The sequence below is a fragment of the Aldersonia kunmingensis genome, assembly GCF_001646865.1.
In the GTDB taxonomy this organism is placed as follows: domain Bacteria; phylum Actinomycetota; class Actinomycetes; order Mycobacteriales; family Mycobacteriaceae; genus Aldersonia; species Aldersonia kunmingensis.
On sequence record NZ_LRRB01000253.1, the window covers coordinates 1 to 43,200 of the forward strand.

Sequence of the window (43,200 nt, forward strand, 5' to 3'; positions counted from 1 at the left end):
GGATCATCCGGCTGATCGAGCCGTCCACCTCGAAGCGCTCCAGGTAGCCGTTGCGGATCGCGGCGTTGACCTGACGGTTGACGGTCGATTGCTCGAGGTCGAGTTCTTCGCCGATTTCCCGCAGCGTGCGCGGGTTGCCATCGGAGAGGGTCCACAGAATCGCGAAGGCCGAGGCCTCCAGCTGTGCGTCGTGAATCGTCGGCTTGCGGCGCATGACCTTCTGCAGTTCCTCGGCGAGTTCACCGTGCAGTGCGCTCGGCCACGGTGCGTGGCTGTCCACTCGAACTCCTCCCAGGCCGGATGACGGGCACAAATCTAGGCGAATCGGTCAAGGATCGCTCTGTTTCGTGCGGCATGCATCTATATGTATGCTACATACCCACAGGAAAGGTGGGCTAATGGTCCAGGAGCAGGTTTCCGCAGCGCAGACGGCGCCCGCGGCAGTGGGGCATGCGCCGCCCGCGGCGGTGGGGATGGGCGCTGCACTCATTCCAGTAATCGTGCTGTGCTTCGGCGGCATGGTTGCGGCGATCACCCAGACGATGGTGATCCCGATTCAGCCGGAACTGCCCAAGCTTCTGGACGTCTCAGCGGGCAACGCATCCTGGGTCATCACCGTCACGCTGCTCACGGGCGCGGTCGCCATGCCGATCGCCGGCCGTCTCGGCGACATGTACGGCAAGCAGCGGATCATTGCGCTCTGCGCCGGCATGCTCGTGCTCGGCTCGCTTGTCTGCGCGCTGGCCGACGGCCTGCTCGTGATGATCATCGGACGCGGCCTGCAGGGCTTCGCGATGGGCTTCATTCCCGTCGGCATCAGCCTCATGCGCGAGATCACCCCGCCGAAGTTCACAGCCACGGCGGTCGCCGCGATGAGTGCGACGATGGGCGTCGGTGGTGCGATCGGTCTGCCGGTCTCGGCCTGGGTCGCGCAGAACTTCGACTGGCACAACCTGTTCTGGTTCGCGGCAGCCCTCGGTGTAATCGTTGTCGTGGCGGTGCTGACCCTGGTGCCGCACCTCCGCGACGAATTCGGCGGCCGTTTCGATTACGTCGGCGTCATCGGTCTCGCGATCGGCCTCGTCTGCGCCCTCGTCGGCGTCTCCAAGGGCAATCAATGGGGCTGGACGTCGTTGTCCACGCTCGGGGCGATCACCGGCGGCATCGCGGTGCTGCTGTTGTGGGGCTGGTTCGAACTGCGCCAGACCGACCCGATCATCGACCTGCGCACCACTGCCAAGCCGGCCGTGCTGTTCACCAACTTCGCTGCTATCACCGTCGGTTTCGGCATGATGGCGCAGTCGATCGTGCTGCCGCAGTTGCTCGAGCTGCCGCTGGGGACCGGATACGGCCTTGGCCAGACCCTGGTCGGCGCGGGTATGTGGATGGCGCCCGGCGGTCTCATGATGCTGCTGTTGGCGCCGGTTTCGAGCGGGATGATCGCCCGGTTCGGCCCGAAGTACACGCTCGCGGTCGGTGCCGGTGTGATCGGTATCGGTTATGTCTTCTCCGTCTTCCTGATGAACGCGCCGTGGCAGATCCTTATCTCCGCCCTGATCGGCACCGCTGGCGTCGGCATCGGTTACGCCGCAATGCCCACGCTCATCATGGGCAACGTGCCGATGTCCGAAGCCGGTGCCGCGGTCGGTCTGAACTCACTCATGCGCTCGGTCGGCATGACGAGCGCTTCGGCGGTGATGATCACCGTGCTGACCGGGTCGACCACCGTCTATGACGGCCACGACATTCCGACCAAGTCGGCGTTCCAGATCTGCTTCGCCGTCGGTGCCGTCGCCGCGTTCGTCACCGTCGTGATCGCGTTGCTGATTCCGGTCGCCAAGGCACGGGCCGAGGCTCGCACCGAGGACTCCGACGTCCGCGAAACTGCCAACGCCAGCGCCTGATTACGAGCGCGTGTAGTGACGTCCATTCGGCACGAAAGATCACGTCGCTGCGGGTAGCGTCGGCCCTATGTTGGGCCTGCCGGAGTCGATCCGAGTCCTGCTCTTCGACTTGGACGGTGTGCTGACGAGTACTGCGGTGTTGCACCGCAGGGCGTGGAAGGCGGCGTTCGACACCTTCCTGCGTGGCCGCGACCCCGACGGATTCGTACCTTTCAGCGAGGACGACTACCTCGACTATGTCGATGGCCGGCCGCGCATCGACGGCGTCCGGACGTTCCTGCGCGCGCGTGGAATCGATGTCGATGACGCGACCGTCGAGGCAATCGGAACCGGTAAGAACGACGAGTTCCTCGCGTGTCTCGCGCGCGGCGAGGTGGAGTCGTACCCGGGGTCGGTGCGCTACCTCGAGGCAGCGGAGAAAGCGGGCCTGAAGATCGGTGTCGTCACGTCGTCGAAAAACGGCGAGGCGGTCCTCGACGCGGCGGACCTGACGCGGTTCGTGGCGGCGCGCGTCGACGGCCGCGACATCGTCGCGGCGGGCATGCGCGGAAAGCCCGCTCCCGATGGATTTCTCGCCGGCGCGAAGGCATTCGGTGTGCCGCCGAGCGAGGCGGCGGTTTTCGAGGATGCGATAGCCGGGGTGGAAGCCGGTCGGGCCGGCGATTTCGGATACGTCGTCGGTGTCGATCGGGTCGGCGGTGACCAGGCTGAGTCGATGCGGACCGCCGGCGCCGATGTCGTGGTTACCGATCTCGCAGAACTGTTAGACCTATGAGCGGCCCGGTCACCGAGTGGTTCGAAGTCAATCCCTGGGAGCTGCGCGTCCGCGGCGCCCCCATGCATATCCTGCCACGGACCGAAACGCTGCTCGCGCTCTCCAACGGCCACATCGGATTACGTGGAACCATCGATGAGGGCGAACCCGTCGTGCTGCCCGGCACCTACCTGAACGGCTTCTACGAGTTCCGCGAACTGCCTTATGCCGAAAGCGGATACGGCTATCCCGAGTCCGGGCAGACGGTAGTCAACGTGACCGACGGCAAGATCATCCGGTTGCTCGTCGAGGACGAGCCGATGGACCTGCGCTACGGTCGCGTGGCCGAACACGAGCGGGTACTGGACTTCCGCTCGGGCACGTTGAAACGCAGCACTTTGTGGACCTCTCCCACCGGGCGCACCGTCCGGGTGACCTCCGAACGACTCGTTTCGTTCACCAAGCGGACGATTGCGGCAATCAAGTACGAGGTCGAGGCGGTCGGCGAGGACATGGAAATGGTCCTTCAGTCGGACCTGCTCGCCAACGAACCGGTGCCTGCGCCCGGTGACGACCCGCGCCTCGCCGCGGCTCTGGAAGCACCCCTCGTCGCCGATTACGCGACGTGCCGCAACAAGTGGGCCGTGCTGGTACACCACACGCGTAACTCCAACATTCGGGTCGCCGCGGGCATGGACCATGAGGTGTATCCCCCGGATTCGGCCGACATGTTCATCCGCGCCGACGGTGATCTCGCACGCTTGACCGTTGCCGCGCATGTGCCGAAGGGCACCAAGGTCACGCTGGTCAAGTACCTCGGCTACGGCTGGTCGGGGCGGCGGTCGGTGCCCGCACTGCGCGCGCAGGTCGATGCCGCGCTCGCGATGGCGATGCGGACGGGCTGGGAAGCGCTCGCCCAGGAGCAGCGCAACTTCCTCGACGATTTCTGGCTGGATGCGGATATCGAGATCGACGGTGACGCTGAACTGCAGCAGGCGTTGCGGTTCGCGATCTTCCATGTGCTGCAAGCCGGTGCCCGCGGTCAGTCGCGCGCCATTCCGGCGAAGGGCCTGACCGGTCCCGGCTACGACGGGCATACCTTCTGGGACACAGAGACTTTCGTGCTCCCGATGCTCACCTATACGATCCCCGCCGCAGCAGGTGAGGTGCTGCGCTGGCGGCACGCGACGCTGGGCAAAGCGAAGCGACGCGCGATCGAATTGGGCCAGACCGGCGCGATGGTTCCGTGGCGCTCGATCAACGGCGACGAGTGTTCGGGCTACTGGCCCGCCGGAACCGCGGCGGTGCACATCTCCGCCGATATCGCCAATGCCACCGCCCGCTATCTCCATGCGACCGGCGATGAGACATTCGAAACCGAGTGCGGCGTCGAACTGCTCGTCGAGACCGCGCGGTTGTGGTCTGGGCTTGGGCACTTCGACGTGTCGGGCGATTTCCGGATCGACGGAGTCACCGGGCCCGACGAGTACACCGCGGTGGTCAACAACAACGTCTTCACCAACCTCGTTGCCCAGCAGAATCTTCGGGATGCGGTGGCCGCCTGTCAGCGTCGGCCGGAGCTGGCGACAGAATTCAATGTCGACGTCGAGGAAATGGCGCGCTGGCAGAACTGTGCGGACAGGATGATGATCCCGTTCGACGCGGACCTTGGCGTGCATCAGCAGTCCGAGGCATTCACCCAACAGGCGCGGTGGGATTTCGACGCCTCCGTCGGTAAGTACCCGCTGCTGCTGAACTATCCGTACTACGACCTGTACCGCAAGCAGGTGGTCAAGCAGGCCGACCTCGTGCTGGCGCTGTACCTGCGGGGCGACGCCTTCACACACGAGGAGAAGGTGCGCAACTTCGACTACTACGAGCCGATCACCGTGCGGGACTCGTCGCTGTCCGCGTGCTGCCAGGCAGTCGTGGCTGCCGAGGTTGGCTATCTCGATCTGGCCTTCGACTACCTGGTCGAAACCGCGTTCACCGACCTGCACGACCTGCACGACAACGTCAGCAGCGGATTGCATATCGCAGCGTTGGCCGGTGCGTGGATGGACTGCGTAGCGGGCTTCGGCGGCATGCGCGATCACGGCGGCAAGATCACCTTCGCGCCGCGGCTATTCGACAAGCTGACCTATATGTCTTTCCGTCTGGTCATTCGTGACAGCAAGATCGTGGTGGCAATCAGTCACGACAGCGCCACCTACCGGTTGTTGTCGGGCGAGCCGATCGAACTCGAGCATCACGGTCAGCCGTTCCTGCTCGAGACGCATCCGGTGACGCTGCCGATCGAGCGGATTCCCTACCGCAAGCCGCCGATTCAACCCAAGGGACGCGAACCGTACCGGCGCGCCGACCGCTGAAGTTTCCACAATCCTCGCAGGAGCGGAGCCTGCGGAGCGACCCCGTGTCACTGGTAGAACGTGTTCTAGAGTGTCTCCGGTAACAGTCGAGGAGGCAGTGTGAGTTACATCATCGTCGAGCGCCCGCGGCCGAACATCGCGCTTGTGACGCTCAACCGCCCGGAGCGGATGAACGCGATGGCGTTCGACGTGATGCGCCCGCTGCGCGACACGCTCGAATCGATCAGCCACGACAACGACGTCCGCGCGGTCGTCCTCACCGGTGCCGGCCGCGGGTTCTCCTCCGGCGCCGATCAGACCTCGGCGGGCAGCCCTGGGGATACGGACGGCCTCACCCAGACGACAATCGCGCTGCGGGCGATGGAAATGCTCGACACCGTCATCCACACGCTGCGCCGGATGCATCAGCCCGTGATCAGCGCGATCAACGGCGCCGCGATCGGTGGCGGGCTGTGCCTGGCACTGGCCACGGATGTGCGGGTGGCGTCCGACGAGGCGTACTTCCGGGCCGCCGGCATCAACAATGGGCTCACGGCGAGCGAGCTCGGCCTCAGCTACCTGCTGCCGCGTGCCATCGGTACGTCGCGAGCATTCGAGATCATGCTGACCGGGCGCGACGTGGACGCCGAGGAGGCCGAGCGGATCGGCCTGGTGTCCCGGCGTGTGCCAGCCGAGAATCTCCTCCAGGAATGCTTCGACCTGGCCGAACGGATGACCAAGTTCTCCCGGCCCGGCATTGAGCTGACGAAGCGGACGCTGTGGTCCGGGTTGGACGCATCGTCGCTCGAGTCGCACATGCATGCCGAGGGGCTTGGGCAGCTCCTGGTCCGGTTGCTGACCGACAACTTTGAGGAAGCCACCAAGGCTCGGAGGGAAGGTCGCGAGGCGGTCTTCCGGGATGCCCGCTGACCAGGTAATTTCTGCACCAAACTACAGAAAAGCCCGACCTTCGGGGTCCGGTACGAGAGAATGACGTTTCCACGTCGGTGGAGTTTCGGATTCTACGCGTGCGTTATGTCCCTGTTACCCTTCACCTAATTCTCCGACCAGCCAACGGACAGTTGGAAAGCCGAAGGACACCCGAATGATGATTCGTCGAGTCAGGTCGCTATCCGCGGCCCTCGTCGCACTCCTGGCAGCAGCCTTTGCCATTACTTTCGCTGGCACCGGCGTTGCACAGGCGGATACCGCGCTTGTATACGTGCACTCGAACGCGATGAACAAGGACATCCCGGTCAAGGTGCTCAAGGCCGCCGGCGGCGGACCCGCACCGACCCTCTACCTGCTCGACGGTCTGCGCGCGCCGGACAACGACAACGGTTGGTTGATCAACACCGACGTCGTCAACTTCTTCGCGAACAAGCACGTCAACGTCGCCATCCCGTTCGGTGGCGGTGGCAGCTTCTACACGGACTGGCTGCAGGACGACCCGAAGCTCGGCAAGGTGAAGTGGGAAACCTTCCTCACCAAGGAGCTGCCGCCGGTCATGGCGTCGCAGTTCGGCAGTGACGGCGTCAACAACGCCATTGCCGGTCTGTCCATGAGCGGCACCTCTGCGCTCAACCTCGCCGCGCACCGCCCGGACTTCTACAAGGCCGTCGCCTCGTTCAGCGGTTACCCGACCGCGAGCTCGCCCGGCTTCGCCCAGGGCATCCAGGCGTCCGTCTTCGAGATGGGCGGCAACCCGATGAACATGTGGGGCTTCTGGCCGTCGGGTTCGTGGATCAAGAACGATCCGTTGCTGAATGTCGGCGCGCTGCGCGGCAAGTCCGTGTACATCTCCGGTGGCCTTGGCTCGCCGCTGAGCGAGCCCACCGTCAACCCGGTGAGTGGCCAGTTCGATCCGGTCCGCTTCGTTCAGCTCGTTCCTCTGGAGACCGCTGCGGGCATCAGCAGCCAGACCTTCGTCCCGGCGGCCCAGCTGGCCGGTGCCAAGGTTCAGGTGCACATCACCGCAAACGGCATCCACTGGTGGAACTACTGGCAGGACCGTCTGCACGAGGCATGGGGCGGCACGATCGCTCCCGCGCTCGGCACCAAGTAAGACACGGGCGCTCCGCGCCTGAGTGAACGCACTCGAGACCACCCCGGTCGGCATCAGCCGACCGGGGTGGTTTCGTTTGTGCCCGTCTGTCATTCCACGCACGCGCACCTGGATCCGCTGAGCCCGCCGTCGCAGGCGTAGCAATCGCCAACACGCACCAATTCGTGCCGTCGCGCACGCCCAGGCACGCGCGACACCGCGAAAAGGTGCGCGCGACAACGCTTGCTTGGGGCCTGTACCTGGTCCACGACCGCCGATTACCCCGTTCCAGCCCCCTCGCACTCCCAGCGCTTGTGTCATCGCGTGGGGGAGTGAATGTGGTTTGGCTGATCGGAATTGGGGTATTCGAGCGCTACCGACAAAGGCACAGGTTTTCACGGAGAGGGTGGTGACGAGCATGGTAACGATGCGGCGATCACGCACTGGAGTTGGTGGTGTTGTGGGAATCGTCGTAGTCGTCTGGCTACTCATCGGCGCGTTCGCCGCGTTCCAGCGCGACTACTTCGAGAACACGCCAACGAACTGTGCGGGCGCGGGCACGGTCGCGCTGACCGTCCTTGCCGGGCCGCTGAACTACCTCGGGGTCAACCCGAAGGTGGCGGACTGCAACCTGCCCGAACCCAGTCAGTAACAACCGGATTCGCGAGGCACTGTCGCCTCGGGAACCGCTTTCGAGAGTGGAGTCACGTTGATCATCATCGGAATCATCCTGTTGGCGTTGGGATTCATCTTCAGCGTCCCGATCCTCTGGACGCTCGGAATCATTGTTCTGGTAATAGGACTCGTCCTATTGCTGCTCGGGTCCATGGGTCGCGCCGTGGGTGGGCGCGCGCATTATTACTAAGAACCCACACCCCTGAAGCAACGGCGGCACCCGCAAGGGTGCCGCCGTTGCCGTGTTCTTTCCGCTTTCGCGCACCCAAGCACCCTCGCCCCCAAGGCCCAACGTGTGCTTGGCTGGGCGGGTGATCGCCGAACGCTTTGTCGACACCAACGGTGTGCGACTGCAGGTCACCGAGGCCGGCCCACGTGGTGGGCCCGTGGTGGTGCTCGCGCACGGGTTCCCCGAGCTGGCGCATTCGTGGCGCCACCAGATTCCCGTGCTCGCCGAGGCCGGTTACCACGTGCTGGCGCCCAACCAGCGCGGCTACGGCGAATCGTCGCGGCCGGAAGCGGTCGAGGACTACGACATCGCCGCGCTGTGTGGGGATCTCGTCGGCCTACTCGACGACGTCGGCGCCGAACGCGCGGTTTTCGTAGGTCATGACTGGGGCTCGGTCGTGACGTGGCATGTACCCCTGGCCTATCCCGAGCGGGTGGCGGGGGTTGTCGGAGTCAGTACCCCGCCGGTACCGCGTCCGCCGGCCCCGCCGACTCAGATCTGGCGGCGACGGGTCGGTGAAAGCTTCTTCTACATCCTGTATTTCCAGGAGCCCGGTATCGCGGACACCGATCTGTCCCGCGATACGCGGACCACCATGAGGCGTATGCTCGGCGGCCGGACACCCTTGGACGCTGACGCCGCGGCGCGGGTCGCCGCACCGGGGCCGCAGGGCTACGTGGAGCGGTTGCCCGACGTCGAGGCGTTGCCGGATTGGCTGAGCGAGGACGAACTCGCCCACTATGTCGAGGTTTTCGCGCAGACCGGGTTCACCGGCCCGCTCAACTGGTATCGCAATTTCGACCGAAACTGGATGGTGGTGGCCGACTTTCCCGCGTCGACCGTCACGGCGCCTTCGCTCTTCATCGCGGGTGCCGACGATCCGGTCCTGGCTTTCACGCCACGGAACCGTGTGCACGACCTCGTCAGTGGCGACTACCGGGAAGTGCTGATCGAGGGCGCCGGCCATTGGATACAGCAGGAGCGGTCAGGCGAGGTCAACGAAGCACTATTGTCCTTCCTCGCCGGCTTGGACCTCGAATAGGGCGGCGGTCAGCTACCGCCGCGCCGAATACCGAACGCGAAGTAGGCGATCGGGCCGACGAAGTTCACGAACGCCAATGCCGTCCAGAGCCGCCGAGAACCGCGCAGTTGAGCGGCGTCTCGTCGGCGCAGATCCGCCAGCGCGGCGGCGGTCAGCGCGAACTGCACGATGCCCAGAACGACGATGCGTTTGCGCTGGGTGGGTGAAAGTTCGTTCCAGGACTTCTTTTTCGCGGCCATCGTCAACTCCTCAGCAGCAGCGGGCGCCGGGATTTACCTCGGCGTCGGCGTGACGGCTGTGCCAGTACTCCCGGACGCTCGGCACAGGCTCACCCGGGTGACGCGCCTGCATATGCGCGACGTACCGCTCGTAGTCGCGATCGCCCAGCACCGAGGTGAACCACCACCAGACTCCGCGCGCGGCATTTGCCATGCCGCGCAGCGGAGTCCGGAGGCTGCTATCAGTCATGGTGATGCTCCGCCCGTGCGTGTGCCGCGCCAGGCTGTTTGATCGCACCAGTGGCGATCAGCTCGTCCCATTCCTTCTGCACCGCCTTCTCCGCCGGGGTGGCGAGGAAGCTGCGCGGGCCGAAGATCTTCGACGGCGCCTCGGGAGCTTCGGTGGTGGTCGCGCCACCGGTTCTGATCGCGCGCACGCACACCCACGCACCGACCACCGCGACGATGAGCACCAGACCGGCGAACACGATCGACAGCGTGCCCTGGATGGCGGTATTTCGGATGACCGCGTCCATCGCCTCCGGTGTCTTGGCGGTGCCGAAGCTGGTCTTACCGGCATCCTTGGCTTCCTTGAACGCGTTGTGCTGCGCCCAGTAGCCGACTGCGCGATCACTGGAGAAGATCTTCTGGTACGACGCCGTCATCGTGACAACGAGGTCCCACACGAGCGGCACGCCAGGTATCCAGGCGTAGCGCACGAGGCCCTTCTTCACCACGATCGCGAGGATCACCGTCAGGGCGATCGCGGCGAGGAGCTGATTGGCGATACCGAAGAGCGGGAAGAGGGTGTTGATGCCGCCGAGCGGATCTGTCACGCCCATGATCAGGATCGAACCCCAAGCGGCGCAGACGATAATGGTGCAGATCCACGCGCCGACCCGCCACGACGGATCCTTGAACTTGCGCGCCGGACCACCGAGGTTGCCCAGCGAATCCGACAGCATGAACCGGGCGACGCGGGTTCCGGCATCAACCGTGGTGAGGATGAACAGCGCCTCGAACATGATCGCGAAGTGGTACCAGAACGCCTTGAGGCTGTCGCCGCCGAGGAAACCGTGCAACACCTCGGACATGCCTACGGCCAGCGTCGGGGCGCCGCCGGTGCGGGAGATGATCGATTCCTCGCCAACGTCCGCGGCGGCCTGGGAGAGTTCGGCCGCGCTAATCGGGGTGCCCGGAATGGGCAGGCCGTTGACGTACTGCGCTGCCGTCTCGGCAGTTCCGCCGGTGACAGCTGCGGGTGCGTTCATCGCGAAGTACAGGTGCGGATCGAGGATGCAGGCGGTGATGAGCGCCATGATCGCGACGAACGATTCGGTCAGCATGCCGCCGTAGCCGATCATCTTGGTCTGCGATTCCTTGGCGAGCAGCTTCGGCGTTGTGCCGGAGGCGATCAGCGCATGGAAACCCGACAGCGCACCGCAGGCGATGGTGATGAAGAGGAACGGGAACAACGACCCGGCGAACGCGGGACCGTTGCCGGCATGGGCGAATTCGGTGACGGCGGGCATTTGCATGTCAGGGCGAGCAACGAGGATGCCGACCGCGAGTAGCGCAATCGTGCCGATCTTCATGAACGTGGACAGGTAGTCGCGCGGGGCGAGCAGCAGCCACACCGGCAGCACCGACGCGAGGAAGCCGTACCCGATGAGCAGCCAGGCGATCGTCAGCCGGGACAGGCCGAACCAGCTTTGGCCCCAGGAAGTGTCGTCCACCCAGCCACCGGCGATGATCGCGAACAACAGCAGGACGAAGCCGATCAACGAGACCTCCGCGACGGCTCCGGGCCGCAGGTAGCGCAGGTACACACCCATGAACAGCGCGATAGGGATCGTCATCGCCAGCGAGAACACGCCCCACGGGCTTTCCGCGAGCGCGTTCACGACGACCAGTGCGAGCACCGCAAGGAGGATGACCATGATGACGAGGACGCCGACGATGGCGGCGGTGCCGCCGATCGGGCCGAGTTCCTCCTTGGCCATCTGGCCGAGGCTGCGGCCGCGCCGCTTGTTCGACGCCCACAGCACGAGGTAGTCCTGCACGGCGCCGGCGAACACGACGCCGACGATGATCCAGATCGTGCCGGGCAGGTAGCCCATCTGCGCGGCGAGCACGGGGCCGACCAGTGGCCCCGCGCCGGCGATCGCGGCGAAGTGGTGCCCGTAGAGCACCCGGCGGTCCATCGGCAGGTAGTCCTTGCCGTTCTCCATGATCTCGGCGGTGGTGGCCACATCGTCGCGTGGCTTCACGATCCGGTACTCGATGAACCGGGCGTAGAACCGGAACGCGATGACATAGGTGCACAGTGCGGCGATGACGAACCACACCGCGTTGACGTGCTCACCCCGGACTACCGCGATGATGACCCACGAGACTGCACCGAGGAGCGCGATCACGGCGAATATCGCGCGCTTTGCCGGGGTGATCGGATTGTGGTCGACGACTCCCACCGGAGGCAGGTCTGGGTCGGTTCGCAGGTACTCGATGCCGGGGGCGGGTTCTTCCGCCCGGGCTTGCGCGACAGTCATTGCCACTCCTCGATCGCCGGCGTGTGCCGATTGCTGTGTTGCCCGCCTCACGTTACGTCCAGGCCCTGCCAAAAGGCAGTACCCAGCCGAGGACTCAGCCGATCACGACCGGGAGTCACGGATCGGTGAACGTTTTGCGTAATCACGCGAGCCGTCCGCGCCCGGTGCGATAATCCTGCGAGTCTGGATTGCAGTTTGTGCACGTCGTGGGAACAGGAGTTTGCCATGACCGTTGATGCCGCAGCGGACCCGAACAATGGCGGCCCGAAGACGTCTGTGGCGATAGCGCCACGGCAGCAGTACATCACCTGGATCGCTCTCGCCCTGATGACTACGAGCTCGGTCGCGAGCCTGCGCTCCGCGCCGACCATGGCCGTTTACGGCCTGGCTTGCGTGTTCCTGTATCTCGTGCCCGCGATCGTGTTCCTGTTGCCCACGGCGATGGTGGCGGCGGAGCTGGCGTCGGGCTGGTCCGGCGGCGTGTATCGCTGGGTGAGCGAGGGCATTTCACCCCGCTGGGGTTTCCTCGCGGTGTGGTGCCAGTTCGCGATGACGATCTTCTACTACCCGACGCTGCTGGGCTACGTCGCGAGCACGTTCGCCTACGTGATCAATCCCGCGCTGGCATCGAACGGTGTGTACACCGCGATCGTCATCGTGACGATGTTCTGGACCGGTGTGATCGTGTCCTCGCGCGGCATGAAAGCCGTTGCTGGTCTGGCGAGTTGGGGGCTGATTCTCGGCACGCTGATACCTGGCGCGTTGTTGATCGTGCTCGGCGTCATCTTCCTCGGGCAGGGCAATCAGTCCGCGGCGCCGATGGATTTCGACGCACTACTCCCGGCCTGGACCGGTATCGCCAGCCTGGTGCTGATCGTGAACAACTTCCTGTCCTACTCGGGCATGGAGATGAACGCGGTGCACGTGTCCAGCCTGCGCAAGCCGGCGAGCGAGTTTCCGAAGGCGATGTTCGTGGCGGTCGGCCTGGTGCTGGCGATTTTCATCCTGCCCGCCATCGCGATCAGCTGGTTCATTCCATCCGAACAGCTTTCGCTCACCGCAGGTGTGATGCAGGCGTTCGACACCGTCTTCGCCTACTTCAATTTGGGCTGGGCCACACCGATTATCGCGTTGATGCTCATCGCGGCCTCGCTCGGCGGCATGCTCACGTGGCTGGCCGGGCCGTCCAAGGGCCTGCTCATGATCAGCCGTCAGGAGGGTTATCTGCCGCCCTGGCTGCAGCGGCTGAACAAGCACGGAATTCAGCAGAACATTCTCGTCGCCCAGGGTGCGGTGACGACGGTGATCGCCCTGCTCTACGCACTGATCCCGGAGGTGTCGAGCGCCTACTGGATCCTCTCGGTGATCACCACGCAGGTGTATCTCGTCGTCTACGTGCTCATGTTCTTTGCCGCGGTGCGACTGCGCCGCGACCAGCCCAACCATGCGCGCGGGTTCAGAACGCCCGCACTCCCGTTGCTGTGCTGGGTCGGCGCGCTGGCGAGCATCGCGGCGTTCGTAATCGGGTTCATCCCGCCGTCGCAGTTCGGCGGCAACAATGTGATCGTCTACGTGCTCATCGTGGGCGGCGGCTTCGGCATCGTCGGAATTGGCGTACCGCTGCTGTTCCTGTGGCTGCGCAAGCCTTCCTGGAAGCAGGAATTCGCCGAGATCGAGCCGGGAAAGGAGGCCTGAGATGACCACACCAGGCGCCCCCCGAGAACCCATCGGCCCCGAGTCCGCTGACACAGACAGCATCGATATCGCGGCCGTCGACACTATGCACCAACGGCCGGAGTCCAATCACACGATCCTGTACGTCGCGCTGGCGCTGGCCTTCATCGCCCTCGGTGCCTGGGGCATAGCGGTATTCGAGCAGCACAAGGACACCGAAGAGGCATTGGAGAAGGCGACCGCGCTGAACCTGCTGCGCGTGCAGGAGGGCCTGCCGACGCTCGACACCGAGACCGTGGCCCGCGTGCTCGGCACCGATGGCGCGGCGCTGTGCGAAAACCCAGGCGAACTGCTCGAGCAGGGTGCGCTGAAGCAACAGTTCATGAACGGCGCCACCGGGCCGGGGTTGCGCCCGATCCTGGCCACGCGCAACCTGATCGAGGGCGAACGGCTGATCATTCAGGTTTACTGCCCGGACGAGGCGGCCGATTACGAGGAAGCCGTGAACGATCTGAAACTGGTCGACGAGTGAGCACTCGGTCGGAGTAGGAGGCACCGTTGTCCACAGATATTCGAGCGGCGGTCGCCCAGATGATGCCTATGGCGAAGGCTGAACTCGCCACGCTGGTCCGGATGCGGTCGGTGGCCGATCCGCGCCAGTTCCCGCCGGAGGAATGCCACCGGGCCGCCGAATGGGTGCGGGACGCATTCCATTCCGCCGGTATAGGCACCGTCGATCTGATCGAGACCACCGATGGCTCGAAGGCGGTGGTGGGATACCAGCCGGGCCCCGCGGGCAGTCCGACGGTCCTGCTGTACTGCCACTACGACGTTCAGCCGCCAGGGGACGAAAAGCTTTGGCTCAGCGAGCCATTCGAGCTCACCGAACGCGACGGCCGCTGGTATGGCCGCGGTGCCGCCGACTGCAAGGGCAACATCGTGATGCACCTGCTGGCATTGCGCGCGCTCGGGGCGCCCTTCCCGCTCGGTATCCGGGTCGTCGCCGAGGGCACGGAGGAACAAGGCACCGGTGGACTCGAGGCGCTCGTCGAATCACGCCCCGAGTTGTTCGAGGCCGACATGATCCTTGTGGTCGACACCGGGAATGCGGCCGTGGGCAAGCCCACCGTCACGACAACTCTGCGCGGCATCGCGAACGTGATCGTGCACGTCGAAACACTTGCCGGGGAGGTGCATTCGGGCATGTACGGCGGTCCCGCCCCGGATGCGATCACGGCACTCGTGCACATCCTCTCGACCCTGCACGACGAGGCGGGTAACACGATCGTCGATGGGCTCGAGTCGAACCAGAGATGGCTGGGCGTTGGATATTCCGAAGACCAGTTCCGCACGGACGCGGGCGTGCTCGACGGAGTTGGCCTCGCCGGTACCGGGTCGGTTGCCGATGCGGTGTGGGCGCGGCCCGCGCTCACCATCCTCGGAATCGATTGCCCGCCGGTCGTGGGCTCGGCCGCCGCAATTCAGCCGCGCGCGTCGGCTCGGTTGAACTTGCGCGTGCCGCCCGGCATGGATCCGCAGCACGCACAGGACGCGCTCGCGGCGCACCTGAAGGCCAAGGCGCCCTGGGGCGCCCGGGTCACGGTGGATCCCGAGGCGGTCGGGTCGCCGTTCCGTGCCGAAACGGACGGACCCGGCTATGCCGCGCTGCGTGCGGCAATGGAGGAGGCTTACGGAGTCGCGCTGGGCAGCGTGGGCCAGGGCGGGTCGATCCCGCTGTGCAACGTGTTCGCCAATGTGGTGCCCACTGCCGAGATCGCACTGATCGGGGTGGAGGAGCCGCGCTGTTTGATCCACGCGCCGAACGAAAGTGTGGATCCGTCCGAGATCGAGAAACTTGCCGTGGCCGAGGCGCTCTTCCTTCGGTCGTTCGCAGGCTGACCCACGGATAGAGTCCAAACCATGACCGTCGTCTACAACATCGTCGTCGCCGCCCACCTGCTCGGCATGGCGGTGCTCGTCGGTGGTTACGCCGCGACGCTGCGCGCCCCGCAGATCACCGAGTTGATCGTGTGGGGCGCCCGGGCGCAGCTGATCACCGGCATCATCCTGGTCGGCATCGGCGAGGCCTCGCTGGACAAGGACTACAACAACACGAAGATCGCGGTGAAGTTCGTGATCTCGTTCGTGATCGTCGCACTCGCCGAGGTGGGACGCGCGCGGGAGAAGCGCGGCGACGGCATCGTCAACCTGGTCCATGCGGTCGGCATCCTCGCGATCGTGAACGTACTCGTCGCCGCCATCTGGAAGTGATTCCCAGCGAGCTGGCCGGTGTCCTGCGCTTCGATTCGGTAGTTGGGCAACTGACACCGCGCGATGCGCAGATGTACTGGCTTTCCAAGCGATTACTCAGCGATCAGCACCTGCTCTACGCCTTCGCCGGTGGCGACGCCGAACCCGATGAACTGCGCGAGTTCGTCGCCCAGCGATGCACCCGGATTGCCGATCTGCGGTTGCGCATTCGGGACGTGCCGAACAACCTCGACTACCCGTACTGGGTCGAGCGTGAATTCGGCCCCGATCAGGTGCTCGTACACACCCTCGCGGACCGGACCTGGGCTGCGGTGCAGCAGGCTATCGCCGAGCTGCTCGAGACGCCGCTCGATGCCCGGGTCTCGTCGTGGCGGCTGCACGTCTTCCGGAATGTGGAGGGCGCGCCGCACTGCGGATCCGACACGGCAATGATCGCCGTGCTGCACGTATCGCACGCCCTCGCCGACGGCCTCGGCGCGAGCGCCCTTGCCCGGGCGCTCTTCGCGCCTATCGACCCGCCCGACCTGCCGGTGCGGGCTCGGCCGGTTCCCGAGCCGGCGCTGGTCGCGCGCGGATTGGCGCGGCTGCCATGGCGGTTCTGTACCGGCCTGGTGGAGGGCTTTCTGTCCTATCGGGCCGAACAGGAACTGGACCGCGTGACCGAGGCCGGTGACGTAGCCGCGCCGGCGACGGGTTTGCCCCCCGCCGTGCTCAATGCCGATCCGGGCCCGACCCGGGAGGCCCGCATGATTGTCGTGCCCGCCGCCGGGCTGAGGGTGCCCGGCCGGACGGTCACCGTAGCGGTGATGACGGCGATTTCGACGGCGCTGGCCCGGTACCTCGAGGAAACCACCGGGACGCGGCCGGAGCGGTTGGGGGCCGAGGTCCCGGTCGCGTACCCGTATGCCCCGAACCGGGGTACCCGCAACAACTTCGGCAACGTGGGTGTCGACCTATATCCGGATTTGGCCGACCCCGTGGCTCGGGCCGCCGCCATCACGGCCTCACTCGCACTGCGTCGCGAGCGGTTTGCGCATCCGTTGATGGTGCGCAAACAACGCGTCGCGGAGGCACTTCCGGCGCTCGCCATGTGGCACGACGTCATGTCCTGGCCGTTGGATGCCGAGCCGACGACGGTCACCGGAAACACCGTGGTGTCGAGTGTGTTTCGCGGTGCCGACGATCTCGTCTTCGGCGGTGGCCGGGTGCGGTTCACTGCAGGGTTTCCCGCGCTGTCATCCGCTATGGGACTAACCCACGGCGTGCACGGCATCGGGGACACCGTCACCGTATCGGTGACAACGAGCAGCGCGCTGATGCCCGACGTAGATCGCTATGCCGAGCTACTGCGAGCCGAACTGGCGGCGGTCGCTGCCGCTGATCAGCCGGTGGGCAACCCGAAGTAGGCCGCTTCCACCGACTCTCGGTTGTTGCGGAGGTCGGCGGCGCTGCCGCTCAATGCGACCCGACCGTGGTGCAGCACCGTCGCGTTGTCGGCAATCGACAGGGCCAAGTCGATGTGCTGCTCGACCAGGACGACCGCCATGCCGCGCTGATCGGCGATCGAACGCACGGTCGGCAGCAGGTCCTGCACCGCGATCGGCGCCAGACCCAGGCTCATCTCGTCGATCAGCAGCACCTTTGGGTCGGTGAGCAACGCCTTTGCCAACGCGAGCATCTGCTGCTCGCCACCCGAAAGCAGTCCGCAACGCCGGTTCATCAGGCTGCGCAGCTTGGGGAAGTGGTCGAGGGTGGCATCGAGATCGCTGCCGCCCTTGCGCCGGGCAAGCCGCAGGTTGTCCGACACCGTGAGTCGGTGGAAAACCCCACGGTTGTCCGGGACCAGCGTCACACCGCGCCGGGCATTTCGCTCGATGCGCTTGTCGATCGGTTTGCCGAGGGCTGTGATGCTGCCCTGCATCGGCGCCAGTGCGCCGACGCACGCGAGCAGGGTGGTGGTCTTGCCCGCGCCGTTCGGCCCGAGCAGCGCGAGAATCTCGCCCTCACGCACAACCGCGTTGAGATCGCGCACCGCGGGCACGCCACCGTAGCCGGTGGTGAGCCCTTCGATTTCGAGTGCGACGGTGGAGGTTTCGGTGACGGTCACAGCTCAGCGCTCCTCGTCGTCGGTGGGTGGGGCCGAAAGCTCCTCGGCCGCACCGAGATACGCAGCAATAACCACAGGGTCGGTGCGCACCTCGCTCGGCGTGCCGGAGGCAATGACCTTGCCGAAATCGAGCACGTAGATCCGGTCGCACGCATCGAGCACGAGGGTCATGTCGTGGTCGATCAACAGCACCCCGACCCCCGTCTCCGCGACTCGGCGTAGCTCGGTGCCGAACTGCCGGCTCTCGTGGGTGTCCAGACCGGCCGCAGGCTCGTCGAGCAGGACCAGCCGAGTACCGCCGACCAGTGCGCGAGCGACGCCGACGAGCTTCTGCTGGCCGAGCGTGAGCTCATCGGGATGCCGGTCGGCCACCGCGGTGAGTCCGACGAGGTCGAGTGCCTCGGCGATCTGTTCCGCGGGTGCCGGGGTGCCGACGAAGATGTCGCGGAACATGGTCCAGACGCCGGTGCGCTGCACCGCGACCGCAAGGTTCTGCGCCACGGTGAGATCGGTGAACAGCTCACCGGCCTGCCAGGTGCGGGCCATGCCCGCATTGCGGCGGCGATGCGGTGCGGCGTGATCGATTCGGTTGCCGCCGAGCGATACCTCCCCGGTGGCCTTGGTGAACCCGGTGACCGCGTCGACGAAGGTCGTCTTTCCGGCGCCGTTCGGCCCGATCAGCCCCACCACCTCGCCGGGCGAGACGGACAAGGTAATCCGGTCATTGGCGATCACGCCGCCGTAGCGGACGGACAGATCGCGCGCTTCGAGCAGGGGCTGCGACGATGCGGTAGGTGGTGTCGTCGGATCGGCCGGGGGTGCGAGATCAGCCGGCATTGCTTACCTCCGGGGTCCGAGCGGTCGGCGGGTTCGATTCGGGCGCAGCACTGTCCGGTCTGCGACCACGCCGCGCTGCCTTGAACTTCTCGTACGCGTCGCGCGTGCCGCCGGCGATACCGAGCGGGTTGAGCACGGCTGCGAGGAGCAGACCGGCCGCCGCGATCAGCTGGTAGTACTCGCCGAGATCCAGAGTGTCGGTGAGGAATACGTATCCCACACCGAGCGGCCCGGCCAGTCCGGCGATCACCGCGCCGGTGACGCTGGTGATGCCGCCGACGTAGGTCATGGCCAAGAGCACAAGACCGGTGATGACGGTGAACGATGCAGCCGAGATCTGACCGCGGCTGTAGCCGATGAGGCAACCGCCGATGCCGGCCAGGAACGCCGAGACCGCGAAGCCAAGCAGCTTCGTTGTCGCGACGTTGATGCCGGCCGCGGCTGCCGCACGCTCGTTGGACCGCACCGCGAGGAACGCCCGGCCGGTCGCGCCGGCCATCATGCGCATTACTGCGATAGTGAGGACGGCGACCACCACGAGCACCATCATCGAGAACGAGACCGTGGTCAGGTTGCTGCCCTCGCGTACGCCGAGGTCGATGCCGAAGACGCTCGGATCCTCGATCAGGTTGCCCTCGAACGGTGTCAGCGACGGGTTGTTGAGCACGAAGCCCTGAATAGCCAGCGCCGCAGCCAATGTCACCACGGCGAGCTGGGCGCCACGGATGCGCAGCGCCGGAATGCCGACGACGACGCCGAAAGCGGTCGCGATGATCGCCGAGATCAGCATGCTGAACGGGAACGGCACGTTCCAATTGGTGGTGAGCTTCGACAGCGCGAACCCGGCGACACCGGCAAACGCCATGCTGGCCAACGAGATCTGGCCGAGGTAACCGGTGAGCAGCACAAGGGACAGCGCGATCAGCATCAGGATGATCGAAGTCACGACGCCGAACCGCCAGCTGCCCGACGTCAGGAGTATCGCGGCAACCGCGAGGAGAAACGCGATCACCATGGGGATCGGTCGCATCCGCGGAATGTAGACGGCCGGCATGCGGACAGCGTCCAGAACGCCGCGCGACGGGATGCGGCCGCCGAGGACGAACAGGGCCACGATCACCACGACGAACGGAATTGCTTCACCGAGTCCGGCCTGCGCCCACTCCGGCCACCACGATTTGGTTGCCAGCCAGATCAGCACGGCCTGGAACGATCCGAGCACAAGGCCTGCGGTGCAGGCGATACCGAACGAGGTGAGCCTGCCGACCAGTGCGACCGCGAGAGCGGGCACCACGTAGAAGGCGTAACTGGTGGAGTCGAGGCCGATCGTGGGTGCGCCGAGCACCACCACCAAGGCAGAAGAGGCGCCGGTGAGTGCCCAGACGATCGCAGCGAGCCGGTCGGGGGAGTATCCGGTGAGTCGGGCCGCCCGCTCGTCCTCCGCGCCGGCGCGGGTGGCGACGCCGAAGCGGGTGAACTTGAAGTATGCCCACATGATTGCGGTGAGCGCGATGGCAATGCCAGCCATGATCAGGTCGCTGATGTTGAGACTTGCGTCGAGGAACTCGATCGAGTCGGTGGGCAGGATCGGCTTGGCGAGCAGGTTCTTGTCGAACCGGATCATGACCAGCGACTGTAGGAAAAGCATCAGGCCAACCGAGGCCACCACCTGGCCGAGGACCGGCGCCTGCCGCAACGGCCGGAAGATCAGGTAGTGCGCGAGCAACGCAATGATCGTCGAACTCAGCACGCCGAGGAACACCGCGAGGCCCATTGAGGTTGGGTCGGCCTTGCTGCCGAGAGAGATGCTGCCGATGGGCAGGACGAGGGTTCCGTCCTTGCGCAAGGCCGCAACAACGTACGCGGCCCACAGCGCGATGGACCCCTGCGCGAAGTTGATGATGCCGGTCGCCGCGTAGATCCCGACCAGGGACGACGCGAAGACGGCGTAGACGGCGCCGGCCGCGAGGCCAAGCGAAACGAACTGTAGGAACTCTCCCATCACGCCTCTCTCATTTATGCGTCGCCCAGATCCGAACCAGGCGTGGACCGCCGCAAGTCGCGGCGGCCCACGCCCTTTGGGTTTGGATTACGTCGCGCCCGGGATCATCGCCATGATCTGCGGGTTCGGCGTGATGTAGCCGTCGCCGAGCGGCTTGATCGTCTGGTCACTGCCCACCTCGTACATCAGCATCTGGGTGGTGCAGTTCGGCGAGGTCGGCTTGTTACAGCTCACCACCGGGCCCAGGAAGCTCTGGAAGTCGGTGAGCCCCTTGAGCGTTGCCAGGATGGCCGGGCCGGTGAGCTCGGACTTGGCGGTGTTCAGCCCGTTCGCGATGTTCGCGAACGTTGCGAACGTGCTGTAGGTGTAGAAGTCCGCGGTGTCGCCCGCATCGGTGATGTAGCCCTCGGCGAGTTCGAGCTGTTCCTGCGCGAGTTGCGGTGCGGCATCCTTGGCCTGGTACATCCAGATCGGCGAATACATCTGGGCGCCTTCGGCCTTCGCTCCGAGCACCTCGATGAAGTCGGTGCAGGCCGCCATGAACTGGGTGCCCTGGTAGCCGACCGAGTCGAGCGACTGCGAGAGCTTCGTGCAGGTCGCCTCGTCCGGCGCGGCCATCAGGCCGCCGACGTCCGGATTGGTGTTCTGGATCGCGGTGGCAACCGCGGTGAAGTTCGGGTTGGCCGGCGGGTAGTACAGGCCCTTCACGTCGACGCCCATCTGCTGACCGACCGGTCCGAGGATCATGTCGATGGTCTGGTGCGTCGCCGGAAGGTCGGCGACCACCAGCGTGACCGACTTCTTGCCCTGCGACTGGAAGGACTGGAGAGCGCCGATCAGGAAGGATGCCTGCGGCGCCGCGAAGTACACCCGGTTATCGGGGCGTGAGCCGGTGACCGAATCGAACGGGATCTGCCCGATCATCGGGATTCCCGCCGATTCGAGAATCGGCAGTGCTGCGCTCGACGTGGTGTTGTAGCCGTCCACGGTGGCGACCACGCCGCCCTGGACGAACTGGTTCGCGCAGCCGATGGTGGACTCCGGCGAGGTGCCATCGACCGCACACTTCACGAGGTCGATGGGCTGACCGTTCAGCCCGCCGAGGGAGTTGTTGATGTAGTCGACCGCGGCGTCGGCGCCGACCCCGACACCGGGGTTGGTCACCGGGCCGGCCGTCGGATCGAAGAGGCCGATCTTCACCGGTGCGCCGCTGGCTTGCGTGCCCGACTCCGCCGCGGTGTCCGACGAACTGGAATCGTCGTCGCTGCTACACGCAGCGAGGCCGACGACAAGACATACGGATGCGGCCGCGGCCGCGAGAATCCGTCCCGATCTTGTGCGCATCCTGCACCTTTCCGACCGTGCGGTCGCGCGTCCAGGCGGCCGGCGGTCAGTCTTCGTGGACTCCGCTCGCGGGGGACGCGACCGGTGACTCAGCTCACGAATGTGATGTGAGTCACGTCAAGCTAACCGAGACTGAGGTTGACGTCAATATTGGTTTTTCTCAATTTTCATGGCTAGCCTCCGGAGTGATCCATGCCACATTCATGACGGATTTCCGACAGCGGGGAGGCTGAGTGAGCGAGGTCGTCGCGCGCCGAAGTCGGCACGACCCACGCCGGGAGCGAACCCGTGCGGCGCTGCTGCAGGCGGCCCGCCGCGTCTTCGAGCGAGATGGCTTCTATCCTGCGCGTTTGGCCGATATCACCGATGCCGCAGGCGTCTCCACGGGGACGCTCTACAACTACTACCGATCCAAAGAAGAGATTTTCCGCGATGTCATCACCGACGTCGCGCGCGAGCTGAGCGATGTCGCCGAGTACGCAGATGTGGACAGGCCGCGCGAACCGGTGGAGGGTCTTCGCGCTGCCAATCGGGCGTATGTGCACGGGTACCGACGCAATGCCCGGCTGATGCTGCTGCTACCGCAGATCGGTGACGAGGACATCCGCGCATTGCTCTCGACGATCATCGAGAACTACCAGGATCGGTTGATCAAGGCGATCAAGCGGTGGCAGCGCGACGGGCTCGTCTACACGGATATCGATGCCACCTACACCGCGCACGCCCTGACCTTCATGACGCAGCGGCTCGCGATCGCTGCATCGGAGGGGCCGGCTGGGTTCGAGTACGACGAGGAGTTGCTCGTCGCCACGATCAACCAGGTTTGGGAGCGCGCACTCGGCTTCGAACGGAATGACGGGTAGTTCACAACCCGCTCTCAGCAAATCCATGGTTATTAGTGATATGGGTCACACCTACTCCCGAAGTTCCGCTACTATTACCAAGGATTCGCCGGACACCAGCGGTGAATCAGGATTTTGGGTCGAAGCCCCGGTTGGCAGGTAACTGCCGAGCAATGATGGGGGTTCCGCGTGCTCCGGCTCCAAACGAGTGAGCCGAGAGAGCTATGACCGAGCAATTGGAGTCCGCAGTCCGCGGTGATCGGGCCGCGATCGGGCGGGTCATCGAACAGTGCCAGCCGCCAGTGGCGAGGTTCTGTCGGGCACTTGTCGGCAGTGCCGCCGGCGGATGGGCGGCGGCTGATCGTCTTGCCGATGATCTGCTTCCCCGAGTGGTGTCCACGGTCGTCTGCGACTGGGATTCCGCGCGTTCGCTGTACGGCTGGCTAACCGCGGCATTCGAGTTGCAGGCCGCGACCGACAACCGTCTCGCCGCACCGGCGCCCACCACACCGATGGCGATGGTGTCCCGCGCACTCGGTCGTCGCGCAGGAATGGTGTTGTGGCTCAGGGTGATCGAGGGGCTGTCCACGATCGAATGCGCACGCGCCCTCGGAATGCGTACCGGCGAGGTGCAGTTGCTGCAGCATCGCGTGCTCGAGTACCTGGGACACGGCACGGCGGCCGCGAGCTGATTGCCCGCGACCGCCGAATTGTGCTTTCCGGCTAGACCTTTGCCGGAACCGGTTCCTCCTTCGGCTGCTCCACCGGCACCTCGTCGGTGCTATCGATATCGAGGTTCGGCAGGATGCGATCCAGCCAGCCCGGCAGCCACCAGTTGTACCGGCCCAACAGAGCCATGCTGGCGGGGACCAGGATCATGCGCACCACGGTCACGTCGAGCAGCACCGCGACCGCGAGGCCGACGCCGATCATCTTGATCGTCAGTTCGGAGTCGAGCGCGTAGCCGGCGAACACGGCGACCATGATCGCGCCTGCTCCAGTGATGACGCGGGCGGTGGACGACAGTCCGCGGGTCACGCTCTCCCGGGCGTCACCAGATTTCAGCCAGTACTCGCGGACCCGCGAGAGCAGGAACACCTCGTAGTCCATCGACAGCCCGAACAGCAGGGTGAAGATCAGCAGCGGCACCCAACTCGAGACCGGGACCGCGTGCGGAAGGCCGAGCAGGCCTGCGCCCCAACCCCATTGGAAGACCGCAACCATCACGCCGTAGGTCGCGGCAACGGCGAGCAGGTTCATCAGGGCCGCCTTGATCGCGACGATCGGTGCCCGGAAAGCAACGGTGAGCAGCAACACCGCCATGCCGACGACGACCGCGATCGCCAGCCACAGCCGATGTGCGAGCCGGTCGGAGATCTCGTCCAGAACCGGGGTCATGCCGGTCAGGTAGCTGTCGGTCGGCAGTTGCGCGCGAAGCCGGTCCATGGTGCCGGTGGTCGCCTCAACGGCGGGACCGGTGGTCGGCACTACCTCGAGCACTGCCGCCGCACCGTCGGGGGCGACCATTGCCGGCGAGACCGCGGCGACGCCGGGGTCGTTCGCGAGCCGGTTGGCCAGCGCCGGCAGCGAGGTGGCCGGATTGTGCTCGAGATCGACTGCCACGAGGAACGGCCCGTTGGCGCCGGGACCGAACTCGGCGGCGGTCAGGTCGTAGGCGAGCCGCGTCGTGTTCGAGGTCGGCTGGCTGCCGGCGTCCTGCGGCCAGGTCCGCATCTGCAGCACCGGGGCGGCGAGCAGCAGCAACAATCCCAGCGCGGCAACGGCATACGGCAGCGGGCGAGCGCTGACCCGGCGGGCCCACCGCTCGGTGAGCGGCGGCTGGTTGCGTCGCGACTGACGCGGCGCGAGCCGGCGCATGTTGCGGCCGAATATCCGGAACCCGGCCAATCCGCACACTGCGGGAACCAGCGTGATCGACGCCAGCATGACGGCGGTCACCATCGCGAAGGCCGCGTAGCCGAACGAGGAATACACCGCCAGGCCCGCCATCCGCAGACCGAACAGCGAGATCAGCACGGTGGTGCCGGCGAAGATCACCGAGACGCCGGCGGTGCTGGTGGCGACACCCGCCGCCCGGTGCACGACCGCGGGACCGCCCACACCTCCCGAAGGACGCAGGGCGTCGGCGAAGCGGGTGACGAGCAGCAAGGCGTAGTCGATGCCGACTCCGACGCCGACCATTATTGCCGTGGTCGGCGCGTTCACGCTGATATCGGTGAAGCCGGCCATGATCGTGATCAGTGCCATGCCGACACCGACGCCGACCAGGGCGACCAGCAGAGGCAGCCCCGCCGCGACGATAGTGCCGAACACGAAAAACAGGATGATCAGTGCCGCGACGATGCCGATGGCCTCGGCCGTGCCACTCGGGGTCCCGACATTCTCAGGAACTTCGCCGCCGAGTTCGACCTGCAACCCGGACTGCTCTAGGGGTGCGGTCGCGGCGCGCAGGGCATCGATGCCCTCGGTGCCCTGGAAATCGGTCACCGGGATGTCGTAGTTGAGCCCGATGAGCGCGGTATCGCCGTCATCCGAGATGCGTGGCTGCGCAACGCGGCTCACGCCCTCGACATCGGCGAGGCGCTGCTGTAGCTCGGTGAGCTGCGCGGTGGATACCGGTCCGTTCTCGGAGTGCACGACCACGCGCGCATCAGTGCCGGAGAACTCGGGGAAGTGGGCGCGCAGCAGGTCGATCCCCGACTGGGAGGAGAGACCGGGCACGTTGTAGTTGTCGTGCGGCGTACCGCCGATGACGCCTGCGATACCGAACGCGGCGACGAGGATGGCAACCCAGGTGCCGATCACTCGCCAGGGATGGGCGGCGCTGGTTTCGCCGACCCGATACAGAAGCGCTCTCATGGTGTCCTCCGAGGACAGAAGTGGAGTGGTGTCCTCGAAAGGGTCGCGCCGGGTACTTGTGGTCGACTTGTAGTTCGTCAGGAACCGGCTCGAGCTGGGTAAATCAGGTGGTGAGTCGCTCGCGTGCCGCGGCGATCCACTGCGCGCAGCCGCACCGGGTCGCGACGTCCAATGCCACCGTGTAGTGCTCTTTTGCGGTGTCGGGATCGTCGAGCAGTCGTGCGAGATCGCCGAGCACGATATCGACCGGTCCCATCGCGAACGCCGCGGATACGCCGCCGCCGATCTGCCCGCGGTAGGCCAATAGCTCGCGATAGACCTCACGGGCATGCTCGGTGAGGTCGAGCGCAGCGACGGTCATGCCTCGGACCGTGAGCATCATGGAACGCAGGTAGTCGGGGCGGATCGGTGTGGGCCCGTCGTACAGTCGCCGGGCCCTTTCGCCGTCGCCCGCCGCGTGCCGCGCCAGTGCGAGCGCATCCACCACGGCGTCGGCCGCCTCCTCGTAGGACTCGAGCATCGGAGCCAGATCGGCGAGTTTGCCCTCGGTGTTCATCAGCGAAAACATCGCGAGCAGCAGAATGCCGTCGGCCAGCATCGCACCGTCCCGCTTCATCTGTATGTGTGCGTCGAGGAAGCACTCACGCGCGAGGTCCAGGTCGCCGCGCAGGTGATGGAGGAAACCGCGAGACATGCGGTTGATCGCCTGCGCCTGCCGCCACTGGAATCGGTCGGCGAGTCGTTCGGTCTGCGCGAGTTCGCGCTCCACACTCGCGAAATCCAGCACTGTCGCGGCGACCTGCATCGCCGCGAAATGGCCCATCAACGCAAACGCGGGCAAGGCTGCCCGCTCACCGAGCGTGGTCAGTTCGGTTATGTAGCGTTCGCGCTCCGCCTCTGCGCCCGGCACCTCGAACACCGAGATTCGGGCGGATAGTGCGAGCCCCAAGAGCTTTTGATCGGTGCCGCGACGCGCCGCATCGACCGCCTCGGTGGCCGCTTCGTAAGCGCGCTCGTTGCGGTCACCGGACACCTCCGCGACCAGAGCAATTTGGAGCCGGACGCGGGTCGCCTCGGCGAGGTCTGGGACCGCAAGTGCGTGCTCGATGCGTTCGACGACCCGCTCGTCGACATCGCCGTACGACCGGTTGACCCACGGGGTCGGGGTGTCCCAACAGGTGAGGGCAACGATCAGCAGGTCATCGCGCTCGGCGGCGCTGGCGATGTCGATCGCGCGATCCCGGGAAACGCGGGCTGCCATCGCGTCGCCGGCCAGAATCTCGGTGCCGCTCAACCGAGCCAGCACGGTCACAAGTTCTTCGGCATGTTCGCCGGGCAGGCGGTCGAGCGCGGCGATGGCGCGGCGGACGAACCCGGCTGCGGCGTCGTGCGCGAACCGCCGCTCGGCCTGATCCGCCGCGGCGAGCGCGGCATCCGCGGCGCGGCGCGCGGTGCTCGCGGACAGTGACTCACCGAAGTGGTGGGCCAGCGCCGCAACATCATTCGGCTGCAGTTCCTCGATCGCCTCGGCGACTCGCAAGTGCCACCGAGCGCGTCGCAGGCGGGAAATGTCCTGGTAGAGCGTGTCCCGCACGAGTGCGTGGGTGAAGCGGACGGTCCCCGGGTCCGGTTCGTCGAGCAGTCCGGCGACGACACCCGCCTCGATCGCATCGAGCACGGAGTCCTCATCGGCCTCGCTCGAGCGCAACAGCACCTCGATATCGGCTTGCCGGCCGACCACCGCGGCCATGCGGAGCGCGGCCACCGAGATTTCCGGCAGCCGGGAGAACCGGCGGCGAAGCACGTCGCGCACGCCCTCGGGAACTTCGGAGGTGGCGACGAGCTCGCCCTCGCTGCCCAGCAGGCGCGCGCTTTCACGCAGGTAGAACGGATTCCCCCCGGTGCGTTCGAGCAATGCCGACACCGTCTGGGGATCCGGGGTGGTACCCGAGACCGCGGCGAGCAGTGCGGCGGCGGGTTCGGAGGCCAGTCCAGCGAGTTTGATGCGAGCCTGGGTGGCCTTCGCGATGGCGGCCAACGCGCCCTCGAGTCGTGGGCTCACCTCGTCCGGCCGGTAGGCGACCACTGCGAGAACAGCGGTGTTGTCCACGATGCTGCTCAGCAGCGCAAGGGTTTCCGCATCGCCGCGATGGACGTCATCGAGCACGATCGCCAAGGGGCGCTGTGTGGTGACCTCGGCGAGGTATCGGGCGACGGCTCGATGCAGCATGAATCGTCCGAAGGAGGCATCGGTATCGGCGGCCGTGACCAGGCTGTCGTCGAGCAGCGGTGCCAACGCGTCGCCGTTCTCGCCGGGATCGACCGCCGCGGTGAGCGAACGCAGTGCCTCGACCCACGCCCACGCGGGCGGTGCGCCCTCGGTCTCGGGGCAGCGACCGACGGTGACGAGCCAGTCTTCCGCCTCGAGTTCGCGCCGGAACCGATTGAGCAGCAACGACTTTCCGCTGCCTGCCTCGCCGCTGAGCAACACCACGCGGGACCGGGCCGGGTCGGTGCCGGCCGCGCGATGCAACTGCTCGAGTTCCGCTTCGCGACCGACGAAGCCTTCTGTTGCTGCGGCGGGTTCGTCGGGCAATGCTGCACGGGCGGGTCCGGCAGGCTCCTCCGGTTGTGCAGTGGCGGTTCGTGCCGTTGCCTCGGCGTGCGGGCGGGAGACCGGGATCCGTTGCGCGAGTAAGTCGCTCTCCAACTGCACGAGCGCCGGCCCGGGATCGATGCCCAGTTCGTCGGCAAGCACCTCGCGCGCCTGTCGAAGTGCGGCAAGTGCATCGGCCTGCCGCCCCACCGCGTATCTGGCCAGGGCGAGCAGTCGCCAGCCCTCCTCGCGCAACGGATGTTCGCGGGTGAGCGCTTGTGCCTCGGCGGCTGCGGCACTGGGGTCGCCGGCGTCGAGTGCGGCCGTCGCGAGCATTTCCCGCGCCGCCAGCCGCAGGTCTTCGAGCCGCGTCGCCTCGGGCTGGGCCCACGGTTCGGCCGCGAACTCGGCGTAGGCCGGCCCGTTCCACACCGAGAGGGTCTCTTCGATGGCCGCGCGACGTTGCCGCGGGTCGGCGATGCCGGGCGCGGCGCGCACTGCCGCCTCGAATCGCCACGCGTCGACGGAGTTGGTGTCGAGCCGTACCGCGTATCCCGGCGGGCTGCTGATCAGCACCGACGCGGGCGCGCGTGGGGCGCGATCTGGCTCGAGCAGGCGGCGCAGATTGGAGATGTAGGCCTGCAGCGCGCCAAGGGCGCGCGGCGGTGGTTCGCCGTGCCAGAGGTCGTCGATCAGCCGATCGACCGAGACGACGTCACCACGCGCGACGAGGAGCAGCGCCAGCACACTGCGTTGCCTGCGGCCACCGAGGTCGACCGGATCAGGTCCCGGACCATCGCCGTCGAGCGGCATCGGAGCGTCCCCGGCCTTGTCGACGGTTGCGGCAAGCGAGCCGAGCACCCGGATGCGAATCATGACCGATTCAGCCTAGGACGAGTCGGTTGCTAGTGCGCTACAAGTCGTCGACAAGTAGGCCGGGCGATTCTCGTTGCAGTCCATCGACCAGCCCAGCAAGGAGCAACGCCATGACTGCCACCATCGACACCGCCGCCCGCCCGGACACCGGCGAAATGGTGATCGTGCACAACACGTTCCGCCGCCACTTCAGCGCGCTGCCCGGACTGGTGCGCGGCGTCGCCGATGGCGATGTCGAGCGCGCACAGCGCGTGGTCTCCTTCGTAGAGGAGCTGTCCACCGGCTTGCATCATCACCACACCACCGAGGACGAGATGATGTGGCCGCTGCTGCTCGACCGCGCGCCCACCGACAGCGCGCTCATCCTCCGCATGGAAGAGCAGCACGAGCGCATTGCCGAACTCAACGAGCGCGCCCAGGCCCAGGCAGCCCGGTTTGCCGAAACCGCCGACTGGGGTGTCCGCGAGGATCTCGCGAAGACCCTCACCGAACTTTCGGCCCGGCTCGATGAGCACATGGGTGAGGAAGAGCAGCACATCCTGCCGGTCGTCGAGACGGTCATGAGCGTCGAGGAGTGGGCGGCCATGGGGGAGCGCGGCCGCGAGGGCATCCCGAAGGATCGCCAGCTCGTCTTCCTCGGCTTCATCCTGCAGGGCGTGTCGTCGCAGGACCGCAAGAAGTTCCTTGCCGAGATGCCGCTGATCGCCCGGGTGATGTGGCGGCTGATCGGCAAGCGGACCTACGCCAAGGAGTACCGCGAGATCTACGGGACCGATCCGGACTGGAACTCCTGATCAGCTGCCGATATGGAAGTGCGCGCCCGCCACAAGCGGGCGCGCACTTCCTGCGTTCGAACACTGCGTTGTCAGGCCGGGCGGTACTTCACCGCGGTATGCGATCGCGACACTCGCGATATGCCACGCCCGAGGCGACGCAATCGGCGAGGCCGCTCTGAATATCCCCGGACGTGGGCGGATCGCCGCAGAGGATCCCGCATTGCAGGTAACCGGGCACGATCTTGCCGTCGGGCCATCGGCACACATCGGTGCAGGTGTAGCCGCGCGTGTTGGGATCGCTGCGCAATCCGTCGGGGCTATACGTCCACACCCAGGCATCGGTCGCGATAACCCGCCTGCAATAGACGGTCTGCCCGTTCGAAACATGCGCGACGGCGCCGTGGTCGGCGCAGTAGTCGTTGAGGTTCACGAGCGGGCCGGGTGGTCCTAGTGGTGCGCTGGCAGCGGGTGCCGCCGCCCCGAGCCCGAGCAGGATGACGGCGCCGGCCACGACACCGAGCGGACCGCTCCCGGCGCGAAAATGTTGTCTCAAACGCGGCATCCCAAGCTCCTCGCGAGTTGTTTCTTTGCGCAAGGTAACTGTGGCGTACATCACGCTTTCTTTCGATGCGTGTCGTGCCGACGCGCTCGGGCGTTACCCCGGGTTCGGGCCGTCGATGGCTCTCGGCGTGGGTTTCCGATCAGCCGAAGGCACGGCGCGGAAGCTGCACACACCCCAATCATGGTGCGCACCTGTGTTTTCGTGGCTACGGGTCAGCAGGACTGCCACTCGCCGAACGGCGGCGGGCCTTCTCCGTGCACCTTGATGTCGCCCTGGTCCTTGCGGTGCATCCATTCGTAGCCGTGCAGCACGTGCTCCTCGGATCCAGCGCTCTCGAACACCACGAGATCGCCGTTCGGCCGCTGCTCGAATGCGAATCCGCTATTCGGAGCGATGACCCACCACTTCTCTTTGCTCATGGCGAAACGCCCAATCCGTGATCGATTCTCAGCGGACGAATCTCACCGTACTCGCGGCAGGAGGGCGCTGGAACCAATGAAACAACAGTGGCGTAAGTTGCTGATGAGTCTGGCGTAACCAATGTGGTTTGTGGTGGAATAGCGAAACCCCAAAACGTTACCGGCGCGTCTGTGCAGGATGGGGAAGGCGCGCCGGTAACTTCCCCGGATTCTCGGTCGAAATGAGGAGGGGCGCCAATGCAAGTTTCGCGCCGCAATCTGTTCCGGTTGACGGCCGCCGGCTCGGTAGCCGTCGGAATGGCCGGACTCGCCCCGGGGATTCCGCAGGCTCGGGCCGACAATCTCGGCACCCTGATCGACTACGCCGGTGGTGTCCCGTCCGCCGACGCGATCGCCGCCGCCGGCCACACCGGGGTGATCCGCTACGTCTCCGATCGGCGCCCGGGCGCCGAGTGGATGGCAGGCAAGCCGTTGAAGGCCAGTGAGGTCGACGCACTCACCGAAGCCGGACTCGAGATCGTGTCCTGCTACCAGTTCGGCAAGGGCCCGACCGCCGACTGGCGTGGCGGTCTCGAAGCCGGCAAGAAGCATGCTGCGCGCGGCCTCGAACTGCACAATGCCGCGGGCGGCCCGGACCACGCGCCGATCTACGCCTCGATCGATGACAATCCGACAGCCATCGACTTCGCGACCATGATCGCGCCTTATCTGCTCGGCTGGCAGTCCGTGGTCGGCCCGGATCGGACCGGGGTCTACGCCAATTCGCCGACCATCGACCTCGCGCACACGGCTGGGCTTGGCCGCTGGTACTGGCAGCATGACTGGGGCACACCGGACGGGCACGTGACAACGGCAGCGCATCTGCACCAGTTCGCGATCGACGATGACACAGTCGACGGGGTCGGTGTCGACCTCAACGCAATCCTGAAGCCGGACTACGGACAGTGGTCGCTGGCCTGATCCGGCCCGAGTAACTCAACCGCGACCAAAGGAGGACGCCATGCCACAGCTCCTACTGAACCTCGCCTACTGGGTCGGTGCCACGGCCTACGAACTCAGCTCGCAATTCGTGCAGTCGGGCTTCAAGCTTCCTATCTAAGCTGCCGGCCGAGTCAGGTCGCCTGGCGGTCGAGCGCCGTCATCGCTTCTTCCAATGTCGCCGCGACGTCGTCGACCTCGCCTGCCACATGGGCTTCGGCCAACGCTGTCCGAACCCGTTCGGCGGGGACGTTCGCTACGCGCACTCGCGTACCGGCGAGCGTGACAGGCATCCCGGTCGCATCGAGTGCCGCGAATGCGTCCTGCCACCGATCGGTGCGCACCTCCACCGCGGTGGTATCGCCGATGATGTCGCGCTCATGTCCACCGGCGACCTTGCGCCCGTGCGACATCAGCACCAGCCGATCGCACTGCTGGGCCTCTTGCATGTAGTGCGTGGTGACCAGCACCCCGACTCCCGCGTCGGCCTGTTCGTGAATCGTGTCCCAGAGCCGTGCACGCGCGAGCGGGTCGACACCCGAAGTCGGTTCGTCGAGCACAAGCAGCTCGGGAGCGTGCGAAAGCGCGGCCAGGAACGCGAGCTGGCGCTGACGGCCCAAGCCGACCGCACCGACGAGCATGTCGCGCTGGGTGCGCAAGGACTCCGGTAGCTCGGGCTCGTCGGTGCCGAACGCTTCCGCGCTGAACGCAAGGTTCTCGGTGACGGTCAGATCGTCGTATAGCCCGAGACCCTGCGGAACGTAGCCGAGCCGCTGCCGCGTTGCGCGCGAAGGGGGTTCGCCGAACAGCCGCAGAATTCCCCAGGTGGGATGCAGGAGTCCGAGCAGCATGCGAATCACGGTCGTCTTGCCGGCACCGTTGGCACCGAGCAGGCCGACGATCTCGCCCGAATGCACCTCGAGGGAGACGTCGTCGACGGCCGTGAAGTCACCGAATGTTCGCGTCACGCGATCGACGGTCACCAATGGCTCAGTCATGCGCCACCCCGTTCGGTTGTGTGGTGGACTCGCGAGCGAGCGCCGCCGAGATGACCGCGTCCTCGAGGTCGCGGTCGAGCCGCTCTCCACCCGCGGGTGCGCCATCGGCCGACCATTCCCGGTATTCGCGTCCGCGCCGCCAGGCCCGGGTTCGCACCGTTGGCGTGGTGACGCGGTACACCGCACCGGGAGCCTCGGCGATTACCTTTTCGGGCGGTCCGTAGAGCAGAGCCTTACCTGCGTCGAGCACGAGCACCGACGACGCCCGTTCGGCCTCGTCGAGGTAGGTGGTCGCCATGGCCACCGCTGCGCCCCTCGCCGCGGCCTGGGAGATCATGCGCCACAGGTCAACTCGGCTCACCGGGTCCACGCCGGTACTCGGTTCGTCGAGCACGAGCAGCCGTGGTTCGTGCAGCATGGCCAGGCTGAACGCAAGTTTCTGCCGCATTCCGCCGGAGAGTTGCCCGGCGAGTCGATCGCGGGCCTTGGTCAGCCCGGCTCCTTCGAGCAAAGTGTCTTGGCGCTGTGTGAGTTCACGCCCGCGGATGCCATAGGCCGACGCGAAGAAGGCGAAGTTCTCGTCGACAGTCAACTCGCGCCAGACGCCGGAAGTGGTTGGCATGAAACCGATATCGCGCAGCGGCGGCGTCGACACCCGGCCGAGTTCGGGAAGTATCGCGCCTGCGATGGACCGCAACAGGGTGGTCTTGCCTGCCCCGTCGCCACCGACGACGGCGACGACCTCGCCGTCCGGAATCGCGAGCGAGACGTCGTCGAGTGCGAGGGTCTTCCCGTACCGGACGGTGAGACTCTCGGCACCCCAAGCCTTCCGGCTTCCACCGTGCCGAGTCACGGGACGGCCCGTTCGGGCGCCGGCCGTTCCTTGTGCTGCCGCGGTGCGAGGTCACGCCGGAAGCGCAGCACCGCACCGGTGAAGACGACGATCGCCATGCCGGCGAGGACGACGAACGGCAGCCAGAGCGAAGCGATCGATGCGCCCCGCAGCATGATGCCCTGGCTGATCTGAACGAAGTACGTCAGCGGCAGGCAGTAGCCGATCCAGCGGATCGCGATCGGCATGGCCTGTAGCGGAAAAATAAAGCCGGACAACAGGATCTGCGGCATCAGGAACAGTATCGCGGTCTGAATCGCCTGCCCCTGGGTTTGCGACACAGTCGAGATGAACACGCCGATGCCGAGCACAACGAACAGGAAGATTGCGCCACCGAGGACGAACGCGAACGGACTGCCGTTGAACGGCACGTCGAACAGCCACATGCCGAGCACGGTCACGAGCAGCATGTCGATTGCGGCAAGGATGAAGTACGGCGCGATCTTGCCGACGATGACATCCGAGGGCCGGAATGGCATGACCGCCAACTGTTCCAGTGTGCCCGCCTGTCTCTCCCGGACAAGGCCGAGGCTGGTGATGATCGTGCCGATGAACGTGAGAATCAGCCCGACGAGTGCGGGGACCATCACCCACGACGTGGTCAGGTCGGGGTTGAACATGATGTCCACCTGCACCTTGTTGCCGGCACGCCCGAAGGCGCTCGCAGCGGTCTGCGCGACAAAGAGGTTCGACCCATCGACGTAGGCAGTGGGCGGCGTGGTCGAGGTGTCGATCACGACGTCGGCCTTGTTGTCGCGCACCCGGTCCTGGGCCGACTGGGAGTCCGCCGATGTGTCTACCTCGGTGACATCGAACAGGCCGGGCAGTGCGGAGCCGACGGCCTCGGCGTGCGGTCCGACGACGTGAGTGGAGATGCTCGAGATGGTGAAGTTCGCGGCGTAGCCGAAAATCACCAGCAGGACGATCGGCAGCGCGACAAGCATTGCCACTGTGCGCTTGTCCCGGCGGAGTTCCCGGAACTCCTTGAGGATCATTGCCCTCATAGCAGCCCTTTCGTAGACTGGCCAGAGCATAAATTCGACAAGCGGGGAAATACTTCGTGTAGCCCAAATCTAAGGACGTTGAGTGCGATGGTCAAGCCCCCAGCAGGTGACACGTCCGCCAAACGGGCGCGCGGCCGCCGGCCGGGTGTCGGTACCACCCGCGACGCCATCCTCGACGCGGCTCGGCGCCAATTCGCCGAGCGCGGCTACGACAAGACCACTGTGCGCGGTGTCGCGGCCGAGGCGGGTGTAGATCCGAAGGCGGTGACGCACTGGTTTCCCGCCAAGCAGGACTTGTTCGTTGCCGCAGTCGAACTGCCGGTGCGCCCGGCCGACGCGCTGCGGCACGTGCTCGCCGCCGGGACGCTGGAAACTATGGGGGAGCGGCTTGTCGCGGAGCTGCTCGGCAGACTCGAGGATCCCGTCATTCGCGATCGCATGCTTGCGTTCTTTCGCGCTGCGGTCAGTGAACCCGCGATCGCCGCCACGTTCCGCGAAATCATCCTGCGAGACGGCCTGCTGCCCGTCGCCGAACTTCTCGGTGGCGACGAGGCTCGGCTGCGCGCCGAACTGCTGGCCAGCCAGATGATGGGTTTGATTACCGCCCGCTATGTGATCGCGGTGGAACCGCTGGCGTCACTGCCGGCTGCCGACGTTGCGCGGCTCGTCGGGCCCACGCTGCAGCGCTATCTCACGATGCCGATCGGCGGGGAGCAGGCGTAGCTAGGTCTGGGTGTGATGCATCGAGTCGTCGCGCAACTCGGGCTCGTCGGGCACCACGCGCAGATCCGGGTGTGTTTCGGGAGCACTGTGGTCGCCGCGCCAGGCCATCATCGACCAGCGCGACAGACCCGATAGGGCCGAGCCGAGGCTGGCGAACGACGCGCTCGAAATCACCGACGCGAACGAGAACGCGGAACCGACCGACAGCACCGATCCGACGCTTCCGATCGAGAGAATTGAATAGGCCGACCCGATGGAGAGAATCGAACCCTCCGAACCGATGGACAGGATCGAACGGTGGTTGTGACCAGAATGAAAAACCCGGCTGGTTGTCACCAGCCGGGTTTATCACATGTCGAGCGATCAGGCGACGGTAAACATGCCAACCGTCGGGAGGAAGGAGCACGTGATCGGGGCCTTGCCCTCGGCCTGAGTGGTCAGCGAACCGGAAACCAGCGCGACAACGCGACCGGCACCCGTGTCGGCGATGGCGCTCAGCGTGGCCGGGCCGTCGGGGTGGTTGATCTTGGCGTCGTCCGTAAGGTTCTGGGTCGCGGTCTTGCGGGTGTCCAGGTTCAACCAGGTCACGGTCAGCGGCGTGTCCTGCTTGGCGGTCGGACTATCGGTGCCGAGCGCGGTGAACACGAAACCGACCTGGTGTGCCTTCGGTCCGGGCGGGGGCAGCTGCGCCGGGCCGGGCACGGCCAGGGCAGCACCAACCGAGTCTCCACCGTCACCGATGCAGCCGCGGCCCAGGGTCGGGTACAGGAACTGCGAAATGACCGGGCCGTTCTTCGGGATATCCGGTCCGCCTCCGCCGCTGCCGTCGAGGAAGGTGATGACGCGCGCGAGCGTCGACTTGATCTGCGGCGGCAGGGCGGAGTTCTCGATCAGGGTCTTCGCCTGGGCGAGCAGCGCATTCTGCGGGTTGGCAGCGACCTCGCGAGGCTTGGCCAGCTCGGCCGGGTCCGTGATGGGCTTGGCGTCGGCGGGGCCGGCGACGGCGCCGATGATCGCCGGTGCGAGGGCGGCCAGCGCGTCGACATTGACGTCCTTGCCCACGACCGGATGGAAGAGCGACTCGACATCGAGCGGGGTGCCAGGCACCCAGCTCAGCTTCGGCGCGTCCTTCTCAGCTGCGTCCTCGGGAGCAGCTATGGCGGCAGTAGCGGTGCCAAGCGTGGCGCACGCGGTCAGCGCGACTGCCACAGCCACGCGCCGCAGATCTCGGGTGCGATGCACTCTGTCCCCTCCAGTTTTCGGGCAAACGGACGATAACAGTCCGGTTACCGACTCGGGACGACACTTTAGATAGCGCACGAGCAGTTGTACAGTCGCGATCTTCCCGCGCGAGAAAGCCTTATCTATCTTACTCCTGACCGCCCGCAGGAGATCCCGTCGAACGACCGTAACCCGAAACGCGTGTTACTGATGTGACTGGTGATGCAATTGTTACTACAAATCGTGTAACGGGAGCGGCCCCCGACGATCGCCAGGGGTCAAACGGATAACCTCGTTGCCGTCCGATCCACGCCCGTCCGTTACCCGAGGAACCCGTTTCGTGAGTCCCCTCCTGTGAGCCTTCCGTCGTGAGCCGAATCCTCCGATTTGCCCCGGCCGTGCTCGCGCTCGCGGTGATTGCCCGGCTGCTGTGGATGTTCCTGGTGCCGACCGGCTTCAATCTCGTTGACCTGCACGTCTATGTGGACGGCTCGGCGGCGTTGTCGGACGGCCACCTCTACGACTTCACCTATTCCGAGGTCACCCCCGACTTCCCGCTGCCGTTCACCTATCCGCCGTTCGCGGCGCTGGTGTTCTTCCCGCTGCATTTCCTGCCGATGAAGGTGGTCGGCGTCGCGTGGTCGCTGGCCACGGTCGCGGCTCTCTATGGCGTTGTGCGGATCAGCCTGAATCTGATTCTCGGCGAACGGGCGGCGCAGCCGCAGTACCGGAACGTCGCGATGATGTGGACAGCGGGCGGAATGTGGACCGAACCAGTCCGCACCACCCTGGACTACGGCCAGGTCAACGTCTTCCTTGTGCTCGGTGTGATGGTCGCGGTGGCGAGCAGTCGCTGGTGGTTGTCCGGTCTGCTCGTCGGCGTCGTCGCCGGGATCAAGCTGACGCCCGCGGTCACCGGCCTCTACTTCGTCGCGCGCAGGCGGTGGGCCACCGTCGTGTTCTCGGCAGTCGTCTTCGGCGCCACCGTTGGCCTGAGCTACCTCGTCGTGGGCAAACAGTCGCACGAGTACTTCGGCACGCTGCTCGGCGACGCATCCCGAATCGGGCCGGTCGGCTCGGTGTGGAACCAGTCGCTGCGCGGCGCGATGAGCCGGTTGGTCGGCTACGACGTGGAGACGGGCGCACCGCTCATAGCCGCGCTGGCCGTCCTGGCGGTCCTCGCGTTGTTCGCCTGGCGCTCCCTGGATGGCGACGACCGGCTCGGCACGCTCATCGTGGTGCAACTGTTCGGCCTGATGCTCTCGCCGATCTCCTGGTCGCATCACTGGGTCTGGATCATCCCGATGGCGATCTGGCTGCTGTACGGGCCATACGGGCAGCGCCTCGGCGCCCGCCTGGTCGCCGGGTACTGGATCGCGACATCGCTCGTCGGCGTCGTCTGGGTGCTCAGCTACTTCCAGGACTCGATCTGGCCCATCTCGCGCCCAGGGGTGCTCGCCTGGCTCGGCGCGGTCGACGCGATCGGTGTACTCGCGTTCTTCGGGCTGCTGATCGGATACCGCGTGCGGGACAACCGCGCGGGAACTACCGATCGAAAGTCAGCAGATCGATCTGTCGAGCCAGCGACACATCGTTCGCGGTAAGCCCGCCCGCCGAATGCGTGGACAGCACCAGGGTCACCTTGCGCCAACGGATATCGATGTCGGGGTGATGGTTGGCTTGCTCGGCCGCGTCGGCCACCCGGCGAACGAACTCGATCGCCTCCGGGAAACTGGGCAGCTCGATGGTGCGCGAGATCGAATCGCCCTCTCGTAACCAGTCCGGCAGTTCCGCGAGTTCGGTGTTCAGTTCGGCGTCGGTGAGAAGGGTCGCCATACCGCATGATGGTAGTCGTGCCCGACGCAGCCGAGGTTGAAGTTGTCGCAGCGGCGATCATCCGCGCCGGGCGGCTACTGCTCGCACAGCGCACCCGTCCCGCCGAACTGGCCGGGCTGTGGGAACTGCCCGGCGGCAAGGCCGAACCCGGTGAATCAGCCGCGGACGCGCTGCGCCGCGAACTGGCCGAGGAACTCGGCATCGAGGCGGTCGCTGGTGCGCGGATCGGAATCGACGTTCCGCTGCGCGAGCCGCTGGTGCTGCGGGCCTATCTGGCCACCATCGTTTCGGGGGAGCCGGCGGCGCTCGATCACGCCGAACTGCGGTGGGTCGATGCGGCCGAGTTGGCGGTCATTGACCTGGTGCCCAACGACCGGCACTGGCTCGATGACCTGGTCTCCGCGCTCGCCGCTACTTCTTACGGGCGTGACTCAGCGCCTTTCGAAGCTGCTTCCCCTGCAGCCCAGCATCCTGGGCCTTCTGCATCCGCTTGATTACGACCGGACATCGCAGACAACGCTTGTCGCTACGGCAGCACTTCTTCTTCGGCTTCAGCGCGGCGACCTTTGCCGCGTCGGCCTTCCCCATGCGTAAGTGCACCCTTCGCCGGTGATGGTGTGGGGGAAAGCTAATCAGTGCCTGGCCGTTTTGGCTGCCCCGTATCCCGCATTAAGCGGTGACTCGCATCACCCCGAAGCAATTGACCTGGTCTTTCTCGCGCGCGGCGGTCCGGACGGGCCTAACTGAGCGGTAGGGTATTCGTGGCCGCCTCCCACCCTTCGCGGCCAGGAAATCGGGCGTTTCGCAGCTGCGGTCGCCGCAATCGTCGCATGCCGGCCGCCGTATCGGTCGTTGTCGTGCGGCAGGACAACCCAGGAGCACAAGGTGTCGAGCCCAGAAACCGCGCGGACCTTCCGCAACGTCGCGATTGTCGCGCACGTTGACCACGGCAAGACCACGCTTGTCGACGCCATGCTGCGGCAGTCCGGCGCCTTCGCCGAGCGGGCCGAGCTCGTGGACCGGGTCATGGACTCCGGCGATCTCGAGCGCGAGAAGGGCATCACCATTCTCGCCAAGAACACCGCCGTGCACCGGCACAACAAGGACGGCTCGGTCACGGTCATCAACGTGATCGACACCCCCGGCCACGCCGACTTCGGTGGCGAGGTCGAGCGCGGTCTGTCCATGGTCGACGGCGTCGTGCTGCTCGTGGACGCCTCCGAGGGTCCGCTCCCGCAGACCCGGTTCGTGCTGCGCAAGGCGCTTTCCGCGTCGCTGCCCGTGATCCTCGTGGTCAACAAGACCGACCGCCCCGACGCGCGTATTTCCGAGGTCGTCGACGAAAGCCACGACCTCCTGCTCGACCTGGCATCGGATCTGGACGACGCGGCAGCCGAGGCCGCAGAGAAGATGCTCGGTCTGCCCGTCCTTTACGCCTCCGGCCGTGAGGGCAAGGCGTCCACCGAGGCTCCCGCGAACGGTGAGGCGCCCGGTGCGGACAACCTCGACGAACTGTTCGACGTGCTGCTCGAGCATGTGCCCGCGCCCAAGGGCGACGTGGCCGCGCCGCTGCAGGCCCACGTGACCAACCTCGACGCCTCCGACTTCCTCGGTCGTCTCGCGCTGGTCCGCATCCACAACGGCGAGCTCCGCAAGGGCCAGCAGGTCGCGTGGATGCACGCCGACGGCGTCAAGACTGTCAAGATCACCGAGCTGCTCAAGACGGTCGGCGTCACCCGTGAGCCCGGCGAGAGCGCGGTCGCGGGCGACATCGTTGCCGTCGCGGGCATCCCGGAGATCATGATCGGCGACACCCTCGCCGACACCGAGAACCCGGTGGCGCTGCCGACCATCACGGTCGACGAGCCCGCAATCTCTGTCACCATCGGCACCAACACCTCGCCGCTCGTCGGCCGGGTCAAGGGTCACAAACTCACTGCGCGCATGGTCAAGAGCCGACTGGACTCCGAGTTGGTCGGCAATGTCTCGCTGCGCGTCCTCGACATCGGTCGCCCGGACGCGTGGGAGGTGCAGGGCCGCGGCGAGTTGGCGCTGGCCATCCTCGTCGAGCAGATGCGCCGCGAGGGCTTCGAGCTCACCGTCGGCAAGCCGCAGGTGGTTACGCGTCAGGTCGACGGCAAGGTGCACGAGCCGTTCGAGGAACTGACCATCGACACCCCGGACGAGCACCTCGGTGCGATCACGCAGCTGCTGGCCAACCGCAAGGGCAAGATGGTCCAGATGACGAATCACGGCACCGGCTGGGTTCGTATGGAGTTCATCGTCCCGTCGCGTGGCCTGATCGGTTTCCGCACCGACTTCCTCACCGAGACCCGCGGCACCGGCATCGCCAACGCCGTTTCGCACGGCTACGGCCCGTGGGCCGGCGAGATCCGCGCCCGCCACACCGGTTCGCTTGTCTCCGACCGGACGGGCAGCGTGACCCCGTTCGCGATGATCCAGCTCTCCGACCGCGGCACGTTCTTCGTCGAGCCGGGTGCCGACACGTACGAGGGCATGGTCGTGGGCATCAACCCGCGCGCCGAGGACCTCGACATCAACGTCACCAAGGAGAAGAAGCTCACCAACATGCGGTCCGCGACGGCCGACGCCACCGAGACCCTAGCCAAGCCGATCACTCTGACCCTCGAGGCCGCGATGGAGTTCTGTGCCGTCGACGAGTGCGTCGAGGTCACCCCCGAGGACGTGCGGGTGCGCAAGGTGAACCTTGACGCCACCGAGCGCGCACGGGCCCTGTCCCGGGCAAAGGCACGCGACCGCGCTGCCCTCTAGCGAGGCAAAGCACGCGACAATGCGGAGCTGTACCGTCGCGGGCGGAAAGGGGCATCTCTCGGTGGCAGGTGGAGCGAAGCGGCGCGCTGTCGGCGCAATTTTCGCGGCGACGTGCGCAGCGCTCGCCGTGACGTCGTGCACCGCGAACCCGCCGCCGCCGATCGAGAGCACCGAGACACCGAAGACCGAACCGGCGGTGCCGACGCGCAACACCATCGTTGTCGCGATCGACGAGGTGGGGGAGGGCTTCAATCCGCACCTGCTCGCCAATCAGTCGCCCGCCTCGGCAGCGGTTGCGGCCCTGGTGCTGCCGAGCCCCTTCCGCCCTGTCGTCCCGGAGAACAACGCGTCCGCATGGGTGCCGGACAATTCGGTGGTGGTGTCTGCCGAGGTCACCTCGCAGGAGCCGTTCACGATCACCTACCAGCTCCGCCCGGAGGCACAGTGGTCCGACGGTGCGCCGATTGCGGCCGAGGACTTCCGGTACCTGTGGCAGCAGATGATCAACGATCCGGGCGTAGTGGATCCCGCAGGCTACGACCTGATCGCCGACGTCAATTCCTCCGGCGGCGGCAAAACCGTCACCGTCACCATGGCCGCGCCGTACCCCGCCTGGCGGGAACTGTTCACCGACCTGGTGCCTTCACATCTGCTGAAGGACGCGTTGGGCGGATTCGAGCGTGGTCTGAGCGACAACATCGCGGTGTCCGGCAGCAGGTTCCACATCAAGTCGGTTGACCGCGGCCGCGATGAGATCCTGCTCGAACGCAACGACCGATTCTGGGACGAGCCGGCGAAGCCGGATCAGGTCCTGATGCGCCGCGGTGGCTCGTCCGCGCAGCTCGCCGACTCGATGCGCTCGAACGATGTGCAAGTCGCCGAGGTCCATGGCGGATCCGCCACGCGCGCACAGCTTTCCGCGATCCCCGGGGTGCGCACCGCCGTCATGGCGCAGCCACGCGTGCTGCAGGTGGCGCTCAATGCACGGACCGGTGCGCTCGCCGACCCGCGCGTGCGTACCGCGCTTTTCGGTTTACTCGATCCCGATCTGCTCACCTCCGTCGGCGCCGACACCGCCGCTGCCGTGCAACCTGCCCGCGCGCAAGTGCTAGCGCCATCGGATCCGGGCTATGCGCCGACGATGCCGCCGCGCCCGACCGGGCAGGCCGCTTTCGACCTGCTCGCCGAGTCCGGGTTCCGTGCCGACGCGCCTGCACCGACGACGACGGCCCCCACGACGCCGCCCAGTGTTTCGGCACCACTGGCGCGAGCCGGCGAACGCCTCAGCGTGCGGATCGGTGCCCCGCAGGACGACGCGACCGCCCTGGCCGTAGCCAATACCGCTGCCGATCAATGGCGCGGCGCGGGCGTGGATGTGACGGTCCGCGAGATCGCCCCGGACGACCTCTACGGCAGCGAACTTCTCGAGGGCAAGATCGATGCCGTGGTCGGCTGGGTGCGTGCCGGAGGCGATCCCGCGACCGCGCTGGCGTCCCGCTTCGGCTGCCCGGCGCCCGTCGCTGCCGGGAGCGCGTCGGACGATCGCGCGCCCGCAGACGACACGCCGACACCCGCCCCCAATGGCGCGACGCCCAACCCGACCGCGCCTGCCGCGGCAGGGCAGTCGGCAAAGGCGCCGAGCAACCTGTCCGGAATCTGCGATCCCGCGCTGCAGGTCGGTATCGACAACGCCCTGCGCGGAATCGGCGATGTCCCAGCGGCTATCGCGGCCGCCGAGCCGGCACTGTGGCGGCTGGCCGCCGTAATGCCGGTGCTGCAGGACGCGAGTGTCGTTGCCGCTGGACC

General features: G+C 66.3%; 40 protein-coding genes. 22 read left to right on the forward strand and 18 right to left on the reverse strand.

Going from position 1 to position 43,200, the window contains the following annotated elements; all coding sequences use genetic code 11:
• A partial coding sequence (locus tag A8G08_RS19930) for a MarR family transcriptional regulator (RefSeq protein ID WP_245672914.1) occupies nucleotides 1-280 on the reverse strand: 280 nt, incomplete at its 3' end.
• Nucleotides 281-398: 118 nt separating this feature from the next.
• Here A8G08_RS19930 and A8G08_RS19935 point away from each other — a divergent pair.
• The 8 genes from A8G08_RS19935 to A8G08_RS19965 all read left to right on the forward strand — a co-directional run bounded on the left by A8G08_RS19935 (nucleotide 399) and on the right by A8G08_RS19965 (nucleotide 8,996).
• Nucleotides 399-1,904 carry an MFS transporter gene (locus A8G08_RS19935; protein WP_187344494.1) on the forward strand — a complete coding sequence of 502 codons (1,506 nt, stop codon included), beginning with the start codon at nucleotides 399-401 and terminating at the stop codon, nucleotides 1,902-1,904.
• A gap of 67 nt (nucleotides 1,905-1,971) precedes the next feature.
• Nucleotides 1,972-2,679 carry an HAD family hydrolase gene (locus A8G08_RS19940; RefSeq protein WP_068278098.1) on the forward strand — a complete coding sequence of 236 codons (708 nt, stop codon included), beginning with the start codon at nucleotides 1,972-1,974 and terminating at the stop codon, nucleotides 2,677-2,679.
• Nucleotides 2,676-5,027, forward strand: coding sequence for a glycoside hydrolase family 65 protein (locus A8G08_RS19945; RefSeq protein WP_068278099.1), 2,352 nt, complete (start codon nucleotides 2,676-2,678; stop codon nucleotides 5,025-5,027). Before A8G08_RS19940 ends, A8G08_RS19945 begins: the two co-directional genes overlap by 4 nt.
• Nucleotides 5,028-5,126: 99 nt before the next feature.
• Nucleotides 5,127-5,936 (forward strand): enoyl-CoA hydratase, encoded by an 810-nt coding sequence (locus A8G08_RS19950; RefSeq protein ID WP_068278100.1) that lies wholly within the window; start codon nucleotides 5,127-5,129, stop codon nucleotides 5,934-5,936.
• A gap of 175 nt (nucleotides 5,937-6,111) precedes the next feature.
• A complete protein-coding gene (locus A8G08_RS19955; RefSeq protein WP_068278101.1) occupies nucleotides 6,112-7,071 on the forward strand; it encodes an alpha/beta hydrolase in 960 nt (319 codons plus the stop codon).
• A 397-nt stretch (nucleotides 7,072-7,468) separates the two neighbouring features.
• A complete protein-coding gene (locus tag A8G08_RS19960) occupies nucleotides 7,469-7,702 on the forward strand; it encodes a hypothetical protein (protein WP_068278156.1) in 234 nt (77 codons plus the stop codon).
• Between the two features lie 57 nt (nucleotides 7,703-7,759).
• A complete protein-coding gene (locus A8G08_RS27615; RefSeq protein ID WP_169823342.1) occupies nucleotides 7,760-7,915 on the forward strand; it encodes a DUF6131 family protein in 156 nt (51 codons plus the stop codon).
• Between the two features lie 121 nt (nucleotides 7,916-8,036).
• Nucleotides 8,037-8,996, forward strand: a complete 960-nt coding sequence (locus A8G08_RS19965; RefSeq protein WP_068278102.1) for an alpha/beta fold hydrolase — start codon at nucleotides 8,037-8,039, stop codon at nucleotides 8,994-8,996.
• 8 nt (nucleotides 8,997-9,004) lie between these two features.
• Here A8G08_RS19965 and A8G08_RS19970 read toward each other — a convergent pair whose 3' ends face one another.
• The 3 genes from A8G08_RS19970 to A8G08_RS19980 are packed head-to-tail and all read right to left on the reverse strand — an operon-like array spanning nucleotide 9,005 to nucleotide 11,763.
• Nucleotides 9,005-9,235 (reverse strand): PLDc N-terminal domain-containing protein, encoded by a 231-nt coding sequence (locus A8G08_RS19970; RefSeq protein WP_068278104.1) that lies wholly within the window; start codon nucleotides 9,233-9,235, stop codon nucleotides 9,005-9,007.
• 10 nt (nucleotides 9,236-9,245) lie between these two features.
• Nucleotides 9,246-9,428: a YbdD/YjiX family protein gene (locus A8G08_RS19975; RefSeq protein WP_187344495.1), complete on the reverse strand. Its 183-nt coding sequence runs from the start codon at nucleotides 9,426-9,428 to the stop codon at nucleotides 9,246-9,248.
• 28 nt (nucleotides 9,429-9,456) lie between these two features.
• Nucleotides 9,457-11,763 carry a carbon starvation CstA family protein gene (locus tag A8G08_RS19980; RefSeq protein WP_068278108.1) on the reverse strand — a complete coding sequence of 769 codons (2,307 nt, stop codon included), beginning with the start codon at nucleotides 11,761-11,763 and terminating at the stop codon, nucleotides 9,457-9,459.
• Between the two features lie 225 nt (nucleotides 11,764-11,988).
• Here A8G08_RS19980 and gadC point away from each other — a divergent pair, with 225 nt between their 5' ends.
• Genes gadC through A8G08_RS20005 form a run of 5 tightly spaced genes read left to right on the forward strand, consistent with a single transcriptional unit; the run spans nucleotide 11,989 to nucleotide 17,114 of the window.
• Nucleotides 11,989-13,458: a glutamate/gamma-aminobutyrate antiporter GadC gene (gene gadC, locus A8G08_RS19985; RefSeq protein ID WP_084436585.1), complete on the forward strand. Its 1,470-nt coding sequence runs from the start codon at nucleotides 11,989-11,991 to the stop codon at nucleotides 13,456-13,458.
• A gap of 1 nt (nucleotide 13,459) precedes the next feature.
• Entirely contained in the window at nucleotides 13,460-13,969 is a 510-nt protein-coding gene (locus tag A8G08_RS19990) for a hypothetical protein (protein WP_068278109.1), read from the forward strand.
• A 26-nt stretch (nucleotides 13,970-13,995) separates the two neighbouring features.
• A complete protein-coding gene (locus tag A8G08_RS19995) occupies nucleotides 13,996-15,336 on the forward strand; it encodes a dipeptidase (RefSeq protein ID WP_084436587.1) in 1,341 nt (446 codons plus the stop codon).
• Nucleotides 15,337-15,357: 21 nt separating this feature from the next.
• The gene (locus tag A8G08_RS20000) at nucleotides 15,358-15,708 is read left to right on the forward strand and encodes a hypothetical protein (RefSeq protein WP_068278112.1); all 351 of its coding nucleotides are present in this window, start codon (nucleotides 15,358-15,360) and stop codon (nucleotides 15,706-15,708) included.
• A complete protein-coding gene (locus A8G08_RS20005) occupies nucleotides 15,705-17,114 on the forward strand; it encodes a WS/DGAT domain-containing protein (protein ID WP_245672915.1) in 1,410 nt (469 codons plus the stop codon). The genes A8G08_RS20000 and A8G08_RS20005 overlap by 4 nt, the downstream gene beginning before the upstream one ends.
• On the opposite strand, the gene A8G08_RS20010 is transcribed toward A8G08_RS20005, so the two are convergent.
• The 4 genes from A8G08_RS20010 to A8G08_RS20025 form a co-directional block, all read right to left on the reverse strand.
• Nucleotides 17,090-17,815 carry an ABC transporter ATP-binding protein gene (locus A8G08_RS20010; RefSeq protein ID WP_068278114.1) on the reverse strand — a complete coding sequence of 242 codons (726 nt, stop codon included), beginning with the start codon at nucleotides 17,813-17,815 and terminating at the stop codon, nucleotides 17,090-17,092. The genes A8G08_RS20005 and A8G08_RS20010 overlap by 25 nt on opposite strands.
• A 3-nt stretch (nucleotides 17,816-17,818) precedes the next feature.
• The gene (locus tag A8G08_RS20015; RefSeq protein WP_068278116.1) at nucleotides 17,819-18,652 is read right to left on the reverse strand and encodes an ABC transporter ATP-binding protein; all 834 of its coding nucleotides are present in this window, start codon (nucleotides 18,650-18,652) and stop codon (nucleotides 17,819-17,821) included.
• Entirely contained in the window at nucleotides 18,642-20,654 is a 2,013-nt protein-coding gene (locus A8G08_RS20020; protein ID WP_068278120.1) for an ABC transporter permease, read from the reverse strand. The genes A8G08_RS20015 and A8G08_RS20020 overlap by 11 nt, the downstream gene beginning before the upstream one ends.
• 87 nt (nucleotides 20,655-20,741) lie before the next feature.
• Nucleotides 20,742-21,998: an ABC transporter substrate-binding protein gene (locus A8G08_RS20025; RefSeq protein ID WP_068278122.1), complete on the reverse strand. Its 1,257-nt coding sequence runs from the start codon at nucleotides 21,996-21,998 to the stop codon at nucleotides 20,742-20,744.
• Between the two features lie 233 nt (nucleotides 21,999-22,231).
• Between A8G08_RS20025 and A8G08_RS20030 the strand changes: the two genes are divergently transcribed.
• Entirely contained in the window at nucleotides 22,232-22,861 is a 630-nt protein-coding gene (locus A8G08_RS20030; RefSeq protein ID WP_068278124.1) for a TetR/AcrR family transcriptional regulator, read from the forward strand.
• Between the two features lie 203 nt (nucleotides 22,862-23,064).
• The gene (locus A8G08_RS20035; RefSeq protein ID WP_068278125.1) at nucleotides 23,065-23,532 is read left to right on the forward strand and encodes a hypothetical protein; all 468 of its coding nucleotides are present in this window, start codon (nucleotides 23,065-23,067) and stop codon (nucleotides 23,530-23,532) included.
• Nucleotides 23,533-23,563: 31 nt separating this feature from the next.
• Here the strand turns inward: A8G08_RS20035 and A8G08_RS20040 are convergent, their stop codons facing one another.
• Nucleotides 23,564-25,720, reverse strand: coding sequence for an MMPL family transporter (locus tag A8G08_RS20040; RefSeq protein WP_068278127.1), 2,157 nt, complete (start codon nucleotides 25,718-25,720; stop codon nucleotides 23,564-23,566).
• A gap of 103 nt (nucleotides 25,721-25,823) precedes the next feature.
• Nucleotides 25,824-29,192 (reverse strand): ATP-binding protein, encoded by a 3,369-nt coding sequence (locus A8G08_RS20045; protein ID WP_068278129.1) that lies wholly within the window; start codon nucleotides 29,190-29,192, stop codon nucleotides 25,824-25,826.
• 110 nt (nucleotides 29,193-29,302) lie between these two features.
• Here A8G08_RS20045 and A8G08_RS20050 point away from each other — a divergent pair, with 110 nt between their 5' ends.
• Complete coding sequence (locus A8G08_RS20050) at nucleotides 29,303-29,986, forward strand: hemerythrin domain-containing protein (RefSeq protein ID WP_068278131.1); 684 nt, start codon at nucleotides 29,303-29,305, stop codon at nucleotides 29,984-29,986.
• 88 nt (nucleotides 29,987-30,074) lie between these two features.
• On the opposite strand, the gene A8G08_RS20055 is transcribed toward A8G08_RS20050, so the two are convergent.
• A complete protein-coding gene (locus tag A8G08_RS20055; RefSeq protein ID WP_157108682.1) occupies nucleotides 30,075-30,530 on the reverse strand; it encodes a hypothetical protein in 456 nt (151 codons plus the stop codon).
• 212 nt (nucleotides 30,531-30,742) lie between these two features.
• Nucleotides 30,743-30,949, reverse strand: a complete 207-nt coding sequence (locus tag A8G08_RS20060) for a maltose regulon activator MalT (protein WP_068278135.1) — start codon at nucleotides 30,947-30,949, stop codon at nucleotides 30,743-30,745.
• A gap of 237 nt (nucleotides 30,950-31,186) precedes the next feature.
• Between A8G08_RS20060 and A8G08_RS20065 the strand changes: the two genes are divergently transcribed.
• The gene (locus A8G08_RS20065; RefSeq protein WP_068278137.1) at nucleotides 31,187-31,909 is read left to right on the forward strand and encodes a DUF1906 domain-containing protein; all 723 of its coding nucleotides are present in this window, start codon (nucleotides 31,187-31,189) and stop codon (nucleotides 31,907-31,909) included.
• A gap of 152 nt (nucleotides 31,910-32,061) precedes the next feature.
• On the opposite strand, the gene A8G08_RS20070 is transcribed toward A8G08_RS20065, so the two are convergent.
• Genes A8G08_RS20070 through A8G08_RS20080 form a run of 3 tightly spaced genes read right to left on the reverse strand, consistent with a single transcriptional unit; the run spans nucleotide 32,062 to nucleotide 34,821 of the window.
• Nucleotides 32,062-32,925 carry an ABC transporter ATP-binding protein gene (locus A8G08_RS20070; RefSeq protein ID WP_068278139.1) on the reverse strand — a complete coding sequence of 288 codons (864 nt, stop codon included), beginning with the start codon at nucleotides 32,923-32,925 and terminating at the stop codon, nucleotides 32,062-32,064.
• Nucleotides 32,918-33,778: an ABC transporter ATP-binding protein gene (locus tag A8G08_RS20075; protein ID WP_068278141.1), complete on the reverse strand. Its 861-nt coding sequence runs from the start codon at nucleotides 33,776-33,778 to the stop codon at nucleotides 32,918-32,920. The genes A8G08_RS20070 and A8G08_RS20075 overlap by 8 nt, the downstream gene beginning before the upstream one ends.
• Nucleotides 33,775-34,821: an ABC transporter permease gene (locus A8G08_RS20080; protein ID WP_068278143.1), complete on the reverse strand. Its 1,047-nt coding sequence runs from the start codon at nucleotides 34,819-34,821 to the stop codon at nucleotides 33,775-33,777. The genes A8G08_RS20075 and A8G08_RS20080 overlap by 4 nt, the downstream gene beginning before the upstream one ends.
• An 87-nt stretch (nucleotides 34,822-34,908) precedes the next feature.
• Between A8G08_RS20080 and A8G08_RS20085 the strand changes: the two genes are divergently transcribed.
• Nucleotides 34,909-35,544: a TetR/AcrR family transcriptional regulator gene (locus tag A8G08_RS20085; RefSeq protein ID WP_068278145.1), complete on the forward strand. Its 636-nt coding sequence runs from the start codon at nucleotides 34,909-34,911 to the stop codon at nucleotides 35,542-35,544.
• Here A8G08_RS20085 and A8G08_RS20090 read toward each other — a convergent pair whose 3' ends face one another.
• Nucleotides 35,545-35,883 (reverse strand): hypothetical protein, encoded by a 339-nt coding sequence (locus A8G08_RS20090; protein WP_068278147.1) that lies wholly within the window; start codon nucleotides 35,881-35,883, stop codon nucleotides 35,545-35,547.
• 24 nt (nucleotides 35,884-35,907) lie between these two features.
• Nucleotides 35,908-36,786: an Rv1157c family protein gene (locus tag A8G08_RS20095; protein WP_084436589.1), complete on the reverse strand. Its 879-nt coding sequence runs from the start codon at nucleotides 36,784-36,786 to the stop codon at nucleotides 35,908-35,910.
• A 347-nt stretch (nucleotides 36,787-37,133) separates the two neighbouring features.
• Here A8G08_RS20095 and A8G08_RS20100 point away from each other — a divergent pair, with 347 nt between their 5' ends.
• Nucleotides 37,134-38,369 (forward strand): mannosyltransferase, encoded by a 1,236-nt coding sequence (locus tag A8G08_RS20100; protein WP_068278149.1) that lies wholly within the window; start codon nucleotides 37,134-37,136, stop codon nucleotides 38,367-38,369.
• On the opposite strand, the gene A8G08_RS20105 is transcribed toward A8G08_RS20100, so the two are convergent.
• Complete coding sequence (locus A8G08_RS20105) at nucleotides 38,311-38,601, reverse strand: 4a-hydroxytetrahydrobiopterin dehydratase (RefSeq protein ID WP_068278150.1); 291 nt, start codon at nucleotides 38,599-38,601, stop codon at nucleotides 38,311-38,313. The genes A8G08_RS20100 and A8G08_RS20105 overlap by 59 nt on opposite strands.
• 8 nt (nucleotides 38,602-38,609) lie before the next feature.
• Here A8G08_RS20105 and A8G08_RS20110 point away from each other — a divergent pair, with 8 nt between their 5' ends.
• From A8G08_RS20110 to A8G08_RS20120, 3 genes are all read left to right on the forward strand, one after another.
• On the forward strand, nucleotides 38,610-39,095 hold the full coding sequence (locus A8G08_RS20110; protein ID WP_084436593.1) for a (deoxy)nucleoside triphosphate pyrophosphohydrolase: 486 nt from the start codon (nucleotides 38,610-38,612) through the stop codon (nucleotides 39,093-39,095).
• Nucleotides 39,096-39,486: 391 nt separating this feature from the next.
• Complete coding sequence (typA, locus tag A8G08_RS20115) at nucleotides 39,487-41,394, forward strand: translational GTPase TypA (protein ID WP_068278151.1); 1,908 nt, start codon at nucleotides 39,487-39,489, stop codon at nucleotides 41,392-41,394.
• 19 nt (nucleotides 41,395-41,413) lie between these two features.
• A partial coding sequence (locus tag A8G08_RS20120; RefSeq protein WP_084436595.1) for an ABC transporter family substrate-binding protein occupies nucleotides 41,414-43,200 on the forward strand: 1,787 nt, incomplete at its 3' end.

Bases quoted from the DNA above. Each gene is read 5' to 3' on its own strand.
- A8G08_RS19935 (WP_187344494.1), top strand. From the start codon at position 399: ATGGTCCAGGAGCAGGTTTCCGCAGCGCAGACGGCGCCCGCGGCAGTG.
- A8G08_RS19940 (WP_068278098.1), top strand. From the start codon at position 1,972: ATGTTGGGCCTGCCGGAGTCGATCCGAGTCCTGCTCTTCGACTTGGAC.
- A8G08_RS19945 (WP_068278099.1), top strand. From the start codon at position 2,676: ATGAGCGGCCCGGTCACCGAGTGGTTCGAAGTCAATCCCTGGGAGCTG.
- A8G08_RS19955 (WP_068278101.1), top strand. From the start codon at position 6,112: ATGATGATTCGTCGAGTCAGGTCGCTATCCGCGGCCCTCGTCGCACTC.
- A8G08_RS19960 (WP_068278156.1), top strand. From the start codon at position 7,469: ATGGTAACGATGCGGCGATCACGCACTGGAGTTGGTGGTGTTGTGGGA.
- A8G08_RS19970 (WP_068278104.1), bottom strand. From the start codon at position 9,235: ATGGCCGCGAAAAAGAAGTCCTGGAACGAACTTTCACCCACCCAGCGC.
- A8G08_RS19975 (WP_187344495.1), bottom strand. From the start codon at position 9,428: ATGGCAAATGCCGCGCGCGGAGTCTGGTGGTGGTTCACCTCGGTGCTG.
- A8G08_RS19980 (WP_068278108.1), bottom strand. From the start codon at position 11,763: ATGACTGTCGCGCAAGCCCGGGCGGAAGAACCCGCCCCCGGCATCGAG.
- gadC (WP_084436585.1), top strand. From the start codon at position 11,989: ATGACCGTTGATGCCGCAGCGGACCCGAACAATGGCGGCCCGAAGACG.
- A8G08_RS19990 (WP_068278109.1), top strand. From the start codon at position 13,460: ATGACCACACCAGGCGCCCCCCGAGAACCCATCGGCCCCGAGTCCGCT.
- A8G08_RS20000 (WP_068278112.1), top strand. From the start codon at position 15,358: ATGACCGTCGTCTACAACATCGTCGTCGCCGCCCACCTGCTCGGCATG.
- A8G08_RS20015 (WP_068278116.1), bottom strand. From the start codon at position 18,652: ATGCCGGCTGATCTCGCACCCCCGGCCGATCCGACGACACCACCTACC.
- A8G08_RS20020 (WP_068278120.1), bottom strand. From the start codon at position 20,654: ATGGGAGAGTTCCTACAGTTCGTTTCGCTTGGCCTCGCGGCCGGCGCC.
- A8G08_RS20025 (WP_068278122.1), bottom strand. From the start codon at position 21,998: ATGCGCACAAGATCGGGACGGATTCTCGCGGCCGCGGCCGCATCCGTA.
- A8G08_RS20035 (WP_068278125.1), top strand. From the start codon at position 23,065: ATGACCGAGCAATTGGAGTCCGCAGTCCGCGGTGATCGGGCCGCGATC.
- A8G08_RS20040 (WP_068278127.1), bottom strand. From the start codon at position 25,720: ATGAGAGCGCTTCTGTATCGGGTCGGCGAAACCAGCGCCGCCCATCCC.
- A8G08_RS20045 (WP_068278129.1), bottom strand. From the start codon at position 29,192: ATGATTCGCATCCGGGTGCTCGGCTCGCTTGCCGCAACCGTCGACAAG.
- A8G08_RS20050 (WP_068278131.1), top strand. From the start codon at position 29,303: ATGACTGCCACCATCGACACCGCCGCCCGCCCGGACACCGGCGAAATG.
- A8G08_RS20055 (WP_157108682.1), bottom strand. From the start codon at position 30,530: ATGCCGCGTTTGAGACAACATTTTCGCGCCGGGAGCGGTCCGCTCGGT.
- A8G08_RS20060 (WP_068278135.1), bottom strand. From the start codon at position 30,949: ATGAGCAAAGAGAAGTGGTGGGTCATCGCTCCGAATAGCGGATTCGCA.
- A8G08_RS20065 (WP_068278137.1), top strand. From the start codon at position 31,187: ATGCAAGTTTCGCGCCGCAATCTGTTCCGGTTGACGGCCGCCGGCTCG.
- A8G08_RS20070 (WP_068278139.1), bottom strand. From the start codon at position 32,925: ATGACTGAGCCATTGGTGACCGTCGATCGCGTGACGCGAACATTCGGT.
- A8G08_RS20080 (WP_068278143.1), bottom strand. From the start codon at position 34,821: ATGAGGGCAATGATCCTCAAGGAGTTCCGGGAACTCCGCCGGGACAAG.
- A8G08_RS20085 (WP_068278145.1), top strand. From the start codon at position 34,909: ATGGTCAAGCCCCCAGCAGGTGACACGTCCGCCAAACGGGCGCGCGGC.
- A8G08_RS20105 (WP_068278150.1), bottom strand. From the start codon at position 38,601: ATGGCGACCCTTCTCACCGACGCCGAACTGAACACCGAACTCGCGGAA.
- A8G08_RS20110 (WP_084436593.1), top strand. From the start codon at position 38,610: ATGGTAGTCGTGCCCGACGCAGCCGAGGTTGAAGTTGTCGCAGCGGCG.